Here is a 57,671-nt window from a genome sequence, read left to right on the forward strand (position 1 = left end):
GGGCGAGATAGATAAGGTCGCTCGAATCGGCCAGCATGGTGCCCCACTCCGGTTGGGGAGACTGGGCGCCGAGGCCTAGAAAACCGACTGCCGAGATATCGAGAATGGCCGCCGACAAGGTGCGGGTGGTCTGGGCCACCAGGGTTTCGACAATGTTGGGCAAAATAGCCAGACGCATGATCCGGAAGGGGGGCGAGCCATCGAGGCGGCTGGCGGTGATGTACTCCTTCTGCATCTCGGCATGTACTGCGTTGTAGGTGGCCCGGATAAAGGGCGGGATCAACGCCAGGGTAATGGCTATCAGGGTATTGCCAAAACCCGGTCCCATGATGGCGACCATGATGATGGCCATCAGCAGGGAGGGGATGGAGAGTAGGGTGTCGAGCAGGTGGTGCAGCACGCTCGATTTAAGTCCCTTGCTCATGCCGCCGAGGATACCGATGGCGGAGCCCACCACCATGGCGATCACCACCACGACCAGCGCATAGCCGAAAGTGAGACGTGCCCCCACCACCAGCCGGGAGAGCATGTCACGCCCCAGATCGTCGGTGCCGAGGAAGTAGTCGATGTTGCCAGTCGCCGCCCATGAGGGGGCGAGCAGCAGCTTGTCGGTGTGCTGTTCATCGATGCCGTAGGGGACGACCAGCGGCCCCACCAGCGTGATGAGCAGCAACAGCAAAAAGCACCAAAGCCCTGCCATCGCCAGCGGATTGCGGCTGTAGGAGGCCCACGTCTGCTCAAGGGGCGAGAGGATCTTGAGCTCGGGATAGATGTTCGATTTATCTTGCATAGGATACCTGGCTCCTGGTCACGCCATGAGCGCGTTCAATCTTGTTTGGCATACAACTCTTTGCGCCGTGCCGGATAGATAAGGGTGGTCAGCAACTCGGTGCTGACGCTGGTCAGGATCACGAAACTGGCGACCACCAGGGTCGCGCCGCGAATGGCGGCGTAATCCTGCAGGGCGATGCTGCTGATGAGCCAGCGGCCGATCCCGTGCCACTCGAACACCACCTCGGTGATCATGGCGGAGGTGAGCACGCTACCCAGTTGCAGACCCAGCAGCGGCAGTACCGGCGGCAAGGCGTTCTTCAGCCCGTGGCGCCAGACGATCTGCGCCTTGGAGAGTCCCCGGCTCGCCGCCGCCTTGATGTAGTTCTGCTTCATCACGTCGATGAGGGAGCTGCGCACATGGCGGATCACCTCGGTGGTGGGCACCACCGCCAGCACCAGTGATGGGAGAATGAGGTGGCGCAGGGCATCGTGCAGCGCCGCTTGCCGCCAGGGTTCGTTGCTGAGCAGCACATCGATCACCGCGATGCCCGTGATGGGGGGCACGTCGTAGAGCAGGCTGATCTGGCCCGACGCCGGCAACCAGCCGAGATCCAGCGAAAAGAGCATTACCACCAGCAGCGCCAGCCAGAATACCGGCACCGCATAGCCGATAAGACCGGCAGTCATGATGGAGAGATCCAGCGTCTTGCCCTGTGACAGGGCCGCCAAGGTGCCGAGGGGAATGCCCACCAGCAATGAGATGGCGAACGCCGCCAGACAGAGGATCAGGGTTGCTGGGAAGTAGTGGCGGATCTCGTCCAGCACCGGCAGCCCGGAGACGCTGGAGAGCCCCAGGTCACCTGCGAAAATGCGGCGCAGGAAGTCGGGATAGCCGCTCCAGAAGCTAAGCTGATGGCCGATCAGCCGATAGTCCAGCAGATAGGCGACAAAGGTCAGCGCCAGCAGGGTGATGAGCAGCAGGTTGATGCGGCGCAAGGTGTATAGAAGCATGCTTACTCCCTGTGAGCCTGGTTGAAGGAAGTGCCACCAAAGGGCATCAGCGTCAGCCCCTCGATGTCGCTGCGGCTGACCTGGGTACGCAAGGCGTGCGCCAGCGGGATCAGCGGCAGCTGTTCGTTGAGCAGGGTCTGGGCATAGTAGTAGTTGCGCAGCCGGAACGAGAGCTGGGGCGTGGTGACCGCATCATCCAGCAACTGATCGAAGGCCGGGCTGCACCAGCGGCTGTAGTTGTTGCCGCGCTCCACTGCCGAGCAGCTCAGCAGCTGGCGGAAGAAGTTGTCCGGGTCGGCGTTGTCGGCAATCCAGCCGGAGAGCAGGCTGTCGTACTGCCCCTTGGTGAGGCGGCCTTCGATCACCGGCCACTCCCGTTGCACGATCTTGAGCTTGATCCCGACCTTGGCCAGATCGCTGCGGATCAGCTGGGCGGTCTTGACCGCATCCGGGTTGTAGGGGCGGGCGTCCGGCTGTACCAGCACCTGCATCTCGAACCCTTTCTCCAGACCCGCCTCCTTGAGCAGCTGGCGCGCCCGTTTCAGATCGGGCTTGCGCTCGGGCAGGCTGGGGTTGTACCCCCATGAGAGGGTCGGCAGCAGGCTGTTGGCGGGCAGGCCGGTATCGAAATAGACCGCCTGAAGCAGGTTGTCGATATTGATGGTGCTGGCAATGGCCTGACGCACCTTGACGTTGTTGAACGGCGGCTTGCGGGTATTGAGGGCCAAAAAGGCGACGTTCATCCCCGACTGGACCGAGAGGCTCAGCGCCGGATTTTGCTTGATCACCGAGAGCTGGCTGGCGGAAGGGGTGCTCATCACGTCGCACTCGCCGGTCAGCAGCTTGGCCAGCCGTTTGGCGGATTTGGGGGTGATGTCGTAGACCAGCTGTTCAATCTTGGCATCGCCGCCCCAGTAGCCGGGGTGGCGCAGATAGCGGATGAACTCGTTGTGGCGATACTCCTTGAAGCTGAACGGCCCGGTACCGATGGGGCGGCTATCCAGCAGGGCTGGCGTGCCCGCCTGCAACATCTGCTCGGCGTATTCGGCGGAGAGGATCACCGCATAGTCGCTGGCCAGGGTGGCGAGGAAGGAGGCGTTCGGCTGGTTCAGCTCGAATACTACCGTCTGCGGCCCCTTCTTGCTCACCCGCTTGATCAGCAGATCTTGCCCCAGGCTGTAGAAGTAGGGGTAATCGCCGCCGGACACATTGTGATAGGGGTGCTGCTCGTCCAGCTGGCGGGCATAGGTGAAGACCACGTCATCGGCATTGAAAGTGCGGGTGGGCTTGAACCAGGGGGTATGGTGAAACGTCACCCCTTTGCGCAGGGTCAGGGTATAGGTGAGGCCATCCTCGCTGACATGCCAGTTGGTGGCGAGCGCTGGTTCCAGCGCCAGGGTATTGGGGTTCACCTCCAGCAGGCGGTCGTAGAGCGGACGGGCACTGGCATCCAGTGTCACCCCGGAGTTGGAAACATGGGGATTGAAGGAGAGGGGGGATCCCTCAGCACAATAGATGAGTCCGGTTTTGGAGGCCTCGGGTTGCTTCTGGCAGCCGGTGACCAGCACCAGCAGACCCAGCAGCAAGGGTGTGAGCATTCTCATTGTTGAACCATGTTCTTATAGGGGTTTTGTACGCACGTTTTGATACAAATGTGCCAGCGCGAAGGCTGGCGTGTTGCTGGAGTCGGCATCAACCGCGCTCCTTCACTCTTGTTCTGCATCGTTATCGCCATCCAGCAGCTGATATTTGCGTAGCATGCCACGGAACTGGTGATAGCTTAAGGCCAGCAGTTGAGCGGCTTTGCGCTGATTATACTGGGATTGCTGCATCGCTTGCTTGAGTAAATTAATCTCGTACTCCGCCACAGCTTGCTTGAGATCGAGCGGCAAGGCGAGGGGGGATGCAGATTGTACCTCGCTTCGGGCCTCTTGCGCAGGTTGCGTGACCTGTGGTCGCCAGGGGGAATCAAACGGGTTGAGCACCAGGGTCGAGAGCGGCAGCTGGGGATTGCCCTGACGATAGATGCTGCGCTCCACCACGTTCTTCAGCTCCCGCACGTTGCCCGGCCAGTGGTAATCCAGCATCAGCTGGGTTGCCTTGCGCGAGAAACCGGCAAACAGCGGATAGCCCAGCTCCCGGGTCATGCTGTGGGCGAAGTGTTCCGCCAGCATCAGGATATCTTCCCGCCGCTCCCGCAAGGGGGGGAGGGTGATCACATCAAACGCGAGCCGGTCGAGCAGATCGTGGCGAAACTGACCCTTGTTGGCCAGCGCAGGGAGATCTTCGTTGGTGGCGCAGACCAGTCGCACATCCACCTTGAGGGGCTTGGCCCCACCCACTCGCTCGAACTCGCCATACTCGATGACCCGCAGCAACTTCTCCTGCACTCGGGCGCTGGTGGTGGCCAGCTCGTCGAGGAACAGAGTGCCGCCATCGGCCCGCTCGAAGCGGCCTTGATGGCGCTTGGCGGCGCCGGTAAACGATCCCGCTTCGTGACCGAACAGCTCGGTCTCCAGCAGGCTCTCGCTCAGGGTGGCGCAGTTGATGGTGACAAAGCTTTGATCCCAGCGCGCCGAGAGATAATGTAGGCGGTGTGCGATCAGCTCCTTGCCCGTCCCCCGCTCACCGATGATCAGCACGGGTTTGCGCAGCGGGGCGAGCCGTGAGGCCTGCTCAATGATCTCGAGAAATGCGTTGGATTCCCCCAGCAGGCTTTCCGTGGCTGTGGTCATAGTGATCCCTGTCAGTTGTAAAAGCTGGTCAATCTTACCAAAAGTTGGTGATTTTAATCATCACTTGCGCGAGGCATCTTGCAATCCGGCTATTCTGCCCATATAAATCAACAAGTTAAATTTTGTTCCAGATTGGCACACAAGTTGCCATTGTCAATGGAGAAACAACGCCATGCCAATAACAGGAGTGCAATCATGAGTATTTTTTCCCGTCTGGCCGACATCATCAATTCCAACCTGACGGCCCTGCTCGACAAGGCAGAAGATCCCCAGAAGATGGTGCGCCTGATCATCCAGGAGATGGAGGACGAGCTGGTCAAGGAGCGTTCCAATCTGGCCCGCTTCCTCGCCAGCCAGAAAGAGATTGGCCGTCAGGTCGCCCGTCATCAGGAGCGGGTCGACGAGTGGCAAGCCAAGGCCGAGCTGGCCCTGACCAAGGGACGTGAAGATCTGGCCCGCGCCGCCCTTATCGAGAAGAAGAAACAGACCGAGTTGTCAGAGACCCTCTACCGCGAGCAGCAGACGGTCGACAGCGGCATCGAGAAGCTGGGTGAAGAGATCCGCCAGCTCGAAGCCAAGCTGGAAGATGCCCGCGCCCGTCAAAAGGCGATGGCCATTCGCACCGAAGCGGCCAGCAGCCGTCTCAATGTGCAGAGCCAGGTAGCCCGTGGCGAGAGCCAGGCGGTGGTGAGCAAGTTTGAGCGGATGGAGCGTCGCATCGACGAAATGGAAGCGCGCGCCGATCTGGGTCAGTCCGACAAGGCGCTGGCGCAGCAGTTTGCCGAGCTGGAAGTGGACGATCAGATAAGCAAAGAGCTGGAGGCGATGCGCCAGAAGCTGGGTCAGGGCGACAGCAAAAGCGAAGGCAAACAGGGGGAGTAACAGATGGAAGATCTGCTGGGCGTATTGATGGTTCCCATGGTGGTCTTCATGGTGGTGGTAGCCCCCATCTGGCTGGTGCTGCACTATCGTGCCAAGGGGAGGATTGGCGCCGGTCTTGCCGATAGCGAGCGGGAACAGCTGCAAGGGCTGCTGGCTCGCACCGAGAAGATGCAGGAGCGAGTGGGCGCGCTGGAATCGATTCTGGATGCGGAAGTACCCGGTTGGAGGAACAAGGTATGAGCAGTGTCAGTCGTGAAGGGCGTAACCTCTATCGTGATCCCCAGCGTGGCAAGATAGCCGGGATCTGTGCCGGTTTGGCTGAGTATTTCGGGGTGGAGACCTGGATCGTGCGGCTGCTCGCCATCAGTGGCCTTATCTTCGCCGGTTTCATCACCTTCACCGCCTATATCGCCGCCTGGTTCCTGCTCGACAAAAAGCCGGTCACCCTCTATTCGCAAGAGGATGCCGACTTTGCCGAGGTGCGGATGAAGGCGCGCAGCTGGCAGGCGGGGATCACCCCTCATCAGGCGCTGGGCCGTATCGCGCAGGAACTTGACGCGCTGGAGCCCAGAGTTCAGCGGATCGAGAAGCTGGTGACCTCCAGGGAGTTCACCCTGCAGCGGGAGTTTCGCAAGCTGTAGTTCTTGCTGAAGCCCCCATGTCGATGGCGGCGCCTCCCGTGATGCGCCACCATCGACACCAGCTATCCAGATGCAACCACCAAGGGAGAACGGGTCAAGCCTTGATACTCAATAAACTGGAACAGAAGTTGACTCGCCTGCAACACAAGGCGAACGACGTGGTGAACCGGGTGCGGGATCGCCATATTCGGCTGGCGGTGACCGGCCTCTCTCGCAGCGGTAAAACCGCCTTTATCACGGCGCTGGTCAACCAGCTGGAACACGCGGCCATCGATGGCCGTTTGCCGTTGTGGGATGCCCTGCGTCAAGGGCGCATCCTCGGCGCCCGCCGGGTGCCGCAGCTCAATGCCCACATCCCCACCTTTGCCTACGAGCGTGGCCTCGACTCCCTGTTTGGCGATCCACCTGCCTGGCCCGAGCCCACCCGCGGCGTGGCCGAAGTGCGCCTCGAAATCCGCTATCGCACCCGTCACCCCCTGCGCAAGCATCTGGGGGAGATCTCCACCCTCTACGTGGATCTGGTGGACTACCCCGGGGAGTGGCTGCTCGACTTGCCGCTCCTTGAGATGAGCTACGAGCAGTGGAGTGAACAGGTGCGCGAGCAGCTTCGTCGCCCAGAGCTGCAGGCACTTGCCGCCAGCTGGCTGACACCCGGGTGGCAGGTCGATCAGCGCTTCGAAGAGCGGCCGGTGGCTGAGCTAGCCGAGCGTTACACCGCCTACTTGCATGCTTGCAAACAGGAGCTGGGGCTGCACCTGATCCAGCCCGGCCGCTTCGTCTTGCCGGGCGAGTATGCCGGTGCCCCCATGCTGCAGTTTGTCCCCTGGGTGTGGGATATGCCTGCCAGCGAGCCTGCCGATGGCACCCTCTACGCCACCCTCAAGCAGCGCTTCGAGCAGTACAAGCAGCATCTGGTGCAGGGCTTCTACGAGCAGCACTTTGCCGGTTTTGATCGCCAGATCGTGCTGGTGGATTGCCTGCAGCCCCTCAACGCCGGGGCGGCCAGCTTTGGCGACATGCAGCAGGCCATCGCCCGCATCATGGAGAGCTTTGCCTACGGCAAGAGCAACTGGTGGCGGCGACTCTTCTCGCCCCGTATCGACAAGCTGCTGTTTGTGGCGAGCAAGGCCGATCACGTTACCCCCGAACAGCATGCGCCCATGGTCTCACTGCTGCAGCATCTGGTGCGCAGCGGCCGCGGCCAGGCCCGTTTTGAGGGGATCACCACCGAGTGTCTGGCGCTCGCCGCCATCAAGGCGACCGAGGTGGGCAAGGGGGTGGCCAATGGCCGCGAGTTCCCCGCCATCCGTGGCACCAGCCTGAGCGGTGAGCCGCTGCTGCTGTTCCCCGGAGAGGTGCCGCCCCATATTCCACCCGCGCAGTGGTGGAACAATCAGGGCTTTGATTTTCAGGCGTTTCGCCCCATGCCCATGAGCCCCCATCAGGCGCTGCCCCATATCCGGCTCGATGCGGCGCTGGAGTTTCTGCTTGGGGATCACCTCGAATAACGGTGTGCGGTCTTGGCACCTGAGCCGAAGGCTGCGCACAGGAGAACAATGCGATGAACGATCAGATAAAAGAGCGGCCGCCGCTGCAGGGCAAGGTGATCCTTGAGCCTGCCTTGACGGTGGCCAGTGACGAGCGACCGCCCGCACCGGCCCAGCGGCTGGAGGAGGCGAGTTTCGAGCGCCTCGACGAGCTGGACGATTTCACCGAGGTGGAGAGTGCCCTCGTCAGCAAACCGCGTCGCCGCCATCGGCTACTGGCGTGGGGGCTGGGGGCGGTCGGTCTGCTCTCGTTGGGCCAGTATGGCGCTTTCCTTTACGATCAATTTCTCACCACCCCGCTCTGGGGCAGCGCCTGGCTGGCGGCCTCGGCGCTGGTGGCGGCGGGTACCGCCAGCGTGGTGGGGCGCGAGTGGCTGCGACTGCGCACCCTCAAGCGGCGTCAGGATGTGCGCTCGCGAGCAGAAGACCTGCTTGCTCATCAGGGAGTCGGGCAGGGGCAGGCCTTTTGCGAAGGGTTGGCGGTCAAAAGTGGCGACAAGGGGCGCGAGGGGTATCAAACCTGGCTGGCCCAGATCGACGAGAGCCACAGCGATCGGGAAGTGCTGACCCTCTATAGCCAGCTGGTACTCGGCGAGCGTGACAAGCTGGCCCAGGCGCGGGTGGCCAAATGGTCGGGGGAGGCCGCTGTTCTGGTGGCGCTCAGCCCGCTCGCCACCGTCGACATGATGTTGATGCTGTGGCGCAACCTGCGGATGATCGAGGATATCGCCGATGTCTATGCTATCGAACTTGGCTACTGGAGCCGCATACGCCTCATCCGTCAGGTGTTTCGCAACATGCTCTACGCCGGTGCCACCGAGCTGGTGACCGAGGTGGGGATGGACTTGCTGGGCGCCGAGTTTGCCGCCAAGCTCTCTGCCCGCGCGGCGCAAGGGGTGGGGGCCGGGCTGCTCACCGCTCGCCTTGGCCTGCGCACCATCGAAGCGTGCCGTCCGCTGCCTTGGTGTGCGGACGAGAAACCGAAACTCGGCGAGCTGCGCAAGCGGCTGATCGGCCAGCTGGCGGGGTACCTCAACAAATCCTGATAGCCCTGTCTGCACCTTGCTGCGATGATCCATGCCCCTGTCGTGCTCGCCAAGCCACAGGGGCATGGTTTTAATCGGCAGATCATTGAGTTGGCAGCAGAGTCCTGCTTTGGCGGGGCGCCCGTTTACGGTTAAGCTGGCAGTCAATCTTACCAATCACACCAATAGTACCAATCGGCAAGGATGCCCGATGAACTTTACCTTTCGCCAGATCCGTTATTTTGTGGCCGTGGCCGACAGCTTCTCAGTGAGTCGCGCCGCCGCCGAGTTGCATATCTCCCAGTCGGCGGTCACCAGCGCCATTCGCGAGCTGGAGACCGAGCTCGGCGCCCCGCTATTCGAGCGCAATCCGCGCGGCGTCACCCTCACCACTCAGGGCCACCAGTTTTTGCTCCACGCCCGCCGCATTCTCGGCGCCATGACCGAGGCGAGCCACTCCCTCAAAGCGGTGGCTCAGCAGGATCAGGGACGACTCACCATCGGCGTGACCACTCTGGTGGCGGGTTACTACCTCTCTGAGGCGCTTGGCCGTTTTCGCCGCGCCTTTCCGGCGGTACAGATCGAGGTGAAGGAGGATGAACAGCCTTTTCTGGAGCACCAGATCGTCAACGGCGAGGTGGATGTGGGGATCCTGATGACCAACCGCACCATCCGGCAAGAGGCGTTTGATACCGAATTGCTGACCCGCTCGCCGCTGCGGCTCTGGCTGGCCGCCAACCACCCGCTCTGCGCCGAGTCGACCCTCTCGCTCACCGCGCTGGGGGAGGAGCCGATGATCTCGCTGACCGCCGATCAGCTCGATCAGATCATCGGTGGCGGCCTGCGTCGCTACGGCATCTCCCCCCGTATCGTGCTGCGCACCGCGTCGGTGGAGGCGGTGCGCAGTCTGGTGGCAAGCCAGCTCGGGGTCGCCCTGCTGCCCGATTTTGCCTATCGCCCCTGGTCGCTGGAGCAGGAGCGGGTCGAGGCGCGCCCCATCAAGGAACCCATTCCCGCCATCGATATCGGGCTGGTGTGGCGCCGTGGTTCTCGGCTGGATTGGACGGCGCGGGAATTTATCGATATTGCGCGGGATCAGAGCCGGTTGCGGGCCCGTCAGGCGCTCCCTCGCTAGCCATCTCTTGCAGGGTAGCCACCAAAAATCAGATTCATCTGCACTCGATATCGATTTAGCTGATACCTGAGCCATCAAAAATTGAAATATTCATCGTATTGCCACTCCCCTAAGCTCATTGCTGGTTAACAGGATGTTAACGCCAATGGCGGCGTTCCTTCACCTGATGCAAGTCAACACAATGCAAGGAGTGCATGATGAAATTGACCCCTCTGATGCTGGCTCTTGTTCCGGCGCTGCTGGCAGGCCAGACCCAGGCTGCCCCGACCGAGCTCGGCAAGGGTGAAGGCCAGCTCAATATCGTGGCCTGGGCTGGCTACGTTGAGCGTGGCGAGACCGACAAGAACTACGACTGGGTGACCGGATTCGAGAAAGAGACCGGCTGCAAGGTGAGCGTCAAGACGGCGGCCACCTCGGACGAGATGGTGGCGTTGATGAACGAGGGGGGCTTCGATCTGGTGACCGCCTCCGGCGATGCCAGTCTGCGTCTGATTGCCGGTGGCAAGGTGCAGGCGCTCAATCTGGCGCTCATCCCGAGTTACAGCAAGATTGATCCCCGGCTGCAAAATGCCCCCTGGCACACTGTGGATGGCAAGCACTACGGCGTGCCCTACCAGTGGGGCGGCAATATCCTGATGTACAACACCAAGGTGTTCCCCAAGGCACCGGACTCCTGGAACGTGGTGTTCGAGGAACAGACCCTGGCGGATGGCAAGTCCAACAAGGGGCGGGTGCAGGCCTTTGACGGCCCGATCCACATCGCCGATGCCGCCCTCTATCTGATGACCCATCAGCCTGCCCTGGGCATCAAGGATCCTTACGAGCTGAACGAGGATCAGTACAAGGCCTCCCTCGATCTGCTGCGCAAGCAGCGCCAGCTGGTGGGGCGCTACTGGCATGATGCTTTCGTTCAAATCGATGACTTCAAGAACGAAGGGGTGGTCGCGTCAGGCTCCTGGCCGTTCCAGGCCAATGCCCTGATTGCCGACAAGCAACCCATCGCCACCACTGTGCCGAAAGAGGGAGTGACCGGTTGGGCCGATACCAGCATGGTGCACAGCGATGCCAAGAACCTCACCTGCGCTTACAAGTGGCTGGAGCACTCCCTGAGCAACAAGCTGCAGGGGGATCTCGCCGCCTGGTTTGGCTCGGTGCCTGTGGTACCTGCCGCCTGTGACGGCAATGCCCTGCTGGGCCCGACCGGGTGCAAAACCAACGGTATCGACAACTTCGATCGGGTTCGCTTCTGGCGCACTCCGGTCTCCCAGTGCAAGAGCCAGGGAACTTGCGTGCCCTATTACCGCTGGGTTTCCGACTATATCGCCATTCTGGGCGGCCGCTAAGGCGTGGTGAGCAAGGTGGTCGGAACCGCTGCCACCTTGCCAACGGCAGGGGCGCTGCGCCTCCTCTGCACGACTGCCGAGAGCGGATAATCAAGCGGGCCGGACAGGAGTCCGGCCCATCCCAGTACAGACAAGGACGCCCCATGAACGCCGTACAATTTGACCGGGTCAGCCGCCACTATGGCGAGGTGAAGGCGGTCGATGACATCTCTTTCCAGATCCCCTCAGGGGAATTCTTTACCCTGCTGGGGCCGAGCGGTTCCGGCAAGACCACTTGCCTGCGGATGATCGCGGGCTTCGAGTACCCGAGCGACGGGGAGATCCGCCTGTTTGGCGAACCCTGCTCCACCGTGCCGCCCTATGATCGCAACCTCAACACCGTGTTTCAGGACTATGCCCTGTTTCCCAACATGGATGTGCGCGACAACATCGGCTATGGCCTGATGCTCAAGGGGGTCGCCAAGGCACAGCGTTACCGCAAGGTGGACGAGATGCTGGAACTGGTGCGACTGCCCGGGGTCGGCAAGCGCCGCCCAAGCCAGCTCTCCGGCGGCCAGCGCCAGCGCATCGCCATCGCCCGGGCGCTTATCAACCAGCCACGCATCCTGCTGCTGGATGAGCCGCTGGGGGCCCTCGATCTCAAGCTGCGCGAGCAGATGCAGATGGAGCTCAAGTCGTTGCAACGTCAGCTGGGCATCACCTTTATTTTCGTCACCCACGATCAGCAGGAGGCGCTCTCCATGAGCGACCGGATCTGCATCTTCAGTCAGGGCAAGATCGAGCAGATCGCTGCGCCCGATACTATCTACGACGCTCCGGCGACGCCGTTTGTGGCCCGCTTCGTTGGCACCGTCAATCTGTTCGAAGGGGAGCAGGCCAGACGGCTGTGCGGCGACGGCAGCCAGATGATGGTGCGCCCGGAGCGGATCCGGCTCGCTGAGGCGGGCGCGCCGGGCTGGTCGGGGGAGATCCGCGAGGTGGAGTATCTGGGCCCCTTCGTCCGTTATCGGGTTGATCTCGGGGAGCAGCTCGAGATCATCGTCAACCACCCCAATGAGGGGCAGGCCCGTCTGGCCCGTGGCTGCAGGGTCAGCCTCAGTTGGCCGGAGCAGGCCATCCATCGCCTGAGCGGCGCCCATCAGGGGGCGCAGCCATGAGTGCCCCTCACAGTGCGAGTCTTGCCATGAACCATCAGCCCGAACCTGCCCGTTTCAGGCCGCTGCGGCGCCTCTCGACCCTGCTCTATGGTCGGCCCGGCCTGCTGCTGGCGATCCTGCTGGGGCCGCCGCTGCTGTGGCTCGGCATCATCTATGTCGGCTCCTTGCTGATGCTGCTCTCCAACTCTCTGTTCGGGCTGGACGAGTTCAGCGGTCAGGTGCGCCACGAGCTGGGGCTGCAAAACTTCGTCGCCCTGCTACGGCCGGAGAATCTGGATGTGATCGGCCGCACCGTCGGCATGTCGCTGCTGGTGACCCTGGCCTGCGCCTTGCTCGGTTTTCCGGTTGCCTACTACATGGCACGCTACACCAGTGGCAAGACCCGGGCGCTGTTCTATGTGGGGATCATGCTGCCGCTCTGGTCCAGCTATCTGGTGCGGGTCTACGCCTGGAAGCTGATCTTGGCCAAGGAGGGGGTAGTAAGCTGGCTGGCGGACAGCATGGGGCTGGAGTGGCTGCTCGATGCCATCCTCTCCCTGCCGGTCATCGGGGGGCCGTCGCTCTCTTTTTCGCGGCTCGGCACCTTTATCGTGTTCGTCTATGTCTGGCTGCCCTTCATGATCCTGCCCATTCAGGCGGCGGTGGAGCGTATTCCGCGATCCCTGCTGGAGGCGAGCAGTGATTTGGGGGCGACACCTGCTCAGACCTTTCGCAACCTGATCCTGCCGCTGGCGTTGCCCGGTGTGGTGGCGGGCTCCATTTTCACCTTCTCGCTGACCCTCGGTGATTACATCATCCCCGGCATCATCGGCAACTCGACCATGTATATCGGTCAGGTGGTCTACATGCAGCAGGGAACGGCGGGCAATCTGCCCTTTGCCGCCGCCTTCTCGCTGGTGCCGATCCTTATCATCGCCATCTATCTGGCGATTGCGAAAAGACTGGGGGCTTTTGATGCGCTTTGAATCAATCGCTTTGAACCGGCAGCAAGGAGGCCGTCATGTCAGCTAGCTCAATGAGCCGTCAGGGAGAGCGCCCTTCGGGCCTGCTCAAGTACGCCGCCATCGGTGGCCTTCTGTTCCTGCACTTTCCCATTCTGTTTATCTTCCTCTACGCCTTCACCAGCGAGAGCAAGAGTTACCAGTTTCCGCCCCCCGGGCTCACCCTCAAATGGTTCGAGGTGACCCTCAATCGCCCCGATGTGTGGCGTGCCATCCAGCTGTCGCTGGAGGTAGCGGGGCTGGCGACGCTGGCGGCCATGATCCTCGGCACCTTGGCGGCAGGGGCCATTGCTCGCAGCCGCTTCTTCGGTCAAGAGGTGGTGTCGCTGTTGCTGGTGCTGCCCATCGCGCTGCCCGGTATTGTCACCGGTATCGCGCTGCGCTCGGCCTACGGCTTGATGGAGATCCCGTTCAGCTTCTGGACCATCGTTATCGGCCACGCCACCTTTTGTGTGGTGGTGGTCTACAACAATGCGCTGGCCCGTTTTCGCCGCACCAACCAGAGCCTCATCGAGGCGTCGATGGATCTCGGGGCCGACGGCTTCCAGACCCTGCGATACGTGATCCTGCCCAATCTGGCCACGGCGCTGCTGGCGGGGGGCATGCTGGCCTTTGCCCTGAGTTTTGACGAAGTGATCGTCACCACCTTTACGGCGGGCCAGCAGACAACCCTGCCCATCTGGATGTATCAGGAGCTGATCCGTCCCCGTGACAGGCCGGTCACCAACGTGGTGGCCCTCATCATAGTGGCCTTCACCACTATCCCTATTTTGCTTGCCTACTACCTCACTCGCGACACCCATGATGTCGCTGGCAGTGGTAAATGATGACTCAACGCGTGCGCAAGGATGCAACCATGAAACTCTCTACCCAACTCTTGATTGATGGCCAGTTTGTGACCGGCGAGGGGCAGGCCGAACCCATTCTCAACCCGGCCAACGGCGAACAGATCGCCGCCGTGCCCGAAGCCTCGTTCGAACAGGTGAACCGGGCGGTGAACGGTGCCCAGCGCGCCTTCGCCCAGTGGAGCCGCACTACCCCTGCCCAGCGCAGCAACCTGCTGCTGCGTCTGGCGGATCTCGTCGAGCGCCACGCAGAGGAGTTTGCGGCGCTGGAATCCCTCAACTGCGGCAAACCCTATCTGGCGGTGCTCAATGACGAGCTGCCCGCGGTGGTGGACTGCTTCCGCTTCTTTGCCGGGGCGGCCCGCTGCCTGCAAGGGCCGCTGGCGGGAGAGTATCTCGAGGGGCACACCAGCATGATCCGGCGCGACCCCATAGGTGTTGTGGGCAGTATCGCCCCCTGGAACTACCCGCTGATGATGGCGGCCTGGAAGATGGCGCCGGTGCTGGCGGCGGGCAATACGGTGGTGCTCAAACCCTCCGAACAGACCCCGCTCACCGCGCTGCGTTTGGCGGAGCTGGCCAGCGAGATCTTTCCCCGCGGCGTTATCAACGTCATCTGCGGGCGGGGGGAAAGCGTGGGGGCGCCGCTGGTGGAGCACCCGCTGGTGCGGATGGTGTCGCTCACCGGCGATATCGCCACCGGTCAGAAGATCCTGCAGAGCGCTGCCCGCACCATGAAGCGCACCCACCTTGAGCTGGGGGGCAAGGCACCGGTGATCATCTTCGACGATGCGGATCTGGAGGCGGTGGTGGCGGGCATTCGCACCTTCGGTTTCTACAATGCAGGGCAAGATTGCACCGCCGCCTGCCGTATCTATGCCCAGGGCAAGATCTACGACAAGTTCGTCGCCGCCATGACCGAGGCGGTGGCCTCCATCAAGGTAGGTAGCCAGTACGAGGAGGGGGTCGAGATGGGGCCGCTAATCTCGGACAGACAGCGCAACCGGGTTGCCAGCTTTGTCGAGCGGGCCCAGAGCTGCGGTCATGTGGAGGTGACGGCGGGGGGCAAGATCCGTCCCGGCAACGGCTTCTTCTTCGAGCCGACCCTGATTGTCGGGGCCCGGCAGGAGGATGAGATCGTGCGGCGCGAGGTGTTTGGCCCCGTGGTGTCGGTGACCCGTTTCAACGATGCCGAGCAGGTGGTGCAGTGGGCCAACGACTCGGACTATGGCCTCGCCTCGTCGGTCTGGACCAAGGATCTGAGCCTCGCCAGCAAGGTGGCCAGCCACCTGCAATATGGCTGCACCTGGATCAATACCCACTTCATGCTCACCTCCGAGATGCCCCACGGCGGCATGAAGATGTCGGGCTACGGCAAGGATCTCTCCCTCTATGCGCTGGAGGATTACACTGTGCCGCGCCATATCATGGTCAAGCTGTAGTGGGGATTGGTTAGCGGGTTGTCACAATTTATTTACAACTGTTTCAGGCAGCCGACTCATGGGTCGGCTGCTTTTTTTGTTGCCATTTCGTTACATTGAAGCCGTGATGAAACGGCAAGGCGCCTGATGTGGCGCCAGAGGATGGAACAGCTATGGCGACCTTCTACACCGCCCACCAGCCGGATGCTGACGGGGTGATCCACTACAGCAACGAGGAGCATGGCACCTGGCAGATCCTGATCGAACGCCAGTTCGCCGCCCTCGATGGCAAGGGGTGTAACGAGTATCTGGCCGGTCTCGACAGGCTGGGGCTGCCCCGTGATCGCATCCCCCAGCTGGCCGAGATCAACGCCGTCTTGCAGCCTGCGACCGGTTGGTCGGTGGCGGCGGTGCCTGCGCTTATCTCGTTCGATCGCTTCTTCGCCCTGCTGGCCAATCGCCAGTTTCCGGTGGCGACCTTTATCCGGCGCCGGGACGAGCTCGACTACCTGCAAGAGCCCGATATCTTTCACGAGATCTTCGGCCACTGCGCCATGCTGACCAATCCGGCCTTTGCCCACTTCACCCACCTCTACGGTCAGTTGGGGCAGCAGGCGAGCAAGGAGCAGCGGGTCTTTCTGGCGCGGCTCTACTGGTTCACCGTGGAGTTTGGCCTCTTGGCAACGCCGGACGGGCTGCGTATCTACGGTGGCGGCATTCTCTCCTCCATCGGCGAGACCGCCTATGCCCTTTCCGGCAAGCCGCTGCTGCAACCCTTCGATCTACTGACTGTGCTGCGCACCCCGTATCGCATCGACATCATGCAGCCCACCTATTTTGTGCTGCCGAGTCTCGAGCATCTCTACCAGCTGACCGGGGAGGAGATCATGGCTGCTCTGGCAGAGGCCAGCCGGCTTGGCCTCTATCCGCCACGTTTTGAGGTTGCCGCTGGCAAACAGGCGAGCTGATCAAAAGCAAACAGCCCTATTTCATTTTCATTAATTCAAGCAGGAGTAACCCATGTCCGAACTGGCCAGCCAACAGTGTGAAGCGTGCCGCGCCGATGCCCCCAAGGTGAGTGATGAGGAGCTGCGCGAGCTGATGCAGCTTATCCCCGACTGGCAGCCGCTGGTGGTGGAGGGGGCGCTGCAACTGCGGCGGGAATTTACATTTCGCAACTTCAAGGAGGCGCTGGCCTTTGCCAACCGTCTGGGCGAGCTGGCGGAGGCGGAGTTCCATCATCCCGCTATCTTGACCGAGTGGGGGAAGGTGACCGTCAGCTGGTGGACCCACAAGATCGGCGGATTACACCGCAACGACTTCATCATGGCTGCGCGTACAGACCAATTGCCCAGATAATCTGAGAACAGGTTGAGGCGGAGTATCCCCCTTCCTGCATTTCTGACTGAATGGGGGAAGGTGACCGTCAGCTGGTGGACCCACAAGATCGGCGGTTTGCATCGCAACGACTTCATCATGGCGGCGCGCACCGATCAGTTGCTCCGGTAATCGCGCCCCACAGCAGCGTCATCGGTTGACCCGGGCCTGCCTGCGAAAGCGGGGCAGGCCCGCATTTTTATGGGCTGGCGCTCGCACTGGGGGGATCGAGACTGTATTATCCGCTCATTCATAGAGTTAGCTAGGAAGTGTGTCCCGAATGCGTCTTGAAGTCAGCTGTGAAGACCGCCTGGGCCTGACCCGGGAACTGCTCGACCGCCTGGTGGAGCACAATATCGATCTGCGCGGCATCGAAATCGATACCTCAGGCATCATCTATCTCAACTTTCCCGAGCTGGAGTTCAGTGATTTTCAGCACCTGATGCCGGAGATCCGCCGTATTCCCGGCGTCTACGACGTCAAGACCATCCCCTACATGCCTTCCGAGCGAGAGCACCACGAGATAGAGGCGCTGCTCAAGGCGCTGCCGGATCTGGTCTTCTCCCTCGACAGCAAGGGCAAGGTGACCCAAGCCAACCAGTCTGCCCTCACCACCCTCGGCTTGCCGGTGGAGGAGGTGCGCGGGGTGGCGCTCGGTTCGCTGGTCAAGGGGTTCTCCTTCACCCGCTGGCTGGAGGCGAGCGAGATCAAGCCGCAGACCTGCAAGCTCAGTTTCAATGGCGAAGAGTATCTGGCAGATCTGATGCCGCTGTTCGTGGCAGAAGCCCGCGGCAAGCAGGCGCTGGCCGGGGCCGTAGTGGTGCTCAAATCTGCCCGCCGGGTCGGCCTGCACTTCAGCGCGCTTCATGCGGTGGAAGTGGGGGGCTTCGAGCATCTGCAGGCCGAGAGTCCCAAGATGAAAGAGGTGCTGTCGCAAGCGCGTAAACTGGCAATGCAGGACGCGCCGCTGCTGATCGTCGGCGAGACCGGCACCGGCAAGGAGCTGCTGGCCCGTGCCTGTCACGGGGCCAGCCTGCGCTCCAGCCACCCCTTTATGGCCCTCAACTGCGCCGCCATGCCCGATAACGTGGCCGAGAGCGAGCTGTTTGGTTATGCCCCCGGCGCCTTTGGCAACAACACCGAGGGCAAGCGCGGCGTGCTGGAGCTGGCGAGCGGCGGCACCCTGATGCTGGACGAGATCGGCGACATGTCTCCCCATCTGCAGACCAAGTTTTTGCGGGTGTTGCAGGATGGGGTATTCCGCCGGGTCGGTGACGAGCAGGAGGTGAAGGTCAACGTGCGTTTCATCTGCACCACCCAGAAGCAGTTGCTGGATCTGGTGCACGAAGGAACCTTCCGCGAGGATCTCTACTACCGTCTCAACGTGCTCAGTCTGGCGCTGCCCCCCCTGCGCGAGCGCAAGGCAGACATCATGGTGCTGGCCCAGCAGTTTGTCTCCCGCTTTGCCAGCGAGTTGCAGCGACCCCGTCCGCGCTTTACCCGCAACATGGCCGACTACCTGACCGCCTACCGCTGGCCGGGCAACGTGCGTCAGCTGCGCAACTGTCTCTACCGTGCCATGACCCTGTTGGAAGGGGATGAGCTGGGGCCCGAGCAGATCGACCTGCCGGTGGCGGCCGATACCATGCCGCTGATCGACGAGTGGTTTGAGGGGAATCTCGACGATGCGGTGAAGCGCTTCGAGAGCCAGCTGCTGGCCCGGCTCTATCCCGCCTTCCCGTCGACGCGCCAGCTGGCTAAACGCCTGGGCGTGTCGCATACCGCCATCGCCAACAAGCTGCGGGAATACGGCATCAGCAAGAAGTGATTTCCGCCTTGTTGCCTGCCACCAGAGAGCCCGTTACCAGACGGGCTCTCCGTTTTCTTTACACGAACTCGGTAGTTGATGGTGGGGTGAGACTTGTCAGGCCAGTGTCAGCCAACTTACTATCTGGGTTCATGTACCCGAACCGCAATGCCATAGCAGCGGTATTGTCAAGGCGACTACCTCCCGATCATGCTGTTACTCTTTTCCCCCCGTTTAACTGCCCGTCTGGCGCTCCTGTTGGTTGCGTTTGGCCTGCTGTTGCCCCGCGCGCTGGCGGAAACGGCCGCAGAGAGCCGGGCGACGGCGGTCAGGGAGCTGGTGCTCGATATCATGAGTTACACCCGCTGGCCCACCGAGCCTGCGGTGCTGCGTATGTGCGTGGCGGCGCCGACCGAATATGCCGGCGCCCTCTTTACCATCGATCGTCAGGCCAATGGACGCACCGTGCAGGTCCATCGTTACGAGGCGAGCGATCCGGCCATCAGCGATCACTGCGATGTGCTCTATCTGGGAGTGCTCGACGATCCGACCCGGATTGCGCTGTTTGCCCGCCTGCAGGGGCACCCTGTGCTCAGCATCAGCGAATACAACCACGACTGCTCCACCAGCTCGGTGTTCTGCCTGCAGACCTCGCCGGACAGCGTGCGGGTGCGGTTTAAAGTGAACCTCGATGCTCTGGCCCTGAGCGGCGTGCGGGTGCATCCCGCCGTGCTCAAGCTGGCCCATGCCGACAAGGGGGTTCCATGAGACGACAGGTGAGCGCGGCTCCCCGCCGTCTGACCCTGCGTCAGAGCCTGGGGCGAACCCATCTGGTGGCCGCCATTACAGCCGTCAGCGTGGCAGGACTCTTTTTTACTCTGGTGGCCCTGCTGGTAGTGCGTTTTTACGCCGACCACAATCTGGAGCTGGTAGCCCGCGCCATCAGCTACAGCGCCGAGGCGGCGGTGGTGTTCCATGATGAGGAGGCGGCGAGCGAGGCGCTCAGTGGCATCGTTGCCAAGGAAGAGGTGGCCGAAGCCACTATCGTGCTGACCAATGGCCAGCTGCTCGCCAGTTGGGAGCGCCCCAGAAGCAATCCGCTGGTGACGCTCGAAGACTATCTGGCCCAACTGCTGATGCCGGGGCCTGTCAAACTCCCCATGCTGCGGGGTGGTGAGCAGATCGCCACCATCGAGCTGCGCGGCCACGGTGAATATCTGTTGCTGTTTTTGCTCTCGGCGCTGCTGGCGATGGTGGTTTGCCTGATGCTGAGCGCCATGGTGGCACTCTATGTGGCTGACCGGATGCAGGTCTCCATCACCGCACCGCTGCGCAAACTGGCACTTGTCGCCCACTCGGTACGCCGACAGCGCACCCTGGGGATGCGGGCGCCACCGGCCGATATCGTCGAGATTAACGAGCTGGGGGATGACTTCAACTCCCTGCTGGACGAGCTGCAAGCCTGGCAGGCCCAGCAGGCCCGCGAAAATGCCAGCCTGCTCCATCAGGCGACCCACGATGCCCTCACCGGACTGCCCAATCGCGCTCTGTTTGAAGCGCGGCTCGCGCAGGCCATCTCCCTCGGCGAGCAAGAGGGGTTTGCGCTGCTCTATCTCGACTGCGATCGTTTCAAGCAAATTAATGACACGCTGGGGCACAACGCCGGTGACGATGTGCTGATCGCGCTCTCAAGACGGGTGCAGCATCAGCTGCGTCCGGATGATCTGGTGTTTCGCCTCGGTGGTGACGAGTTTGCGGTGCTGGTTGGCCCACTCCAGCGACAGCATGAGGTGGAAGAGGTGATTGGCCGCATCCAGCAGGCGATGAGCGAACCGGTGGCGCTGCGTGACGGTCGTCAGCTGGTGGCCGAGGTGAGTGTCGGCTTCGCCGTCTATCAGGCGGGCATGAGTGCCAGCGTGCTGTGTGCTCAGGCCGATGCAGCCATGTATCTGGCGAAACGGGCGCGCCGCAGTGAACAGCAAACCATCGCCTGACTGGCAAGAATAACAACATAAACAAGGAGCAAACCATGAAGATCACCCACCTGTTGAAAGTGACCCTGCTGGGGTTGATGTTGTCGCTGCTGGCCGGTTGTCAGAGCGCGCCCAAGGGGTTGACCCCGGAGCAAATCGCCGTGCTCAAGGAGCAGGGCTTTTATCTGACCGATGAGGGGTGGACGCTGGATCTGGCCAACCGGGTGCTGTTTGCCAACAACGTGGGGGCGCTCAATCCCCAGACTCGCCAATCCGTTGAAAAACTGGGTAAAACACTGCTTGGCGTAGGGTTGGACAAGGCGCGGGTGGATGGCCACACCGATAATACCGGCGAGAGCAGCTACAACCAGCAGCTCTCCCTGAAGCGGGCCCAGTCGGTGGCCGATGTGCTGGTCTCGGTCGGCATGAAGCCAGCCAATCTGGAGATCCATGGCCGTGGCGAGACCATGCCGCTGGCGGATAACAAGACCAGAGAGGGCCGGGCCGCCAACCGCCGGGTTGCCATCGTCATCAGCGATCAATAACCCTTTCATCGTTTCGTTACCCATAAAAAAGAGCGCCCGATCGGCGCTCTTTTTGATCGCGACAGCTGGGGTCGCGAGGGCATGTGGGGCTGGGTTACTGCGCGCTATTTTGCCCGTTATTGTCGTGATGGCTGCGCAGGCGGATGTTGATCATCTCCACCACCAGCGAGAAGGCCATGGCGAAGTAGATGTAGCCCTTCGGAATATGCAGGTCCATCCCCTCGGCCATCAGGGCAAACCCCACCAGGGTGAGGAAGGAGAGGGCCAGCATCTTGATGGTGGGGTGGGCATCGACGAAATCACCGATGGATTTGGCGGCAAACATCATGATGAAGACGGCGATCATGATGGCCAGCACCATCACCGGCACGTGATCGGCCATGCCGACTGCGGTGATCACCGAGTCGAGGCTGAACACGATATCGAGGATGGCGATCTGGATCAGGGTGCTGATAAAGCCCGAGGCCGCTTTGCTGACGCTCTCCGGCTCGGCTGCCCCTTCCAGGGTGACGTGGATCTCGTGGGCACTCTTGCCGATGAGGAACAGGCCCCCCAGCAGCAGGATCAGATCGCGGCCGGAGATGGCTTCACCCAGCACGGTGAAGAGCGGATCGGTGAGGCGCATCACCCAGGCCAGCGAGAGCAGCAGCAGGATCCGGGTACCCATGGCGAGCCCCAGACCCAGAATGCGCGCTTTTTGACGCTGCGCCTCCGGCAGGCGACCTACCAGGATGGAGATAAAGATGATGTTGTCGATGCCCAGCACGATCTCGAGCAGGGTAAGGGTGGCGAGTGCGACCCAGGCAGAGGGATCAAGAACCCATTCCAGCATGATTGAACCTTGGTTGAAAATTGGTTGGAAAATTGAAGCAGCGCATTCTAGCAGGGGCGCCACTGCTTGTCCCAGAGGGGGGAAAAGATAAAAATGGTGGCCATCGCAAGGGAGGCAGGCATGTTTCGATTAGGGTTCATTATTAATCCGGTCGCCGGGATTGGCGGTGCAGTGGGGCTCAAGGGCAGTGACGGTGTAGTGGCCGAGGCGCTGGCCCGTGGCGCTGTGCCCAAGGCGCAGGAGCGGGCGCGGCAAGCCTTGTTGCCACTGTGCGAGCTGAGCGTCCCGTTTGAACTGCTGACGGTGGCGGGAGAGATGGGGGAGGCGGTGGCCCGCGAGCTGGGGTTGCCCTGTCGGGTCATCTATCAACCGGTCGGGGAGATGACCTCTGCCGATGATACCCGCCACGCCGCCGGGCTGATGCGCGAAGCCGGGGTCGATCTGCTGCTGTTTGCCGGTGGCGATGGCACGGCGCGGGATATCTGCGCCGCGGTGGGGGAGTCTTGCCATGTGCTCGGCATTCCGGCGGGGTGCAAGATCCACTCCGGCGTCTACGGGGTGACGCCCGCTGCCAGCGGGCGGGTGGTAGCGCGGATGATCGCAGGGGAACTGCTCAGCCTGATCGATGCCGAGGTGCGCGACATCGACGAGGAGGCGTTTCGCGCGGGCAAGGTGCGGGCCCGCCACTACGGCCAGCTGAAGGTGCCCGGCGATCTGCGTTACGTACAGGCGGTAAAACAGGGGGGCAAGGAGTCCGAAGAGCTGGTGTTGGCGGATCTCGCCGCCGGTGTGGTGGAGCAGATGGAGCCCGATACCCTCTATCTGATGGGCTCCGGCAGCACGGTGGCAGCCTGTATGGCTGAGCTCGGTCTGGAAAATACTTTGCTCGGTGTGGATCTGGTGGAAAATGGCCGACTTATCGGGCAGGATCTCAGCGCCGCCGAGATCCTGACCCGGATCCGCGGCCGTCGCTGCCGACTGATCATTACCCTGATAGGCGGACAGGGACATCTGTTCGGGCGCGGAAATCAGCAATTGAGTCCAGAGGTGATTCGGTGTGTCGGGCTGGACAATATCCAGGTGCTGGCAACCAAAGCCAAGCTTGCCGCCCTTGCGGGCAGGCCGCTGCTGGTGGACACCGATGATCCGCAATTAAACCGGGCGTTGCGTGGTTATCTGCGAATAACCACGGGATACAAGGATCAGGTCATCTACCCGGTGGCCAACCCGGAATAGGACGCCAAGGACGCTGCTGGCCTGGCGCCAGAGAGCTGCAATCAACCGGATTGCGGTTCCATACCCCCGAATTTTTTGCCGCAAATGAGGCTGCGTTACATGACGATTCACGATTTTGAGCACAAGTTGTTGGGACTGATCGACAGCATGGTTGCCACCGCGACCGACGATGAGCTGTTTGCGGGGGGTTACCTGCGAGGTCATATCTCATTGGCGGTTGCCCGGGCCGAGCTGGAAGGCAAGACCCTGGTGCGGGACGTCAAGAGCTATGTGCTGCGCAGCCTCAACGAGGCGATCTTGCAAGGTGAGCTTTCTGAAGAGGATGAAAAGCTGGTGCAGGCGATGTGGAGTCGTTTGCAACAAGACGCAGAAGCTTGATCGGATACACAATTCAAACTGAAGTTTGAGTTTATCCTTCCCCTGAAGTTAGTGAAAGGTTAATAATAAGTTTCGCCTTTTGTTTCAGGGATTAAACTATGGCCTCCTCCTCACGCATTGCCAATAAACTGCCGCTCGAGATGCTCTATCACTGGGAGCGGCAGTGTCCTGATCGAACCTACCTGCGTCAAACCATCAACCGCGAATATGTCGATTTCACCTGGGGTGAAGTGGCCGATGAAGCGCGGCGGATGGTGACGGCCTTGCGTCACCTCGGTCTGGTGGCCGGTGACAAGGTGGCGCTGCTCTCCAAGAATTGCGCCCAGTGGTTTATCGCCGATCTGGCGATGCAGATGGGGCAGTATGTGAGCGTGCCCATCTACCCGACAGCCAACGTCGACACCATCGAATATGTGCTGCGCCACAGCGAGGCCAAGGCGATCTTCGTCGGCAAGCTGGATGACTGGAAGAGTCAGGAGGCTGGCGTACCCGCCGATCTGCTGCGCATCGCCTTCCCCTACGACACCATGCCGGCCAGCCACCAGTGGGACGATCTGCTGGAGGCGCACGAGCCGATCCCTGACAGCCCGGTGCAGGCCCCTGACTCCCTACTGAGTCTGGTCTACACCTCCGGCAGTACCGGCAAGCCGAAAGGGGCCATGCTGAGCGTCGAGCGTTACGCCTGGTCGTGCGAGAAGCTGGTTGAGACGGTGAGCCTGAGCCAGGCCGATCGGGGCTTCTCCTACCTGCCGCTGGCTCACATTACCGAGCGGGTCTACATCTACGGCGGTAGCCTCTATGGCGGTGCTACTATCGCTTTCCCCGAATCCCTCGACACCTTTATCGAAGATGTCAAACGCTGCCGTCCCACCGTCTTTATCTCGGTGCCACGACTGTGGGCCATGTTCCGCATCAAGATCCACGAGAAGCTGCCCCAGAACAAACTGGCGTTGCTGCTCAAGATCCCGCTTATCTCCGGCCTTATCAAACGCAAGCTGCAAAAGGGGTTGGGACTGGATCAGGCCCGTGTACTCGGCTGCGGTTCCGCGCCTGTCTCCCCTGCGCTGCTTGAGTGGTATCTGAGCATCGGCCTCAAGGTGACGGAAGCCTGGGGTATGACCGAGAACCACGCCTACTCCACCATCAACTACCCGTTCCGCGCTGACAAGATCGGCACCGTCGGCAAGGCGGGGATTGGGGTGACCATCAAGATCTCCGACGAGGGTGAGATCCTCTGCCGCTGCGAAGGGATGATGCTGGGTTACTACAAGGATCCCGAGCACAGCGCCGAGGCCATCGATGCCGAGGGGTGGCTCCATACCGGCGACATGGGCAAGCTGGACAAGGAGGGTTATCTCACCATCACCGGCCGGATGAAGGATGTGTTCAAGACCGCCAAGGGCAAGTATGTGGCGCCGGTGCCCATTGAGGGACTGCTGGGGCAGGAGCCCATTATCGAACAGCTCTGCGTGATTGGTTATGGCATGCCCCAGCCCATTGCGCTGGTGCAGCTGGCCGAGAGTGCCATGAAGGGCAATCGGGAGGAGGTCAACGCCAGACTGGAAGCGGCGCGGGTACGGGTCAACGATCAGCTGGAATCTCATGCCAAAATTCGCGGCATTCTGGTGGTGAAAACCCCCTGGAATATCGAGAACGGTGTGCTGACCCCCACCATGAAGATCAAGCGTCACCTGCTGGAGCAAAAGTACGCCCAGGTCGGGGATCGCTGGCCCTCATCCCAGGTGGTGGTGTGGGAGGAGTAAATCCCGTCTTTCCATAGCGCAACAAACAACAACGGCCCTTGATGGGCCGTTGTTGTGTTTGGGGCATCTCACTCGCCGCTGTTTTGTCGGCGAGTAAAAGCGCGCCCGGTTAGATCTGCGCCAGCGCGGCGGCCAGATCGGCGATCAGATCGTCCGCATCTTCCACCCCGATGCTGAAGCGGATGAGGTCGTCGTTGACCCCGGCGGCGAGGCGGCTCGCCTCGTCCATGGCGGCGTGGGTGGTACTGGCCGGATGGCAGGCCAGACTCTCGAGATCCCCCAGACTCACCGCCTGCACGAATAGCTGTAGGTTATCGAGCAGGGTGGCGCAGCGCTCAAACCCGCCTTCAAGTTCAATACTCACCATGCCGCCAAAGCCGCTGGCGAAGGCGCTGAGAGCATCGTGGCCTGGATGGTTGGCAAGCCCCGGGTAGATCACCTTCTTCACCGCCGGATGTGCCGCCAGAAACTCGGCCACTTTCTGGGCATTGTGCAGGTGGGCATCCATCCGCAGCGGCAGGGTCTTGACCCCGCGTTGCAGCAGGTAGGCCTCCTGCGGGCCGATGGGGGAGCCGATATGCTTGAGGGCCACAGTGCGGATCGACTTCATCAGGGCGTGAGAGCCTGCCACCACCCCGGCGATGATGTCGCCGTGGCCGCCCAGATATTTGGTGCCGCTGTGCATCACTACATCGACCCCGAGCTCCAGCGGGCGCAGCAGGTAGGGGGTAAGGAAGGTGTTGTCACACACCGTGATGGCGCCCACCTTGCGGGCCGCTTCCACCACCAGTCGCGGATCCACCACCTTGAGGGTGGGGTTGGTCAGGGTTTCGAACAGTACCACCTTGGTGGCGGGGCGGATGTTGGCCAGCAGATCCCGGTCACTCTCGTAGGCGGTGACCTTGATACCGGCGCGGCTGAAGGTTTGTTTGAGGAAGGCATCGGTGCCGCCGTAGAGCGGGCCGATATAGGCCACCTCATCGCCGCTGTCGGCAAGCGCATACATGATGGCGCTCACCGCCGCCATGCCGCTCGCCACCACCAGCGCTTCGTCAGCCCCTTCCAGCGCCGCCAGTTTCTGCTCCAGCTCGGCGGTGGTGGGGTTGCCAAAGCGGCTATAGATAAAGCCGGGGGCCTGACCTGCAAAGCGCTCCTTGCCCGCCTGGGCGTTGAAGTAGCTGAAGGTGCTGCTCTGGTAGAGCGGGGTGGTGAGGGCGCCGGTCTGGGGGTCGATCCGCTGGCCGCTGTGTACGCTCATGGTCTTGAATTTCATCGTGTTGCTCCGTGATGGCCAGGCTCTGGCCATGACTTGTTTTGTTGTTCGTTGCTTGTTGTGTTTGTCAGCGCGGGTATGTGCATGCGGCTTGTGGCTTATGCATATACCCGCCTGCGAATCTTTGCGCTGCTCAGGCCGGTATCGCTTCGCTCTCTGTGCGCTGGAAGCGAGCGGGCTCCAACGGCCCATAGTGACGCGCCGCCACGTCCGGGTGGGAGCGCAGCCGCCCTTTCAGCACGTTCTCCCCCACCTGATTAAAGAGTGGGTTGGTCGGGTCACTCTCCGGCCCTTGCGCCTGCGCTGCCAGCGCGGGGGAGAGGCTGAGCAGGGGCACGGTGGCATCGAGCCGCGCCGCCATAAAGAAGGCGCAGGAGAGGCGCGAGACGCCGGGCGGCGGGCTCACCACCCGATGCAGGGTCGCCTTGAGATAGCCGTTGGAGGCCAGCTCCAGCAGCTCGCCGATATTGACCACCAGCGCCCCCGGCAGGGGCGGTGCGGAGATCCAGCCGTCGGCCGTCTCGACCTCAAGCCCCGAGTGATTGTCCTGCATCACCAGCGTCAGGTAGCCGGGATCCTTGTGGGCGCCGACCCCCTGACTGCTGCCACCCGCCTCTTGCCCCGGGTAGTGAATCAGCTTCATGTGCTGGTAGGGGGCGCCGCGAATACTGTCGTCAAACACGTTGGCCGGTTGCTCCAGCACCTCGGCAAAAGCGGCCAGCAGGGTGAGGGTGATATCGCTCAGACGATCCTGCCACGCCAGCAGATGGCCTTTCATCTCGGGCAAGGCGGTCGGCCACTGGTTGGAGCCGATCAGCCGCTGCCAGGGTTCACGGATCAGAGCAGCAGGCAGGGCTTGCGCCTCATTCATGATATCGAACTGCTCCCGCAGATCCGGCCGCTGGCGGGTCAGCTCGGCACCGACCCGGTTGTAGCCGCGAAAGTGGGGGCTGTTGACCATCTGCACCGCCAGCTTCTCCTGCTCCGGCAGAGCAAAGAAGCGCGCTGCCAGCGCCAGGGTTTCCCGCTGCTCTGCGTCACTCAGGCCATGTCCTGTCAGATAGAAAAAGCCCACATCGCGGGCGGCCGCGGCCAGCCTGGCCAGCATAGGGCGACGCACCTCGGGCGCCCCGTTGAGGGCAGCCAGATCGATGATCGGCAGTGGTGGCTGTTCCATGTACACCTCCTCACTCTTTCGTTATCTCTGGCGCCATCTCTTGCACTGCCTCGCTGTTGGCAGACCTGATAAGCGGCAAACGGGATGGCGCGACAGTGTGGCGCCATCTGGGATAAAGGGGATGCTACTGTTCGGTGTTATAAGACGGAAACAACAAATTATTCTTAGTTATATACAAAATTCGAAATGGAATTCGGTGTCTGATGGGCTGCGGTTTTTTGCGCAGCCATTGCGGGGTAAATGGGCAGCGATGAGGGGGAGAGTGATAACCAGAGGCAAGCTACCAGCGGCAAAAATGACCAAAACAGAAAATGGCCAAAACAGAAGGGAGGCGGATGCCTCCCTTCTGGTTGAGCGGTTTTTCACCTGACCGGGTGCGCAGGCGAGTGACCGCGTATTCTGGCCTTAACCGCCTGCTGGCTCTCAGTAACCCAGGGTAAAGCGCTGGCGCTGGTGAGCCGGTTTTTCCATCTCGTTCAGCACGCCATCGGCCAGATCACCGGCGGTGATCCCGGCAGGCTGTTCGCCGCTAAAGAGCACCTGATCGCCACCAATCCGATAGCCGCCGCGCTTCTCGCCCGGTTCGAGGAACACCGGGGGAGAGACAAAGCGCCAGTCGAGGGTGGTTTCACGACGCAGGGCGGTGAGACCGTCGCGGGCCGCCAGCGCCCCCTGTTTCCACTCGGCCGGAAACTCAGGGGTATCCACCAGTTGCACGCCGGGGGCAACCTCCAGACTGCCGGCGCCACCTACTACCAGCAGCCAGCTGTTGGCCGCTTTGGCTGCTGCGACGATCGCGTTGGCGCCCTTGAGGTACTGGTCGTAGATATCCGGTGTGCTCCAGCCCGGGTTGTAGGCGCTGATCACCCGATCGTGCCCCTTGAGCACCTCGGCCAATGCCTGCGGGTTTTGGGCATCCACCGCCACGGCGGTGACCTGCGGATGGGCGGCCACCTTGCTGACATCGCGGACGATGGCGGTGACGTGATGGCCGCGGCTGATGGCCTCGTTCAGGATGGCTGAACCGACAAAACCGCTGGCACCGATCAGGGCAATCTTCATGGGGAACTCTCCTTCACTGTTGGAATGGGGCTATCCTACGCCGCCATTTATGATTTAATAATCACCTCAAAAAAGCATTCACTTATAAGCTGGATTTAATAATGGAACAGCTCAGACGTTACGCCATCTTCGCCGCCGTGGTGGAAGCGGGCAGCATGACAGGGGCGGCCAAATCCCTTGGCATGACCCCCTCCGCCGTCAGTCAGCATATCAGCCAGCTCGAAAGCCTGCTCGGACTGCCCCTGCTCCATCGCTCCACCCGTCGTCTCAGTCTGACCGAGGCGGGAGAGGTGGTGTGGCAAGGGTGTCGGGCGTTGCAGCAGACTCTGAGCGAGACCGAGCTGCGCCTCTCGGAGGTGCGCGACGCCCTGCTCGGGGAAGTGCGGATCACCGCCCCGGTGGGGATGGCGGGCCAGCCGCTGGCTCTGGCCCTCTCGCCGCTGTTGCAGGCCCATCCCGGCCTCACCATCCAGATCATCGCCGACGACGAGAAGCGGGATCTGATTGCCGAGCGGATCGACGTGGCGCTGCGGGTCGGCACCTTGCCTGACTCGACCCTGGTGGCCCGTAAACTGGGGCAAACCCGAATGCTGCTCTGCGCCGCTCCCGCCTATCTGGCGCGCAAGGGGACGCCGCGCAGCCCGGAGGCGCTGCTGGATCATGACTGGCTGGCCGCCGATATGCTGAGCGGCGGGCTGACCTTCTTCGACGAGAAGGGGCAGGGGCACAGGGTCAAGCCCAAGCCGCGGGTGGTCTGCAACAACGTGCTGCCGCTGCGCCAGTTCACCCTGGCGGGGCAGGGGGTGTCGCTGCAGCCGGAGGGGGAGATCGCCGAAGATCTCGCCTCGGGCCGCCTGCTGGAACTGCTGCCGGGCTTTCGGGTGCCACCCATGGAGATCCACGCCATTACCCCGCAGCGGGAGATCCCGGAGAAGGTGCGCCGGGTGATCGCCGCCCTGCGCAGCCACTTCGCCGAACCGGTGGGGGCCGCGGCGACACGTCCGTAGCCGGGGCAAGGAAGAAGGCCGTTCCGGTTGGCCGGAGCAAACAAAGAGCAAACAAGGATCAAACAAAGAGGGCAGCCCGCGGGCTGCCCTCTGTCGATGCAAGGCCGGTGAAAACAGGCCCGGCCTCACTTCATGTAGAGACCGCCGTTGATGGCCAGGGTCTCGCCGGTGATATAGGCACCCGCCTCGCTGGCAAGAAACACCACAGCGGCGGCGATCTCTTCGGGCTTGGCCAGTCGGCGCATGGGGATGTCGGCCTTGATGCTGTCCAGGATGTCGGTGCGGATCGCCTCCACCATGGGGGTGGCGGTGTAGCCGGGGGCGATGGCGTTGACCGTCACTCCGAAGCGGGCCCCTTCCGCCGCCAGCGCCTTGGTGAAGCCCAGCATGCCCGCCTTGGCGGCCGAGTAGTTGACCTGGCCGAACTGCCCCTTCTGGCCATTGACCGAGGAGATGTTGATGATGCGGGCATCGCGCTGCTCGCACATGGCGTCAAACAGCGGCTGGGTCACGTTGTAGAGGCTGCACAGGTTGGTGTGGATCACCTCGAACCACTGCTCCGGGGTCATTCGCTTGAAGGCCCCGTCCCGGGTGATGCCGGCATTGTTGACCAGCACATCCACCCGCCCTTCATCCTGCAGCAATCGGCCCAGAGTGTCGCGGCACATGGCGGTGTCGGCCACGTCCAGCGCCAGCAGCCGCACCTGATCCGGCCGAAAACCCTGCTCCCCGTACCAGTCGTGCGCCGCTGCCCCGTTGGCGCTGGAGTGGGTGGCGATGATGCGATACCCCTGGGCCAGCAAGGCGGTGGTGATGGCGGATCCGATGCCGCCACGGGCTCCGGTGATCAAGGCAACTTTCTTCATCTTGGCTCTCCCTGCGTAAAAGATTCGAACGAGGACTTTATGGGCTTTTTGAGGTAATTGATATATTTGTTTTCAAACAATCTGACAGGCAAACGCGTCACTTTTGTGACAGTCTGCCAAGCTGGCTTGACGCGCTGGCCTAAGGGGCTGGCAAGGCCCTGGGCAAGGGGACCGGGGTGAGCGCAGCGGCCAGCGCTTGCCGCCAAGGTCGCGGCCATGTTTAATGGGGCCCTTGCGCGTAGCGCCTTGCCGACAGCCCAGATCCGATCTCGTCATGACCATCTTGTCCACCATTCCGGGCGCCGTGCCCCAGCCGCATAGCCAGCTGACCCGCATCGAGCGGGTGCTCGACTACATCCACGCCAACCTGGATCAGCCGCTGGCGCTGGCCGAGCTGGCGGAGCAGAGCTGCTGGTCGCGCTGGCAGCTGCAGCGGGTGTTCCTCCATGAGACGGGGCTGACGGTGGCCCACTATGTGCGCGAGCTCAAGCTGAGCCAGGCGGCAGAGGCGCTGCTCTCTGGCCGCCAGCGGGTGCTGGATCTGGCGCTCTGTTACGGTTTTGGCTCAGAGGTGAGCTTCAGCCGCGCCTTCAAGCAGCAGTTCGGCTGCTCGCCGCTGGCCTATCGCAAGCGGGGTTTGCGGCTGGGGCTGCGTACCCCCCTGGTGCGGGCTACCCTGCCGCAGCCCATGCCTGCCAGGCTGGTACAGGTGCGGATCGAGAGCCTGCCGGGCTTTATCCTGCACGGAGTGAAGGGGCAGATCCGCGGGCTGTTTGCCGCCGCTCCCGACTTTCAGCAGACGGTGCCCGCCATCTGGCGTGCCCTGCGCACGGCGGGCGGTTTGCCACCCGGGCAGGAGCGGGTGGGGGTGGTGGATGTTTCTGGCGCCGGCGAGTCGCTCCCCTACTGGGCGGGCTGCGTGATGGAGGAGGGGGCCAGCTTGCCTGCCGGTCTGGCGCATCTCCTGGTGCCGGCCCAGACCTACGCGGTGCTAAGCCACGTGGGCCCGGTCAGCCAGCTGGGGCAGACCCTCAACTGGTTTATCCTGCACTGGCTGCCGAGCTCCGGCTATCGCGGGCTGGACGGCTTCGAGCTGGAGCGTTACGCCCCCGATTTTGACGGCAACCAGCCGGATGCCCGCATGGAGTATTGGTTGCCCGTCGCCCCTCTCTGAGAGGGCTATTCCCTTGCCCGGAGGATGCCGGGCACTGCTATCTCTCTTTCCCTTATTTGCTGCGCCAGGCTTTGCTATCCATTCGACATCGCCTGCGTTGCTGCCGTCAGTTGAGGTTGCCGGATGGGGCCAAACTGGCCGCATTTTCTCTCTTTTCAGCACCAACATGCCCCAAATTGTTAATTCAAGGGCAAAATGACCCAATAAAATGCAAATGAGATTTGTTACTATTCACTTATTGCATTCGAGGATCAGATGTACGCCACTCACCCCCCTTTGACCCTGGTCGCCGCGACTATCTCCGCCCTGTTGGCTGGCCCTGTGCAGGCAGCTGCTGCCGAGCGCCCGACACAGACCCGGGTCGACGAGACCCTGACCGTGCTCGGCGAGACCTATCGCAACACCGCGACCAAGACCCGGCTCGACCCCCTGGAGACGCCCCAGGCCATTTCGGTGGTGGAGGGTGACACCCTGGAACAGCGCGGCGTCAGCTCGGTGAGCGAGGCGCTGCGCTACGTGCCCGGCGTCAACACCGAGCTGCGGGGCGGGGCGGTCAACCGGCTGGATCTGTTCAACATCCGCGGCTTTGACAACTACCAGAACTTCTACGACGGCCTGCTGCTGCAGTACAACGACTGGAACCTGCAGCCCCAGATCGATCCGGTGGCTATCGAGCAGCTGGAAGTGTTCAAGGGGCCCACCTCCGTGCTCTACGGCAGCATGCCCCCCGGCGGCATGGTCAACCTCATCGCCAAGCGCCCCCAGCGGGAGAGCAGGCACAGCGTCAGCGTGGCGAGCGGGACGGGCACCCTCAAGGAGCTGACCCTCGACAGCACCGGTGCCCTCAACGATCAGTTTGCCTATCGGCTGGTGGGGCTGGCCCGCCAGAAAGAGGGCCAGGCGGTGACCTCAGAGGAGGAGCGCTACGTGCTGGCGCCCTCTCTCGACTGGCAGTTGAGTGACCGCACTCTGCTGAACCTCAACCTCTATTACCAGAAAGACCCGCAAGCCGGCATCTACACCACGGTACCGGCCAGCGGCTCGGTCAAATCCAACCCGCTGGGCCAGCTGGGCAGCGATACCTTCCTTGGCGATGAAAACTGGAACCACTACAGCCGGGAGGTGACCCTGCTCGGCTACAAGCTGAGCCACGACTTCAACGCCAACTGGCAGCTGCTGCAAAACGCCCGCTACATGGATGCCTCGGCCAACCAGCAGAACACCTACAATGCGGCGCTGGCGGCCGATAACCGCACCCTGGCCCGCAACGCCTACCTGACCGATGAAGAGTCCCGCGGCTTTGTCATCGACAACCAGCTGGCGGGCAAGGTGCAGACTGGCAAGGCCCAGCACAACCTGCTGCTGGGGGTGGATTACCAGTATCTGGATGCGCGCATTCTCTACCGGGATACTCTCGACTACTCTGCCCCGGCCATCGACATCTTCAACCCGAACCACCAGCAGATAGTGCCGGCAGACCTGGCCTTCAACTATCAGGACAACCGAACCATCCGCCAGTATCAGAGCGGCCTCTACCTGCAGGATCAGGTGCGCCTCGATCGGTTGGTGGCCATCGGCGGCGCCCGCTACGACCGCTACCGGATGGACACCGACAGCCGGACCCTCTATCAGGGGGCGGCGAGCAACACCCTGGCCCAGATTGATCAGGACAACCTCTCGCTGCGCCTCGGTGCCCTCTACGAGCTGGATCACGGCCTCTCGCCCTATGTGAGCTATGCCGAGAGTTTCGAGCCGGTGGCGGGGGCGGACAAGCAAGGCCAGGCGTTCAAACCGGCCACCGGCCGGCAGTGGGAGGGGGGGCTCAAGTTCCTCTCCGAGGACATGAGCAAAACCGCCACACTCTCGGCGTTCCACATCACCAAGCAAAATGCCCTGGTGACGGATCCGGACAATGTCTACGGACCCAAGTTGCAGACCGGCGAGATGGTCTCCAAGGGGGTCGAGCTGGAGGGGCGACTCGATCTCACCAGCCGCTGGGATCTGGCGCTGAGCTATACCCGTCAGGAGATGGAGATCACCCGCGACACTACCAGCCTGCAGGGCAAGACTCCGGTCTGGGTGCCCAAGCAAATGGCTTCGCTGTGGAGCAACTACCTGCCGGCCGGCCCGCTGGAAGGAGTGCGCCTGGGGGCCGGTCTGCGCTATGTGGGGGAGGCCCAGCTTGATGCCGCCAACACCGATACGGTGCCGGATTACCTGCTGATGGACATGGCTGCCTCCTACGATCTGGCCCAACTCAGCCAGCGCCTGCAAGGGGTGGAGGTGTCACTCAGTGCCAGCAATCTGTTCAACAAGACCTACTACTCCTGCTACGACCAGAACAACTGCTGGTTCGGCGCAGAGCGCAGCGTGGAGGCGCGACTCAAATACGTATTCTGACCCTGCGTCCCGGGCCGCGCCCGGGACTCTCACACCCCATGAGCGGCGCCGGCCGTCGTGCCCGCAGCCCGGGGGCGCGGCGCGAGCCGGATCTGCAGGCGCTGGCGGATCACGGCGCCCTGTTCGCGGCCGCCGCCGGGCTTATCCCTTCCCTCAAGGGGCGGCTGGTGGCTGCCGGCGAGGCTGCGGCGCTGTTGACGGCGACCAAGCAGGCCACGTCGGCCGAGGTGGCGGCCGCGCTGCACGAGTATTGGCGGCTGGCCCATCCGGAGGCGGGTCCCGCCTACTGGCTCACCCGCAGTTGGGGCATGCTCTGCTGGCAATCCATCTATCTGGCCATGGTGGCCGTCTATCGGCTGCGGGCCGTGCCGGCGCTGGAGAGGCTGGGCCAGGGCTATCAGGATGGGCTGGTATCGGGCTTTACCCTGCCGGCCGAGCCCATGATCAAGGGGGAGCTGGAACTCTTGATCAAGACGGCGGGCGAGCGACTGCAGGCCCATTGGCAGGCGCTGTTCGCAGCGCTCGGGCAGGTGCAGCGGCTGCGGCCGGGCTTCGTGCGTCCGCTCTTGGCGGACGATCTGCTGGCGGCGCTGGTGCGGGTACCGGCGTTCTTTGACGAGATAAGCCACGCCGAGGTGGCGGCCCATGCACCGCACTGGCTTGCCGCCTGCGGCCTGCCGGCCGAGCACCTGACGGGCTGGCAGCTGGCGCCCTGGCCGCCAGCGGCCGGCTTGGTAGGTTATGTGCGCCAGCGCTGCTGCCTGCACTACAAGCGCCGCGATGGTGAGCTCTGCGCCAACTGCCCGCGGCGGCGGGGGGCGGCGAGCTGTGAAGAGGGTGCTTGAATAGCGAAGCCCTGCGTGATGACAAGCCGCCTTAAGGCGGCTTTTTACTGAGCTTTTAGGTCGCCCATCTTGCTGCGAATGCGCTCGAACAGGCTCTGCAGGCAGGCTTGATCCCGATCGGCGGCCCGCACCGCGCCATACATATGGCGACGAATACCGCTGCCGAGGGGACGGGCGCAGAGCATCCCCTGTCTGACAAACTCGTCGCTGGCCCAGCGCGGCAAGGCGGCGACGCCGAGTCCTGCGGCGGCCATTTGCAGCATCACCGAGGTGTTGTCCACCGGCTTGCAGCGAGCGGGCTCCACCCCGGCGGGTTGCAAAAAGCGGCTGAAGATATCCATGCGGCTGCGCTCCACCGGATAGACCAGCAGCACCTCCGGCCCCAGATCGCCCGGCTCGATGCGGCTCTGGTGGCAGAGGGGATGATCCGGCGCCATCACCAGAGTCAGATCGAAGGCAAACAGCGGCTCGAAGTGGAGATCGCCGCGGGCCTGCACGTCCGAGGTGAGCAGCAGATCGAGCTGGCCGCCTAGCAGGGCATTGATGGCATCAAAGCCCGGCACTGACTCCACCTCCAGATCCACCCCAGTCCACTGGCGGCGAAAATCTGGCAATAGCGGCAACAGCCACTGGATGCAGCTGTGGCAATCGAGCGCCAGATGCAGCCTGCCCGCATCGCCGCTCTGCAAGGCCTGCAACTGCTTCTCGGTCTGGGCCAGGGCGGGCAGTACCTGACGGGCGAGGGCGAGCAGCTGGCTGCCGGCTGCGGTCAGCACCAGCGGGCGGCTTTTGCGCAGGTAGAGCTCCAGATTGAGGCGGGTCTCCAGCTCTTTGAGCTGGTGGGAGAGGGCGGACTGGGTGAGGTTGAGGGTCAGCGCCGCACCGGCCAGCGAGCCCTGCTCGGCCAGCGCGGTCAATGTTTTCAAGTGTTTGATCTCTATCCCTGCATTGCTTGGCACTGCCATAAGATGGCTCCTTATGAGATTGCGTATGGCGCTGAAGTTGCGGCCGGCGGTTACCCTGCTGCGCCTTTTGACTTCGGCACCTCTTGCACCTGTAAAAATCGGCCTCTGTATCCTCGCGGTGAACCTGACTGGCGGTCAGTTGAGGATTATTTGAGAGCCAGTTGAAGAGGATTCAATAGCCAGCGTCACCTTATCTTGTCATTTTGGATGTGTAAACATCTGGATGGCTAAATCATCCAGTTTCCCATCAGATGAATGAGCATAAGGAAATGAACCTATGACACGAGCACATACCCTGGGCTTCCCCCGTATCGGCGCCAAGCGTGAGCTGAAATTTGCCCTCGAATCCTACTGGCGTGGCGAGACCACTCAGGCCGAACTCGTTGCCGTGGGCAAGACGCTGCGTGAACGCCACTGGCAGGCTCAGCACGGCGCCGGGGTCAATCTGCTGCCGGTGGGCGACTTTGCCTGGTACGATCAGGTGCTCGGCACCAGTCTGCTGGTGGATGCCATTCCCGAGCGCCATCGCCATGGCGAGACCGATCTCGACACCCTGTTCCGGGTGGCCCGTGGCCGTGCGCCGACCGGCCCGGCGGCGGCCGCCGCCGAGATGACCAAATGGTTCAACACCAACTATCACTATCTGGTGCCGGAATTCAGCCGTGATCAGCGCTTCAAGTTGGGCTGGAGCCAGCTGTTTGACGAGGTGGAAGAGGCCAAGGCGCTGGGGCTGCCGGTCAAGGCGGTGCTGCTGGGGCCTGTCTCCTACCTGTGGCTTGGCAAGGAGAAAGAGAGCGGTTTCTCGCGCCTTGAACTGCTCGATCGCCTGCTCATCGTCTATCAGGAGATCCTGGCCAAGTTGGCCGTCCAAGGAGTGGAGTGGGTGCAGATCGACGAACCGGCGCTGACGCTGGACTTGCCGGACGAGTGGCGGCTGGCCTATCTCAACGCCTACGAGCGCCTCGCGGGCCCCTGCAAGCTGTTGCTCACCACCTATTTCGGTTCGGTGGCCCATCAGCGCGACATCATCACCAGCCTCAAGGTAGATGGCCTGCATCTGGATCTGGTGGCCGCCCCCGAACAGCTGGAGACCCTGGTGCCGCATCTGCCCGCCCAGTGGGTCATCTCCGCCGGGGTGATCAATGGCCGCAACGTCTGGCGCGCCAATCTGGCTAAGCTGGCGCCGACCCTGAAGGCACTGAAAGCCAAACTCGGCGAGCGGCTCTGGGTGGCCTCATCCTGCTCATTGCTGCACAGCCCGGTGGATTTGACCCTGGAGCAGGAGCTGGATCCCCAGACCCGCAGCTGGTTCGCCTTCGCCTTGCAAAAATGTTTCGAGTTGGGACTGCTCAGAGAGTATCTGGATGGGGGCGAACTCGACAAAATCACCGCCTACAGCCAGCCCATCGTGGATCGGGAGTCCGACAGTCGGGTGCACAAAAAAGCGGTGCAGTCACGGCTCGCCAGCCTCATCAACAGCGATTTTGATCGCCATAGCCTCTATCCGGTCAGGGCCGAGCTGCAGCGCTCGGATCTCAAGCTGCCGCTGCTGCCCACCACCACCATCGGCTCCTTCCCGCAGACCTCGCAGATCCGGGTGTTGCGGCAGGATTGGCGCGCCGGTCGCATCGATGACAGCACCTACGAGGCTGGCATTAAGGCCGAGATCCGCGATGCCATCGCGCGTCAGGAGGCCATCGGGCTGGATGTGCTGGTACATGGCGAGGCCGAGCGTAATGACATGGTGGAGTATTTCGGTGAGCTGCTGGATGGCTTTGCCATCACCCGTTTCGGCTGGGTACAGAGCTATGGCTCCCGCTGCGTCAAGCCGCCGGTGATCACCCGTGACATCGATCGCCCGACCCCCATGACGCTCGAATGGACCCGATTTGCCCAGAGCCTGACCGACAAGCCGGTCAAGGGGATGCTGACTGGCCCTGTGACCATCCTCTGCTGGTCCTTCCCGCGCGAAGACGTGAGCCGCGAGCAATCCGCCCTGCAAATCGGGCTGGCCATTCGCGATGAGGTGGCAGATCTGGAAGCCGCCGGCATCAAGATCATCCAGATCGACGAACCGGCGATCCGCGAAGGGCTGCCCCTGCGCAAGCAGGATCATCAGGCCTATCTCGACTGGGCGGTGCGAGCCTTCCGTCTGAGCGCGAGCCCGGTGGCGGACAGCACCCAGATCCACACCCACATGTGTTACAGCGACTTCAACCTCATCATCGAGGCGGTGGCGGCGCTGGATGCGGATGTGATCACCATCGAGACCAGCCGCAGCCAGATGCAGCTGCTCGAAGCGTTCGAGCGCTTCAACTACCCCAACGAGATTGGCCCGGGCGTCTACGACATCCACTCGCCGAACGTGCCGAGCCAGAGCTGGATTGAGGGGTTGCTGCGCAAGGCGGCCAAGCAGATCCCGGCCGAGCGGCTCTGGGTCAACCCGGATTGCGGCCTCAAGACCCGCGGCTGGGAAGAGACGGAAGCCGCCCTCAAGGTGATGGTTGATGCCACCAGGGTGCTGCGCGCCGAGCTGGCGTGATCAGAAGGTCGTAGCCGCCATCGATAAGGTGGCGTGCTGACAAGCTGACAAACGAACGAGAGAGGGGAAGCCACTGCTTCCTCTCTCTTTTTTCGTTGGCCACTTTTCCACTGGATCCTGAACCTTGCCGCAGCCCGCTTTGCACTAGGCTCAGAGGTGGCAGAAGTGGATGGAGTCGCGGCCATGAGAGTCAGTCTGGGGAGTGCAATCCTGTGGGGATTGCTGATGTGGCAGAGTGCATGGGCGGCGCCAGCGGCCGAGTTGAAGATGGTCTACTTTGACGACTTTGCCCCATATTCGTGGCGTGACGAACAGGGCAAGATGCGCGGGCTGATGATCGACGTGATGGATCGGGTGGCAGCGCACATGGGGCTGCGGGTGCGCCATGAAGGTTATCCGTGGCAACGGGCGCAAAAACTGGTGCGGATGGCGCAGGCCGATGGCTTTGTCACCATCGCCACTCAGGAGCGGCGCAGCTATACCCTGGTTGTGGAAGAGCCGGTCACTACCACTGTGCTAACCATTTTTACCCAGCGTGCCCATCCCCGAATGGCGGAGTTTCAGCGAGCCAGCCGCTTGAGCGACTTCAAATCGCTTTCCTTTCTCGACTATTTCGGTAACGGCTGGGGCAAGGAGAACCTGGCGGGCTTCACCGTTCATCACACCATCAATGTTGATAATGTCTTCAAAATGCTGGCGGCGGGTCGGGGGGATCTGATGGTGACCGACCCACTGGTGGCTCGTTTCAAACTCAACCAGCTGGGATTGTCCGGGCAGGTGGTCGAGGTGCCGCTGCAGCTTGCCTCTACCCCGTTCAATCTCTGCATCGGCAAGCACTCCCGCTTCAATACCCGGATAACCGAGTTCAACAGTGCCCTGCAACAGCTGCGACAAAGCGGCGAGTTGGCGCGTATCGTCGAACGCTATCGTTGATGCGCGGCCGCCATCTGCTGTTTGCCAACGGCGTGTCTATCTTGGCGCCATATCGGCGATGGTTGCCCAGAAGGCATCGATCAAGGGCCCCTTGCTGTGGGGCGGACGGATAAGGCCAATGGTCCAGCAGGCTTCCCCATCTTTAAGGGGCAGGGTGAGTACATCCGGGTGCTCTATGGTGGTGGAGGAGGGGACCAGGGTCCAGGCGATCTCTGCCGCCGCGGTGGCAACACCGGCGGCGAAGTCGTTGACGTACTGGATATCGCGAAAACGCAGCCCGCTCTGGGCCAGATAGTTCATCAGGTGATCGTAAAAGGACGGGGCCTTGTCACGACGCAGGATCGCCAGCGGCTTGTCCACCAGATCCGCCAACTCCCTCACATCGCGGTAGCTGGCGGGCAGCACGGCGACAAAGTGGGCTTCGACCACCGGCAGGGCGTGCCACCCCTTGGGGGCGGGCAGGCGGCAAAAACCGAGATCCAGCTTGCCTTCACTGAGGGCCAGTAGCTGGTGGTGGGTGGAGAGATCGTTGAGCTCGATGGTCACTTGCGGCCGCTCGGCGCGAAAGCGGGCGATGGCGGCGGGCACCAGGATCTTGGTGGCCACACCAAAGCCGATACGCAGGGTGCCGACATTGCCTGCCAGCACGTCGCGGGCGGTGCGCGAGAGTTGCTCGCTCTGGATGACTACAGCGCGGGCATCCTCATACAGCGCCCTGCCCAGTCCGGTGAGGCGAGTGGTGCTGGCGTTGCGCTCGAACAGTTCACCACCCAGCTCCTCCTCCAGCCGCCTTATCTGTTTGCTCAGGGCCGACTGGGTAACATGCTGGCGTACCGCCGCCTGGCCGAAGTGCAGCACCTCCCCCAGAGTGACGAAGGCTTTCAGATCCCGTAGCTCCATCAGGGCTCCTTTCATTCCTGTTGGGAATGTTGAGTGGTCATATTTGTCATTGGACGGAATTTTAGAAGTGATGGATGCTTATGCCAATTCATTTCGGATGCCCCAGCACGGAGGCGCCGAGTTATCAGAGATGGCTGACGCCATCAGCGCAGAAGGAGCAACACCAGATGCATCACCACAAGTTCAACGACTTCCCGAGCGATTTTCTGTGGGGCGCCGCCTCCGCTGCCTATCAGGTGGAGGGGGGCTGGAATGCCGATGGCAAGGGGCCCTCGGTGTGGGATCTCTTCACCAAGCTGCCGGGCAAGACCTTTGAGGGGAGCAACGGCGATGTGGCGGTGGATCACTACCACCGCATGGAAGAGGACGTGGCGCTGATGGCCGAGATGGGGCTCAAGGCCTACCGCTTCTCGGTGAGCTGGCCACGCATCTATCCCACCGGTCGGGGGGAGGTGAACGAGGCGGGTCTGGCCTTCTACGAGAAGCTGATCGACACCCTCTTGGCCCACCAGATCGAGCCGGTACTGACCCTTTATCACTGGGATCTGCCGCAGGCGCTGCAGGATGAGTACGGCGGTTGGGAAGACCGACGCATTATCGAGGATTTCGAGCGCTACTGCGTGACCCTCTATCAGCGTTTTGCCGGCAAGGTGAAGTACTGGGTGTCGCTTAACGAGCAGAACTACAACCTGACCAACGCCTATCAGCTCGGCACCCATCCGCCTGCCGTGCAGGATCGCAAGCGCTTCTTTGCCGCCAACCACATCGCGTTTCTGGCCAATGCCCGAGTGATCAAGGCGTTTCGCCAGCATGTGCCAAATGGCCTCATCGGCCCGAGCTTTGCCTACTCCCCTGCCTATCCGGCGTCGTGCGATCCGAAAGATATGCTGGCCTATGAGAACGCCGAGGAGTTCAACAACCTCTGGTGGCTGGATGCCTACTGCTTTGGCCGCTATCCGCAGGCGGCGCTCGCTTACTTGCGAGAAAACGGCGAGGCGCCGGAGATCCTGCCGGGCGATATGGAGTTGCTGCGCGAGGGGACGCCCGACTATATCGGCGTCAACTACTACTACACCCTGACCTACACAGATAACCCCTTGGGCGGTCAGACCCTGCAGCGGATCAACACCACCGGCAAGAAGGGCACTACACCGTCCAGCGGCATCCCGGGCCTCTACAAGACGGCGCCCAATCCGCACCTTGAAACCAGCAACTGGGACTGGGCCATCGACCCGACCGGGATGCGCATCGCGCTGCGTCGCCTCTCTTCCCGCTATGGCCTGCCGCTGATGATCACCGAGAACGGCCTTGGCGAGTTCGACAAGCTGGAGGCGGGCGAGAAGGTGAACGATGAGTACCGCATCGATTACCTGCGCAGCCACGTCAAGGCGTGCCAGGAGGCGATGCAGGATGGGGTGGAATTGCTCGGCTACTGCGCCTGGTCGTTCACCGACATCCTGAGCTGGCTCAACGGCTACCAGAAGCGTTACGGCTTCGTCTATGTGGAGCGTGACGAGCAGGGGGGCTCCCTTCGTCGGATCAAGAAAGCGAGTTTCCACTGGTACAGCCAGGTGATTGCGAGCCAGGGCAAGCAGCTCTGACGGTTTATCGCGTCGCGTAACCAGCGGGCCCGGGCAATCCCCGGGCCCGCGCTGTTTGTGGCGGGGGAGCGGGGATAAGCCGGTTTCTCACCGTGCGACTCATCCCTGTTTGCTGATTTTTGTCCTGCCAAAGCCGCCGACCCCTGCTATTATCTGCGGCCGAACATGAGCCAATAAAAATCAGGATATCGTGATGACTGACCACACTTTTATTCCCGGCAAGGACGCGGCGCTGGAAGACTCCATCGAACGCTTCCAGACCAAGCTGCAAGCCTTGGGCTTTGATATTGAAGAGGCCTCCTGGCTCAACCCCGTGCCGAACGTCTGGTCGGTGCATATTCGCGACAAAGAGTGCGCCCTCTGCTTTACCAACGGCAAGGGTGCCAGCAAGAAGGCGGCCCTCGCGTCTGCCCTTGGCGAATATTTCGAGCGTCTCTCCACCAACTACTTCTTCGCCGACTTCTATCTGGGCGAGCAGGTCGCCAACGGCGATTTCGTTCACTACCCGAACGAGAAGTGGTTCCCCATCGAGGGTGACCAGTTCCCGGCCGGTCTGCTAGACAGCTTCACCCGCAAGTTCTACAACCCGGACGGTGAAGTGACCGCCGACATGCTGGTGGATCTGCAGTCAAACAACGAAGAGCGCGGTATCGTCGCGCTGCCGTTCGAGCGCCAGTCCGATCACGAGACCGTCTACATCCCGATGAACATCATCGGCAACCTCTATGTTTCCAACGGCATGAGCGCTGGCAACACCAAGACCGAAGCGCGCACCCAGGCGCTCTCCGAAGTGTTCGAGCGCCACGTGAAGAACAAGATCATCGCCGAGGCCATCAGTCTGCCGTTGATCCCGGACGAGGTCATTGCCCGTTATCCGGGGATTGCCGCCTCCATCGCGGCGCTCGAAGCGGAAGGCTTCCCCATTTACAGCTTCGATGCTTCCCTCGGTGGCCGTTATCCGGTCATCTGCGTGGTGCTGCTCAACCCGAGCAATGGCACCTGCTTTGCCTCCTTCGGCGCCCACCCGCGCTTCGAAGTGGCCTTCGAGCGGACCGTCACTGAGCTGCTGCAGGGCCGCGGTCTCAAGGATCTCGACGTGTTCGTGCCGCCGTCATTCGACAACGAGCAGGTAGCGGATCACCACAACCTCGAGACCCACTTCATCGACTCCTCGGGCCTTATCAGCTGGGACCTGTTCAAGCAGGATGCGGACTTCGAGTTTGCCGACTGGGATTTTCGTGGCACCTCGCAGGAGGAGTTCGATCACCTGATCGGCATCTTCCACGAGCTGGAGCAGCCGGTCTATATCGCCGACTACGAGCATCTGGGTGTCTACGCCTGCCGCATTCTGGTGCCGGGCATGTCCGACATCTATCCGGCCGAAGATCTGCTGTTGGCCAACAACAATATGGGCGCCAACCTGCGCGAAGTGATCCTGGCGCTGCCATCACTGGATTGGGATGCCGAGCAGTACATGGCGTTGTTTGATCAACTGGATGAAGAGGGGCACGACGAGCGTACCCGTGTACGCGAGCTGCTGGGCATCGCCGCTGCCAAGGGTACCGCGCTGCACACCCTGCGCGTTGGTGAGCTGAAAGCCATGCTGGCGCTGGCCGCCGGTGAGCTGGAGACGGCGCTGGATCTCATCGACTGGACCATGGAGTTCAACCAGTCAGTGTTCACTGCCGAGCGTGCCAGCTACTACCGCGCCCTGCGTGCCTGCGTCGAGTTGTTCCTCGATGAGGAGCGGGATCCGGAGCAGTATCGCGCCGTCTTTACTCGCATGTATGGCGAAGAGACGCTGGCACAGGCATGGGCCAACGCCACTGGCGAAGCACGCTTCCACGGGCTGGAGGCGGCCGACCTGTCGCTCTCCCAGTTCCCGCTGCACCAGAAGCTGCTGGCGGCTTACGAGAAGCTGCAGAAGGCCAAGCGAGCCCATCACTGGGCGTGATCGTTGTTGTAAAGGAAGGGGCCGAGTGGCCCCTTCTGTTTATCGTGCGGCAAGGCACGAGATTGTTATTCAAAGATGAAATAAAAAACAAAAAATACCCCTAAGGGGGTTGATGACAGGGAAGGGGATGTGCTGTCGATCTGCAAAGATATCTTGCCAATGCCATATTTCCATGCTCTGGAATAAATTCTTTAAAATCATTGCATTAAAAATGTGATATTTCTGTTTCAGTTGATACCTGGTGTAAAGTGGCGTAGCCATCGCACTAAAATATTTGTAGTAAAATTACATTCGCACTCTGATAAACTTGATCAATGTCAATTTTGGCTATTTGGCCCTTTGTTATGATTTCAACAGGCAAAACATTCAGGTAGAAAATAATTGAAAGCTGAATCTCCATTCGATTGTCTCAAGCCCGAAGCCATCGCTGCACTGGCTGAAGACATCACCTATGCCAAGGCTACCAAGCCGGCATACAAGGTCATTCCACTGGCCATTACCGCAGGCGCTTTCATCGCCATCGCATTTATCTTCTACATCACAGTGACGACCGGAACCGGCTCCATGCCTTGGGGTATGGCCAAGCTGGTGGGCGGTCTCTGCTTCTCTCTCGGACTTATCCTCTGTGTGCTGCTCGGTGCCGAGCTGTTCACCTCCACCACCCTGACGCTGGTGGCCAAGGCTGCCAATCGCATCAGCTGGGCTCAGCTGCTCAAGAATTGGGGGCTGGTCTACTTCGGTAACCTGATTGGCGGTCTGCTGATGGTGGCGCTGATCATCGTTTCTGCCGAGTACACGGCCGCAGATGGTCAGTGGGGCCTCAATGCCCTCAAAGTGGCCCAACACAAGATTCACCACACCTTCTTTGAAGCGGTGGCGCTGGGTATCCTCTGTAACCTGATGGTATGTCTTGCTGCCTGGATGGCTTTTGGTGCCCGCAGCGCGACTGACAAGGTAGTGGTTATGCTGCTGCCGGTTGCCATGTTCGTTGCATCAGGTTTCGAGCACAGCATCGCAAACATGTTTATGATTCCGGTTGGTATCGCTATCCACAGCGTGGCTAGTCCGGAATTTTGGCAGGCCATCGGCCAGGATCCGGCAACCTTTGCTGACCTGACCGTATCCAACTTCGTCCTACACAACCTCATCCCCGTGACCATCGGCAATATCATCGGTGGTGGCGTGATGGTTGGTCTGACTTACTGGTTTATCTTCCGTCGTCATCATTAAGGATGATTGCGGGATACTACATCAATACCGTGTGAGGTAATGAAAAATGGCAGAACTTAACGAACAGTTCCAAAAAGCATGGGAAGGCTTCGCGGCCGGTGAATGGCAGACCTCTGTCAACACCCGTGACTTCATCCAGAAGAACTACACCCCGTATGAAGGTGACGAGTCCTTCCTGGCTGGCGCGACCGAAGCGACCACCAAGCTGTGGGACAAGGTCATGGAAGGGATCAAAATCGAGAACCGCACTCATGCGCCGGTTGATTTTGATACTGACCTGCCCTCCACCATTACCGCACACGATGCCGGTTATATCGATCAGAGCCTGGAGCAGATCGTTGGTCTGCAGACTGACAAGCCGCTGAAGCGCGCCATCATCGCCAACGGCGGTATCAAGATGGTTAAAACTTCTTGCGAAGTGTACGGTCGTCAACTGGACCCGATGGTCGAGAAGATCTTCACCGAATACCGCAAGACTCACAACCAGGGCGTGTTTGACGTTTACACCAAAGACATCCTGAACTGCCGCAAGTCTGGTGTTATCACCGGTCTGCCGGATGCCTACGGCCGTGGCCGTATCATCGGTGACTACCGTCGTGTTGCCCTGTACGGTGTTGACTTCCTGATGGCCGACAAACTGGCCCAGTTCAAGTCCCTGCAAGCTGACCTGGAAAACGGCGTCAACCTGGAAGCCACCATCCGTCTGCGCGAAGAGATCTCCGAGCAGCACCGTGCCCTGGCACAGATGAAGGTGATGGCTGCCAAGTACGGTTGCGATATCTCCGTACCGGCCAAGAACGCTAAAGAAGCCGTACAGTGGACCTACTTCGCCTACCTGGCGGCAGTCAAGTCCCAGAACGGTGCAGCCATGTCCTTCGGTCGTACCTCCAGCTTCCTGGATATCTACATCGAGCGTGACCTGCAAAAAGGCCTGATCACCGAGCAAGAAGCACAGGAGCTGATGGACCACATGGTCATGAAGCTGCGTATGGTTCGCTTCCTGCGTACTCCGGAATACGATTCACTGTTCTCCGGCGACCCGATGTGGGCGACCGAGACCCTGGCTGGTATGGGCGTTGACGGCCGTACTCTGGTCACCAAGAACAGCTTCCGTATGCTGAACACCCTGTACACCATGGGCCCGTCCCCTGAGCCGAACCTGACCATCCTGTGGTCCGAGAAGCTGCCGGTCGGTTTCAAGAAGTACTGTGCCAAGGTATCCATCGAGACCTCTTCCGTTCAGTACGAGAACGACGATCTGATGCGTCCGGATTTCAACAACGATGACTACGCCATCGCTTGCTGTGTATCCCCGATGATCGTTGGTAAGCAGATGCAGTTCTTCGGTGCTCGTGCCAACCTGGCCAAGACCATGCTGTATGCAATCAACGGTGGTATGGACGAGAAGCTCAAGATCCAGGTCGGTCCGAAAACCGAGATGGTCAAGTCCGAGTACCTCGACTACAACGACGTAATGGATCGTCTGGACCACTTCATGGATTGGCTGGCCAAGCAATACGTTGCTGCGCTGAACATCATCCACTACATGCATGACAAGTACAGCTACGAAGCCTCTCTGATGGCGCTGCACGACCGTGACGTATATCGCACCATGGCGTGTGGTATCGCTGGTCTGTCTGTAGCGGCTGACTCCCTGTCTGCCATCAAGTACGCCAAGGTCAAGCCGATTCGTGACGAAGATGGCGTTGCCATCGACTTCGAAATCGACGGCGAATACCCGCAGTTCGGTAACAACGACGCTCGCGTTGATGATATCGCCTGTGACCTGGTTGAGCGCTTCATGAAGAAGATTCAGAAGCTGAACACCTACCGTGGTGCTGTTGCTACCCAGTCTGTTCTGACCATTACCTCCAACGTGGTATATGGCAAGAAGACCGGTAACACCCCGGATGGCCGTCGTGCCGGTGCTCCGTTCGGCCCGGGTGCAAACCCGATGCACGGTCGTGACCAGAAAGGTGCTGTTGCTTCCCTTACTTCCGTAGCCAAGCTGCCGTTCGCTTACGCTAAAGATGGTATCTCCTATACCTTCTCCATCGTTCCGAACGCACTGGGTAAAGATATGGAAGCCCAGAAAGCCAACCTGGCTGGCCTGATGGACGGTTACTTCCACCACGAATCCAACGTAGAGGGTGGTCAGCACCTGAACGTTAACGTGATGAACCGTGAAATGCTGCTGGACGCCATGGAAAACCCGGAGAAATATCCGCAGTTGACCATCCGCGTATCCGGTTATGCCGTTCGCTTCAACTCTTTGACCAAAGAGCAACAGCAAGACGTCATCACCCGTACCTTCACTGCTTCTCTGTAATCGAGAGATAGTGAGCAAAAACCGGCGCCAAGGCGCCGGTTTTTTTATGTTTGGTTTTTATTGCTAAAGAACTCCGTGGGCCATGCCAACCTTGAAATTCAGGGTAACAATAGGTATAACCACGCGTTTGAGAAGGCATATTAAGTGAGCGGTATGATGCAATCCTCCTTTTGGCAGACCAAGAGTCTGCAGCAGATGACTGAATCCGAGTGGGAATCCCTCTGCGATGGTTGCGGCAAATGTTGCCTTAACAAGCTCATTGATGAAGATACAGATGAACTGGTTTTCACCAATGTGGCTTGTAACCTGCTCAATACCAAGACCTGCCAGTGTTCCGATTATCTTAATCGCTTCAAAAAAGAGCCTGACTGTCTGCAGATAACTCACGACAAGATTGCCGAATATGATTGGCTCCCCTCTACCTGCGCCTATCGTTTACTGGCTGACGGGGATACTCTGCCAGAGTGGCATCCGCTGCTGACCGGCAGTCGTTCTGCCATGCATCAGGCGGGTCAATCTGTACGTGGCAAAGTGGTTCACGAGGAGCAGGCTGGTGAGTGGATTGATCACATAATCACTTGGGCCAGCTGAGCCAAGCGATCAAGTGCAATGTGGCCTGATCTAGAAGCTGAAAACGTCACCCATTTTTAGCTTGTGTTTTCTACCTCAAAACCCCCGATACAGCGTATCGGGGGTTTTGTCGTTCAGAAGGCGGTTCTGGCGTTCGCTTGTTGCAGATATCGGCGGTCCAACTCAGATTACCTGGACTTGAAGCTGCCTCTCTTGACCATCACTACAACAAAGGTCAGCAAGTCTGGTTGATCTGTTCAGTCAGTGTCTATTGGGCAACCAGATAGAGCTCCTTGCTGTAGACCACATCCTGCGGGTTAAGGTGGGGGTAGCCTTTCACGAAAGGCTTGAGCAACCTGGATTTGACCGAGAAATAGATGGGGGCGATGGGGGCATCCGCATCAATGAGTGCCTCTGCCTGTTGATACAGGGCATTGCGTTCAGCGGGATCCAGCGAGTCGTGGGCCTTGGCCAGCAGGGCGTCGTACTCCTTGTTGAACCACTTGCCGCTGTTGGCACTGCTGCTGGAGGTCATGATGTCGAGGAAGGTGGAGGCATCGTTATAATCCCCGTTCCAGCCATAGCGGCTAACGCCAAAATCCCCCTCGTTGAGTGCCGAGACCATGGTCTTCCACTCCATGTTGTTGAGGGTGGCAGTGACCCCCAGGTTGTGTTTCCACATGGAGGAGACGGCCAGCGCAATCTTTTTGTGGCTCTCGTTGGTGTTGTAGAGAATGTCCACTGTGAGTGGCTTGTCCGGGCCATATCCCGCTTCGGCCAACAGGGCTTTGGCTTGCTTGATCCGCTCCTCTTTGCTCTGCAGCTGGCTGGCCGGTTTTTTCAATTCAAAACCGTCCACAATGGGGGGCGTGAAGCTATATGCGGCAATTTGTCCCTGTCCCAGAATCTTGTCGGTGATGGTCTCTCGGTCGATGGCGAGCGAGAGCGCCTTGCGCACTTTCGGATCATCGAACGGTTTGCGCTGGGTATTGAAGACATAGTAATAGCTGGCCAGTGTGGGGACGCTGACCAGTTCTTCCGGGCTCTTGCTCTTGAGCTGTTTGTACTGCTCCAGCGGATAAGTGGTGTAGTGCAGTTCACCGGTGCGATAGCGGTTGTAGGCGGCGGTTTCCGAGACGATCTCCAGATAGATCACCTTGTTCAGGACGGTGTGCTGGTTGTTCCAGTAGTGGGTATTGCGCTCGGCGCTCAGCCGCTCGTTGGGGGTCCACTCCTTGAGTACAAAGGCGCCGTTGGAGACGATATTGCCCGGTTTGACCCAATCCTTACCGTATTTTTCAATGGTGGCCTTGGGGGCCGGGAACGTGGTGTAGTGGGCCAGCGTCTTCAGGAAGAAGGGGACCGGATTTTTCAGGGTGACTTGCAGGGTGTGGTCATCGAGCGCCTTGATCCCGAGCTCTGACGGGCTCTTCTTGCCCTGTGTCACCTCGCTTGCATTGACCACACCGGTCAACTCGATAAACCAGGCGTAGTTGGAGGCAGTCTTGGGATCGGCCGCCCGTTGCCAGCCGTAGACATAATCGGCGGCAGTGACCGATTCACCGTTAGACCACTTGGCCTCGGGCCTCAGTTTGAAGGTGTAGATGGTACCTGTCTTGTCGACGTCGTAGCTGACGGCGCCTGCTGGCTTGATCTTGCCGGTATTATCCAGCTCATAGAGCCCTTCAAACAGATCGTTGACGATGGCACTACCTGCGGTCTCTTCCACCAGCTGGGGGTCGATGGTGGTGGGTTCGGTGCCGATATTGGTCACGTAGATTTGTTGGGCATCCGGCAGCAGCTTGGTACCGGCAGGCACCTGGGCAGCCCAGGCGGGAAGGGCAAACAGTCCGGCTACCATGCCGGCAATGAGAGTCTTGTTCATTGATAATCCTTGAGTTTTATTTGCTTCCAAAGCGAAATCAGTGTGCTGGATTGGCGATCGGATCTCAAGAGGCAATGGCTGAGGGAACGGCAGGCCCATCAGACTCCATTTTTAATGGCTCAAGGCCAGTCAGCTCATGGCTTGTCGCAGGTTATTGCCACGAATTAAGGGGCCGGAAGTTATCGAATGAAACCGAATAAAACGCGTCTTTTACCATAACCTGAGGCGAAATAGCCTATTTATTAGGCCGCTTAATTCGCTGCAAAAACAAAAAACAGACGTTACATTAGGTTACAAATCAAGGCCGCCGGTGATCGGCATTTTTTTTGCCGATGCCTGCAAACGTTTTCAATGCCAACGGATGCGATCTAAAGGAACAAAAATGCGAAACATGATCACCATGGGTGAGTTCATCGTCAAAAAGCAGGCGGATTATCCTACCGCGACCGGCGAGCTGACCTCGTTGCTCAGCTCGATCCGCCTTGCTGCCAAGGTGGTGAACCGGGAGATCAACAAGGCGGGACTGGCGGATATCATCGGTTCCATGGGCGCTGAAAACGTACAGGGCGAGGTGCAGCAGAAGCTGGATGTTTATGCCAACGAACGCTTCAAGGCGGCGCTCGAAGCGCGCGGCGAGGTGTGCGGCATGGCTTCGGAAGAGGAAGAGGACTTCGTCGCCTTTGACTCGCCGCTCTCCAAAAACTCCAAGTATGTGGTGCTGATCGACCCGCTCGATGGCTCCTCCAATATCGACGTCAACGTCTCGGTCGGGACCATCTTCTCCATCTACCGCCGTTTGAGCCCGCAGGGTTCGCCGGTGACGCTGGAGGACTTCCTGCAGCCGGGCAACCGTCAGGTCGCAGCCGGTTACGTGGTCTACGGTTCTTCCACCATGCTGGTCTACACTACCGGCTTTGGCGTCAACGGCTTTACCTACGACCCCTCCATCGGTTGCTTCTGCCTCTCCCACGAGAACATCCGCATTCCGGAAGAGGGCAAGATCTACTCCATCAACGAGGGCAATTACATCAAGTTCCCGGACGGGGTGAAGAAGTACCTCAAATATTGCCAGGAGCGCGACGAGGCGACCCACAGACCTTACACCTCCCGCTATATCGGCTCCTTGGTTTCCGATTTCCATCGCAACCTGCTCAAGGGTGGCATCTACATCTATCCGTCCGGCACCAACTCGCCGAACGGCAAGCTGCGTCTGCTCTATGAGTGCAACCCGATGGCGTTTCTGGTAGAGCAGGCTGGTGGCAAGGCCTCCGATGGCTTTGGCCGGATCATGGATATCCAGCCCACCGCGCTGCACCAGCGCACCCCTTACTTTGTTGGCTCGACCAAGATGGTGGAGCGGGCCGAGGCCTTTATGCGCGAGTTCTCCGCCCATGAGGATCCAGCTAACCAGGGCTGATCGTCAGAGGTGTAGGTTGGTGCTGAGCGCAGCGAAGCCCAACATTTACCGATGCGATTCCCTCTCTCCCAGGGATAGGGCAGGGTGAGAGGAATGGTTTTCACTGCCCCCCTCATCCCCGACCCTTCTCCCACAAGGGGAGACGCTAGTCACCAGCCAACATAAACAAAACGGGAGCCAATTTGGCTCCCGTTTTAGTTGGCATTATCTCTCTGGCTCGCCGCTAGCGTTGCAGAGCCTCACAGGCTGTTGCTGGCCAGATCAGCCAGCAAACCATCTACCAGTTTCAGGCGCATGGCGCGATCCTGGGTCGGCACCTGGAAGCGCAGCCGGGTCGGCCCGTCCATCTTGTAGACCCGTGGCTGGCTGGAGAGCAGCTTGACCAGATAGGCCGGATTGACCTTGGTCTCCTGGGTGAAGTCGAGATAGCCGCCGCGCTCGCTCATCTCCACCCGGCGAATGCCAAGGGCGGTGGCGCGCTGGCGGAAAGCGGCCAGCTCCAGCAGGGTTTTGGTCGCCTCCGGCAAGAGGCCGAAGCGGTCGATCAGCTCCACTTTCAGCTCGCGCAGCTCCTGCTCGTCCGCCGCACTGGCGATCCGCTTGTACATGGAGAGACGCATGTTGACGTCCGGAATATAGTCATCCGGCAGCAGTGCAGGCAGGCGCAGTTCTACCTCGGTGTGCTGGCTCATCAGCTGCTCCAGCGATGGCTCCTTGCCATTTTTCAGTGCCTCGACCGCCTGCTCCAGCATCTCCATGTAGAGGGTGAAGCCGACCGATTCGATCTGGCCGCTCTGATCGTCGCCGAGCAGTTCGCCCGCGCCACGGATCTCCAGATCGTGGGTCGCCAGCGCAAAACCGGCGCCGAGATCTTCAAGCGAGGCGATCGCCTCCAGCCGCTTCGCCGCATCCTTGGTCATCAGCTTGGGATGGGGGGTGAGCAGGTAGGCATAGGCCTGATGGTGAGAGCGGCCAACCCGACCCCGCAGCTGGTGCAGCTGGGCCAGACCCAGGTGATCCGCCCGATCCATGATGATGGTGTTGGCGCTTGGCACGTCGATGCCGGTCTCGATGATGGTGGTGCAGACCAGCAGGTTGAAGCGCTGGTGGTAGAAGTCGGACATGATCCGCTCAAGGTCGCGCTCGCGCATCTGGCCGTGGGCGATGCCGATGCGGGCCTCCGGCACCAATTCGGCAAGATCGGCGGCGCACTTCTCGATGCTCTCCACGTCGTTGTGCAGGTAGTAGACCTGACCGCCACGCTTCAATTCCCGCAACACCGCCTCGCGCACCACCGCCGGTTCGTGCTGGCGCACGAAGGTCTTGATGGCGAGCCGCTTGGCGGGCGGAGTCGCGATGATGGAGAGATCCCGCATGCCGGACATCGCCATGTTGAGGGTGCGCGGAATGGGGGTAGCGGTGAGAGTGAGGATATCCACATCGGCCCGTAGCGCCTTGATCTTCTCCTTCTGGCGCACCCCGAATCTGTGCTCCTCATCGACGATGAGCAGCCCCAGATCCTTGAAAGTGAGCTCGGAGCCGAGCAGCTTGTGGGTGCCGATGATGATATCCACCTTGCCTTCGGCCAATTCCTTCATCACAGCGCTCTGCTCTTTAGCTGAGCGGAAGCGGCTCAGCACCTCGACCCGCACCGGCCAGTTGGCGAAGCGGTCGCGGAAGTTGTCGTAGTGCTGTTGCGCTAGCAGGGTGGTAGGCACCAGCACGGCAACCTGCTTGCCGCCGTGGACGGCCACAAATGCCGCCCGCATAGCCACTTCGGTCTTGCCGAAACCTACGTCGCCGCACACCAGTCGGTCCATGCTCTTGGCCTGACACATGTCCCCCAGCACCGCATTGATGGCGTTGAGCTGATCGTCGGTCTCCTCGAACGGGAAGCTTGCGGCAAACTGGCGATAGGCCTCTTTGTCGTGCTTGAAGGCAAAACCGGCGCGGGCGGCGCGATGAGCGTAGACATCCAGCAATTCGGCTGCCACGTCGCGCACCTTCTCCGCCGCCTTGCGCCGCGCCTTGCTCCAGGCTTCACCGCCGAGCTTGTGGCTGGGTGGGTTATCAGAGCCGGTGTAGCGGCTGATAAGGTGCAAACTGGTGACCGGCACGAACAGCTTGTCGCCGCCGGCATATTCGAGGGTCAAAAACTCGGTGGGCAGACCACCGGCATCGATTGTTTCGAGCCCCAGATAGCGGCCGACCCCGTGATCCAGATGGACCACCGGCTGACCCTGGGTCAGCTCGCCCAGGTTTCTGATCACCGCATCGGAGCTTAAGTTTTTGCTCTTCTCCCGCGCTCGCTTGCTGCGCACCTTGCCGCCCAGCAGTTCGGTCTCGGTGATCAGCGCCAGTGGATCCTGACCGGCCTCCTGCCACAGGAAGCCACGTTCAAGCGGTGCCACCAGCAGGCCGTGACGATCCTGGCTTGCCATAAAGGCGTCGAGGGAGGGGAACTCTTTAGGTTGCAGCGAGATACGCGCCAGCAGATCGCCGAGCACCTCCCGCCGTCCTTCGGACTCCACCGCAAACAGGGTGCGCCCGGCAAAGCCTTGGAGGAACTGGTTGAGCGCCAGCAGGGGTTGCTCTTTGCTGTGATCGAGTTGCAGATCCGGCAGGGCCGAGATGGGCAGATCGTGCTGACCAGCATCACCGGCGGTAGCGGCCTCTTGCAGCCGCACCGCGCCATATTGGCCTAGAGAGGCAAAGAGCTGCTCCACCGGCAGATAGAGCTGGGCCGGGGGTAGCAGGGGGCGGGTGTTGTCCCAGCGTCTGTCTTCATAGCGCTGGCCGATATCGTTCCAGAAACGCTGGGCGGCGGGGTAGATATCCCCCACGGTGAGCAGCAGGGTCTCTTCCGGCAGGTAGTCAAACAGGCTGGCGGTCTGGTTGAAGAAGAGCGGCAGATAATACTCGATGCCGGCAGGCCAGCGCCCCTTGCTCACCTCCTGATAGACGGAGCCCTCGGCCCGCGACGGCTCGAACTGCTCGCGAAACTGGCCGCGAAACAGTTCGATGGCCGCTTCGTCGGTAGGGTATTCCCGGGCGGGCAGCAGGCTGACCGTCTTGACCGGTTCGCTGGAGCGCTGGGTCTCGGGATCGAATGGGCGGATGGAGTCCACTTCATCGTCGAAGAAGTCGATGCGATAGGGGCTGCTACTGCCCATGGGGAAGAGGTCGAGCAGGGAGCCGCGGGCGGCAAATTCGCCATGTTCCAGCACCTGATCCACCGCCACGTAACCCGCCTCGGCCAGCCGCCCGCGCAGCTGTTGCAGGTTGAGGCGCTGACCGGCCTTCACCATCAGGCTGTATTTGTCGAGATAGACCCGAGGGGCGCAGCGCAACATCAGGGTAGAGATGGGGACAATCAATACCCCCTTGCTCATCTGTGGCAGCTTGTAGAGGGTCTCTAGCCGCTGGGAGATGATGTCCTGATGGGGGGAGAAGGTGTCGTAGGGCAGGGTCTCCCAATCGGGGAACAGCAATACGGGGGCGGACTGATCGGCTAGCTGCTTGTCTGCCAGCAAATACTGTAGCTCCTGCTCCAGGCGCAGGGCGCTCGGGGTATCGGCGGTGATAAGCAGTACCGGCCCCTTGGCTTCACTGGTGAGACGGGCTGCAATCAGCGAGAGGCTGCTGCCGACCAGCTGGCCGAGCGTGATCTTTTGGCCCGCTTTGGCGGGCAAGGCGGGGAGTGTCATTGGCATGATTCGATTCTTTTAACGTTGACGTTATCTATCGCGACGTTCGCTATGGTTAGCGCTGACGTTCTTGGGCGCGCAGCTTGAGCTGCTTCGATTGCACGTGGAGGCTGGCACGAACCAGCAGTTCACGGTCATCTTCGCGGATCCGCACATAGTCGAGCTGCACATGGGTGCCATGTTCACCGCCGTCGAGCTGTTTGACCTGGCCATAGCAGTAGATGGCGGCCGCCTCTTCCCGCAGGAAGATCTTGAGGCGCACTATCTGGTGCAGGTGCGGCGCAGCCCCGTGATCATGATAGGGGTGCAGGTAGGTGAGCTGGCCAGCCCCGAAGCGCAGGGTGTGAAAGCGCTGCTCCGGATGGTCCTGCAGGGAGAGCACATAGCCCATGATCATGTCGATCTTGCGGGACTGCTGATTGACGATCTCGATCAGGTCGTGCATCGACTCGTTCTGGTTGCGCAGCAGGCGAGTGGTCACCAGATCGATGGAGGTAATGGCCGAAGAGATCCGAAAGGGCTCCGGCAGCTCAGCGTCCAGCTCCTCCAGCGAGGGGAGGTGGAAGTCGGCCGGCATGGGGATCACATTGACCGGCGTGGCATGAGTGACGCTGAAGAACTGTTCCTGCATGGAGGCTATCCCTTGTTGTCATGGACGGTTTCCCTTTATTATCCGGTATCTTATTTTGTTGGCAACGTACATATCCTTGAAGACCGGACTTTTTCAGCCCCTTTCGCTGGCCATCGGCCTGCGTTATGCAGGCTCGAAGCGCAGCAATCGCTTCGTCTCATTTATCTCCCTGTTCTCTACCTTTGGCATCGCCATCGGGGTTGCCGCCCTGATGGTGGTCATTTCGGTAATGAACGGTTTCGAAGGGCAGCTCAAAGGGCGCATCCTCGGGGTGATCCCCCATGTGGTGGTGACCAATCAGGCTGGCCGCATTGATGCAGACCCGCAAGGCTTGCCGGATCTGGCCAAATTACCCCATGTGGTCGCCTCGGCCCCCATGCTCGACAGCGAAGGGATGCTGCAAAGCCCCGGCCAGCTGACTGGGGTGAGCGTGCAGGGGATCGACCCTGCAAAGTGGCCCAAGGATGACATCCTGCACTCCCAGATGCTGGGGGGGCGCCTCGATACCCTGCAGGCTGGCCACTACCGCATCGTGCTGGGGCAGGGGGTGGCACGCCGTCTCAATGTCTCCATCGGCGATCAGGTTCGCCTGATCCTGACCGAAGGGACCCGCTTCACCCCGTTTGGTCGGGTACCGGCCCAGCGCCTCTTTACCGTCTCCGGCATCTTCGGGGTCGGTGCCGATGTGGATAACCAGATTGCGCTGATCGCCCTGGGGGATGCCCAGCGACTGCTGCGCCTGCCGCCAGAAACCGTCGGTGGCATTCGCCTCTGGCTCGATGATCCCTTTGCCGCTGACGAGGTGATCAAGACGCCGCTGCCGGATGGCTTGCTATGGCAGGATTGGCGCCGCGAGCGGGGCGAGCTGTTCCAGGCGGTCGCCATGGAAAAACGGATGATGGGGCTGATGCTGGTTCTGATCATCGCCGTCGCCACCTTTAACATCCTCTCCGCGCTGGTGATGGTGGTGACGGACAAGGAGGGCGAAGTGGCCATCCTGCGCACCATGGGTATGAGTGAATCAGGGATCGTCAAAATCTTTATGGTGCTTGGCGCCTCCAGCGGGGTGATTGGTGCCCTGTTTGGCGGACTGGCGGGCCTTGCGCTCTCCTTGGGTCTCAACCCTCTGCTCAATGCGGTGGGGCTCAACCTCTATATGGCGGCGGGCGGCAGTGGCCTGCCGGTCATTGTCGAGCCGGCTCAGGTCATCACCATCTTGCTGGGCGCCGTGCTGCTGAGCTTCAGTGCCACCCTCTATCCGGCGGCCCGCGCCGCGCGGGTGAAACCGGCCGAGGCGCTGCGTTATGAGTAATGCCGTGAATAATACATCTTCTGTTGTTACCTCCGGTGTGAGTACCGGCGTTGTTACTGGTGCCTCTGTGGTCACTGGCGTAAGTGGAGCCCCTGTTATGAATGAAGCCGTATCCCGTGAACCTCTGCTGCGCTGCCAGGCGCTCAATCATGTCTATAAAGAGGGTGAGCTGGAGACTCAGGTGCTCAAGGGGATCGATCTCTGTGTCGCGCCCGGTGAAATGCTGGCGGTTGTGGGGAGCTCGGGCTCCGGCAAGACCACTCTGCTGCATCTGATGGGGGCCCTCGACAACCCCTCCAGTGGCGCCGTGCTGTTCAAGGGGGAGGATATCCACCATTGGGATAGCCGCACCCAGGCCCGTTTTCGCAACCGCGAGCTGGGCTTTGTCTACCAGTTTCACCACCTGCTCTCCGAGTTCAGTGCGCTGGAAAATGCGGCCATGCCGCTCTTGATCGCCGGTGAG

General features: G+C 61.0%; 48 protein-coding genes and 1 pseudogene (2 of these 49 only partly in view). 35 read left to right on the plus strand and 14 right to left on the minus strand.

Annotation, left to right across the window (positions count from 1 at the left end):
* The 4 genes from I6L47_RS01270 to pspF all read right to left on the minus strand — a co-directional run.
* Positions 1 to 790 carry the 5' portion of an ABC transporter permease subunit gene (locus I6L47_RS01270; RefSeq protein ID WP_005333677.1) on the minus strand. 104 nt of this gene lie to the left of the window's left edge, so 790 of the gene's 894 nt are visible here — the first part of the coding sequence; its start codon is at positions 788 to 790; the stop codon falls past the left edge of the window.
* A gap of 35 nt (positions 791 to 825) precedes the next feature.
* Positions 826 to 1,785 (minus strand): ABC transporter permease subunit, encoded by a 960-nt coding sequence (locus tag I6L47_RS01275; protein ID WP_005333676.1) that lies wholly within the window; start codon positions 1,783 to 1,785, stop codon positions 826 to 828.
* Positions 1,786 to 1,787: 2 nt separating this feature from the next.
* Positions 1,788 to 3,383, minus strand: a complete 1,596-nt coding sequence (gene sapA, locus I6L47_RS01280; RefSeq protein ID WP_216949293.1) for an ABC transporter substrate-binding protein SapA — start codon at positions 3,381 to 3,383, stop codon at positions 1,788 to 1,790.
* A gap of 108 nt (positions 3,384 to 3,491) precedes the next feature.
* Positions 3,492 to 4,520: a phage shock protein operon transcriptional activator gene (pspF, locus tag I6L47_RS01285; protein WP_216948464.1), complete on the minus strand. Its 1,029-nt coding sequence runs from the start codon at positions 4,518 to 4,520 to the stop codon at positions 3,492 to 3,494.
* Positions 4,521 to 4,715: 195 nt separating this feature from the next.
* Here pspF and pspA point away from each other — a divergent pair, with 195 nt between their 5' ends.
* The 17 genes and pseudogenes from pspA (at position 4,716) to I6L47_RS01375 (ending at position 21,219) form a co-directional block, all read left to right on the plus strand.
* Positions 4,716 to 5,402 (plus strand): phage shock protein PspA, encoded by a 687-nt coding sequence (gene pspA, locus I6L47_RS01290; RefSeq protein ID WP_216948465.1) that lies wholly within the window; start codon positions 4,716 to 4,718, stop codon positions 5,400 to 5,402.
* A 3-nt stretch (positions 5,403 to 5,405) separates the two neighbouring features.
* Complete coding sequence (gene pspB, locus I6L47_RS01295; RefSeq protein ID WP_005333672.1) at positions 5,406 to 5,642, plus strand: envelope stress response membrane protein PspB; 237 nt, start codon at positions 5,406 to 5,408, stop codon at positions 5,640 to 5,642.
* Entirely contained in the window at positions 5,639 to 6,043 is a 405-nt protein-coding gene (gene pspC / locus I6L47_RS01300; protein WP_005333670.1) for an envelope stress response membrane protein PspC, read from the plus strand. The genes pspB and pspC overlap by 4 nt, the downstream gene beginning before the upstream one ends.
* A 101-nt stretch (positions 6,044 to 6,144) precedes the next feature.
* The gene (locus tag I6L47_RS01305; RefSeq protein WP_216948466.1) at positions 6,145 to 7,551 is read left to right on the plus strand and encodes a YcjX family protein; all 1,407 of its coding nucleotides are present in this window, start codon (positions 6,145 to 6,147) and stop codon (positions 7,549 to 7,551) included.
* Positions 7,552 to 7,604: 53 nt separating this feature from the next.
* The gene (locus I6L47_RS01310; RefSeq protein ID WP_201910667.1) at positions 7,605 to 8,636 is read left to right on the plus strand and encodes a YcjF family protein; all 1,032 of its coding nucleotides are present in this window, start codon (positions 7,605 to 7,607) and stop codon (positions 8,634 to 8,636) included.
* A 190-nt stretch (positions 8,637 to 8,826) separates the two neighbouring features.
* Positions 8,827 to 9,750 carry a LysR family transcriptional regulator gene (locus I6L47_RS01315; protein WP_005346246.1) on the plus strand — a complete coding sequence of 308 codons (924 nt, stop codon included), beginning with the start codon at positions 8,827 to 8,829 and terminating at the stop codon, positions 9,748 to 9,750.
* Positions 9,751 to 9,947: 197 nt separating this feature from the next.
* Positions 9,948 to 11,093 (plus strand): ABC transporter substrate-binding protein, encoded by a 1,146-nt coding sequence (locus I6L47_RS01320; protein ID WP_139463105.1) that lies wholly within the window; start codon positions 9,948 to 9,950, stop codon positions 11,091 to 11,093.
* Positions 11,094 to 11,236: 143 nt separating this feature from the next.
* On the plus strand, positions 11,237 to 12,250 hold the full coding sequence (locus I6L47_RS01325; protein ID WP_216948467.1) for an ABC transporter ATP-binding protein: 1,014 nt from the start codon (positions 11,237 to 11,239) through the stop codon (positions 12,248 to 12,250).
* Positions 12,247 to 13,215 (plus strand): ABC transporter permease, encoded by a 969-nt coding sequence (locus I6L47_RS01330; protein WP_005346227.1) that lies wholly within the window; start codon positions 12,247 to 12,249, stop codon positions 13,213 to 13,215. The genes I6L47_RS01325 and I6L47_RS01330 overlap by 4 nt, the downstream gene beginning before the upstream one ends.
* Before the next feature lie 35 nt (positions 13,216 to 13,250).
* Positions 13,251 to 14,078 (plus strand): ABC transporter permease, encoded by an 828-nt coding sequence (locus I6L47_RS01335; RefSeq protein WP_019444920.1) that lies wholly within the window; start codon positions 13,251 to 13,253, stop codon positions 14,076 to 14,078.
* Positions 14,079 to 14,107: 29 nt separating this feature from the next.
* Positions 14,108 to 15,538 carry a gamma-aminobutyraldehyde dehydrogenase gene (locus tag I6L47_RS01340; RefSeq protein ID WP_139474195.1) on the plus strand — a complete coding sequence of 477 codons (1,431 nt, stop codon included), beginning with the start codon at positions 14,108 to 14,110 and terminating at the stop codon, positions 15,536 to 15,538.
* Positions 15,539 to 15,690: 152 nt separating this feature from the next.
* Positions 15,691 to 16,485, plus strand: coding sequence for a phenylalanine 4-monooxygenase (gene phhA / locus I6L47_RS01345; protein ID WP_216948468.1), 795 nt, complete (start codon positions 15,691 to 15,693; stop codon positions 16,483 to 16,485).
* A 52-nt stretch (positions 16,486 to 16,537) separates the two neighbouring features.
* Positions 16,538 to 17,020, plus strand: a pseudogene (locus I6L47_RS01350) (4a-hydroxytetrahydrobiopterin dehydratase); the annotation flags it as partial.
* Positions 17,021 to 17,174: 154 nt separating this feature from the next.
* Positions 17,175 to 18,722, plus strand: a complete 1,548-nt coding sequence (gene tyrR, locus I6L47_RS01360; protein WP_005333656.1) for a transcriptional regulator TyrR — start codon at positions 17,175 to 17,177, stop codon at positions 18,720 to 18,722.
* A 189-nt stretch (positions 18,723 to 18,911) separates the two neighbouring features.
* Positions 18,912 to 19,469 (plus strand): YfiR family protein, encoded by a 558-nt coding sequence (locus tag I6L47_RS01365; protein WP_139494226.1) that lies wholly within the window; start codon positions 18,912 to 18,914, stop codon positions 19,467 to 19,469.
* Positions 19,466 to 20,695: a diguanylate cyclase gene (locus I6L47_RS01370; protein ID WP_216948470.1), complete on the plus strand. Its 1,230-nt coding sequence runs from the start codon at positions 19,466 to 19,468 to the stop codon at positions 20,693 to 20,695. Before I6L47_RS01365 ends, I6L47_RS01370 begins: the two co-directional genes overlap by 4 nt.
* A 35-nt stretch (positions 20,696 to 20,730) precedes the next feature.
* Entirely contained in the window at positions 20,731 to 21,219 is a 489-nt protein-coding gene (locus I6L47_RS01375; protein WP_005333642.1) for an OmpA family protein, read from the plus strand.
* 94 nt (positions 21,220 to 21,313) lie between these two features.
* Here I6L47_RS01375 and I6L47_RS01380 read toward each other — a convergent pair whose 3' ends face one another.
* Complete coding sequence (locus I6L47_RS01380) at positions 21,314 to 22,051, minus strand: TerC family protein (RefSeq protein WP_005352619.1); 738 nt, start codon at positions 22,049 to 22,051, stop codon at positions 21,314 to 21,316.
* Between the two features lie 120 nt (positions 22,052 to 22,171).
* Here I6L47_RS01380 and I6L47_RS01385 point away from each other — a divergent pair, with 120 nt between their 5' ends.
* The 3 genes from I6L47_RS01385 to I6L47_RS01395 all read left to right on the plus strand — a co-directional run bounded on the left by I6L47_RS01385 (position 22,172) and on the right by I6L47_RS01395 (position 25,428).
* Positions 22,172 to 23,287 (plus strand): ATP-NAD kinase family protein, encoded by a 1,116-nt coding sequence (locus I6L47_RS01385; protein WP_216948471.1) that lies wholly within the window; start codon positions 22,172 to 22,174, stop codon positions 23,285 to 23,287.
* 99 nt (positions 23,288 to 23,386) lie between these two features.
* On the plus strand, positions 23,387 to 23,665 hold the full coding sequence (locus I6L47_RS01390) for a YfcL family protein (RefSeq protein WP_005333639.1): 279 nt from the start codon (positions 23,387 to 23,389) through the stop codon (positions 23,663 to 23,665).
* A gap of 98 nt (positions 23,666 to 23,763) precedes the next feature.
* Positions 23,764 to 25,428: an AMP-binding protein gene (locus I6L47_RS01395; RefSeq protein ID WP_005333638.1), complete on the plus strand. Its 1,665-nt coding sequence runs from the start codon at positions 23,764 to 23,766 to the stop codon at positions 25,426 to 25,428.
* A 109-nt stretch (positions 25,429 to 25,537) separates the two neighbouring features.
* Here the strand turns inward: I6L47_RS01395 and I6L47_RS01400 are convergent, their stop codons facing one another.
* From I6L47_RS01400 to I6L47_RS01410, 3 genes are all read right to left on the minus strand, one after another.
* Entirely contained in the window at positions 25,538 to 26,701 is a 1,164-nt protein-coding gene (locus I6L47_RS01400) for a PLP-dependent aspartate aminotransferase family protein (protein ID WP_005361156.1), read from the minus strand.
* 133 nt (positions 26,702 to 26,834) lie between these two features.
* The gene (locus tag I6L47_RS01405; protein WP_216948472.1) at positions 26,835 to 27,878 is read right to left on the minus strand and encodes an isopenicillin N synthase family oxygenase; all 1,044 of its coding nucleotides are present in this window, start codon (positions 27,876 to 27,878) and stop codon (positions 26,835 to 26,837) included.
* A 423-nt stretch (positions 27,879 to 28,301) separates the two neighbouring features.
* Entirely contained in the window at positions 28,302 to 28,940 is a 639-nt protein-coding gene (locus tag I6L47_RS01410) for an NAD(P)-dependent oxidoreductase (RefSeq protein WP_216948473.1), read from the minus strand.
* A gap of 101 nt (positions 28,941 to 29,041) precedes the next feature.
* Between I6L47_RS01410 and I6L47_RS01415 the strand changes: the two genes are divergently transcribed.
* On the plus strand, positions 29,042 to 29,947 hold the full coding sequence (locus I6L47_RS01415) for a LysR family transcriptional regulator (RefSeq protein ID WP_216948474.1): 906 nt from the start codon (positions 29,042 to 29,044) through the stop codon (positions 29,945 to 29,947).
* 125 nt (positions 29,948 to 30,072) lie between these two features.
* Here the strand turns inward: I6L47_RS01415 and I6L47_RS01420 are convergent, their stop codons facing one another.
* Positions 30,073 to 30,813 carry an SDR family oxidoreductase gene (locus I6L47_RS01420; RefSeq protein ID WP_016350525.1) on the minus strand — a complete coding sequence of 247 codons (741 nt, stop codon included), beginning with the start codon at positions 30,811 to 30,813 and terminating at the stop codon, positions 30,073 to 30,075.
* Between the two features lie 196 nt (positions 30,814 to 31,009).
* On the opposite strand from I6L47_RS01420, the gene I6L47_RS01425 reads away from it, so the two are divergent.
* From I6L47_RS01425 to I6L47_RS01435, 3 genes are all read left to right on the plus strand, one after another.
* Complete coding sequence (locus I6L47_RS01425) at positions 31,010 to 31,987, plus strand: AraC family transcriptional regulator (protein WP_082182228.1); 978 nt, start codon at positions 31,010 to 31,012, stop codon at positions 31,985 to 31,987.
* A 255-nt stretch (positions 31,988 to 32,242) separates the two neighbouring features.
* Entirely contained in the window at positions 32,243 to 34,387 is a 2,145-nt protein-coding gene (locus tag I6L47_RS01430; protein ID WP_064335880.1) for a TonB-dependent siderophore receptor, read from the plus strand.
* Between the two features lie 38 nt (positions 34,388 to 34,425).
* The gene (locus I6L47_RS01435; protein ID WP_064335881.1) at positions 34,426 to 35,232 is read left to right on the plus strand and encodes a siderophore ferric iron reductase; all 807 of its coding nucleotides are present in this window, start codon (positions 34,426 to 34,428) and stop codon (positions 35,230 to 35,232) included.
* Positions 35,233 to 35,276: 44 nt separating this feature from the next.
* Here I6L47_RS01435 and I6L47_RS01440 read toward each other — a convergent pair whose 3' ends face one another.
* Positions 35,277 to 36,197 carry a LysR substrate-binding domain-containing protein gene (locus tag I6L47_RS01440; protein WP_103422421.1) on the minus strand — a complete coding sequence of 307 codons (921 nt, stop codon included), beginning with the start codon at positions 36,195 to 36,197 and terminating at the stop codon, positions 35,277 to 35,279.
* Between the two features lie 25 nt (positions 36,198 to 36,222).
* Here I6L47_RS01440 and I6L47_RS22575 point away from each other — a divergent pair, with 25 nt between their 5' ends.
* From I6L47_RS22575 to I6L47_RS01450, 3 genes are all read left to right on the plus strand, one after another.
* Positions 36,223 to 36,351, plus strand: coding sequence for a hypothetical protein (locus tag I6L47_RS22575; protein ID WP_302056610.1), 129 nt, complete (start codon positions 36,223 to 36,225; stop codon positions 36,349 to 36,351).
* A gap of 123 nt (positions 36,352 to 36,474) precedes the next feature.
* Positions 36,475 to 38,739 (plus strand): 5-methyltetrahydropteroyltriglutamate--homocysteine S-methyltransferase, encoded by a 2,265-nt coding sequence (metE, locus tag I6L47_RS01445; RefSeq protein ID WP_216948475.1) that lies wholly within the window; start codon positions 36,475 to 36,477, stop codon positions 38,737 to 38,739.
* Positions 38,740 to 38,922: 183 nt separating this feature from the next.
* Positions 38,923 to 39,672 carry an ABC transporter substrate-binding protein gene (locus I6L47_RS01450; RefSeq protein ID WP_216948476.1) on the plus strand — a complete coding sequence of 250 codons (750 nt, stop codon included), beginning with the start codon at positions 38,923 to 38,925 and terminating at the stop codon, positions 39,670 to 39,672.
* Positions 39,673 to 39,708: 36 nt separating this feature from the next.
* Here the strand turns inward: I6L47_RS01450 and I6L47_RS01455 are convergent, their stop codons facing one another.
* Positions 39,709 to 40,572 (minus strand): LysR family transcriptional regulator, encoded by an 864-nt coding sequence (locus tag I6L47_RS01455; protein ID WP_216948477.1) that lies wholly within the window; start codon positions 40,570 to 40,572, stop codon positions 39,709 to 39,711.
* A gap of 167 nt (positions 40,573 to 40,739) precedes the next feature.
* On the opposite strand from I6L47_RS01455, the gene I6L47_RS01460 reads away from it, so the two are divergent.
* The 5 genes from I6L47_RS01460 (at position 40,740) to I6L47_RS01480 (ending at position 48,277) form a co-directional block, all read left to right on the plus strand.
* Positions 40,740 to 42,173, plus strand: a complete 1,434-nt coding sequence (locus tag I6L47_RS01460) for a glycoside hydrolase family 1 protein (protein ID WP_216948478.1) — start codon at positions 40,740 to 40,742, stop codon at positions 42,171 to 42,173.
* Between the two features lie 193 nt (positions 42,174 to 42,366).
* Complete coding sequence (ycaO, locus tag I6L47_RS01465; RefSeq protein ID WP_005352574.1) at positions 42,367 to 44,127, plus strand: 30S ribosomal protein S12 methylthiotransferase accessory factor YcaO; 1,761 nt, start codon at positions 42,367 to 42,369, stop codon at positions 44,125 to 44,127.
* 381 nt (positions 44,128 to 44,508) lie between these two features.
* Positions 44,509 to 45,357 carry a formate transporter FocA gene (gene focA / locus I6L47_RS01470; RefSeq protein ID WP_005333620.1) on the plus strand — a complete coding sequence of 283 codons (849 nt, stop codon included), beginning with the start codon at positions 44,509 to 44,511 and terminating at the stop codon, positions 45,355 to 45,357.
* Positions 45,358 to 45,403: 46 nt separating this feature from the next.
* Complete coding sequence (pflB, locus tag I6L47_RS01475) at positions 45,404 to 47,686, plus strand: formate C-acetyltransferase (protein WP_058056933.1); 2,283 nt, start codon at positions 45,404 to 45,406, stop codon at positions 47,684 to 47,686.
* A gap of 156 nt (positions 47,687 to 47,842) precedes the next feature.
* Positions 47,843 to 48,277: a YcgN family cysteine cluster protein gene (locus I6L47_RS01480; RefSeq protein ID WP_075112995.1), complete on the plus strand. Its 435-nt coding sequence runs from the start codon at positions 47,843 to 47,845 to the stop codon at positions 48,275 to 48,277.
* 247 nt (positions 48,278 to 48,524) lie between these two features.
* On the opposite strand, the gene I6L47_RS01485 is transcribed toward I6L47_RS01480, so the two are convergent.
* On the minus strand, positions 48,525 to 50,141 hold the full coding sequence (locus I6L47_RS01485) for a peptide ABC transporter substrate-binding protein (RefSeq protein WP_216948479.1): 1,617 nt from the start codon (positions 50,139 to 50,141) through the stop codon (positions 48,525 to 48,527).
* A 382-nt stretch (positions 50,142 to 50,523) separates the two neighbouring features.
* On the opposite strand from I6L47_RS01485, the gene fbp reads away from it, so the two are divergent.
* Complete coding sequence (gene fbp / locus I6L47_RS01490) at positions 50,524 to 51,558, plus strand: class 1 fructose-bisphosphatase (protein ID WP_005336993.1); 1,035 nt, start codon at positions 50,524 to 50,526, stop codon at positions 51,556 to 51,558.
* A gap of 239 nt (positions 51,559 to 51,797) precedes the next feature.
* Here the strand turns inward: fbp and mfd are convergent, their stop codons facing one another.
* Positions 51,798 to 55,265, minus strand: a complete 3,468-nt coding sequence (gene mfd / locus I6L47_RS01495; protein ID WP_216949294.1) for a transcription-repair coupling factor — start codon at positions 55,263 to 55,265, stop codon at positions 51,798 to 51,800.
* A gap of 55 nt (positions 55,266 to 55,320) precedes the next feature.
* The gene (locus I6L47_RS01500) at positions 55,321 to 55,896 is read right to left on the minus strand and encodes a hypothetical protein (protein ID WP_005336991.1); all 576 of its coding nucleotides are present in this window, start codon (positions 55,894 to 55,896) and stop codon (positions 55,321 to 55,323) included.
* Between the two features lie 76 nt (positions 55,897 to 55,972).
* Here I6L47_RS01500 and I6L47_RS01505 point away from each other — a divergent pair, with 76 nt between their 5' ends.
* A complete protein-coding gene (locus I6L47_RS01505) occupies positions 55,973 to 57,208 on the plus strand; it encodes a lipoprotein-releasing ABC transporter permease subunit (protein ID WP_005345085.1) in 1,236 nt (411 codons plus the stop codon).
* Positions 57,209 to 57,305: 97 nt separating this feature from the next.
* On the plus strand, positions 57,306 to 57,671 hold the 5' portion of the coding sequence (gene lolD / locus I6L47_RS01510) for a lipoprotein-releasing ABC transporter ATP-binding protein LolD (RefSeq protein WP_005336988.1). The gene runs 333 nt beyond the window's last position; 366 of the gene's 699 nt are visible here — the first part of the coding sequence; the start codon lies at positions 57,306 to 57,308; its stop codon lies beyond the right edge, outside the window.

The organism is Aeromonas sp. FDAARGOS 1417, assembly GCF_019046985.1.
Taxonomy (GTDB): Bacteria; Pseudomonadota; Gammaproteobacteria; order Enterobacterales; family Aeromonadaceae; genus Aeromonas; species Aeromonas veronii.

Bases quoted from the DNA above. Each gene is read 5' to 3' on its own strand.
- pflB (WP_058056933.1), top strand. From the start codon at position 45,404: ATGGCAGAACTTAACGAACAGTTCCAAAAAGCATGGGAAGGCTTCGCG.
- I6L47_RS01450 (WP_216948476.1), top strand. From the start codon at position 38,923: ATGAGAGTCAGTCTGGGGAGTGCAATCCTGTGGGGATTGCTGATGTGG.
- I6L47_RS01370 (WP_216948470.1), top strand. From the start codon at position 19,466: ATGAGACGACAGGTGAGCGCGGCTCCCCGCCGTCTGACCCTGCGTCAG.
- pspA (WP_216948465.1), top strand. From the start codon at position 4,716: ATGAGTATTTTTTCCCGTCTGGCCGACATCATCAATTCCAACCTGACG.
- I6L47_RS01415 (WP_216948474.1), top strand. From the start codon at position 29,042: ATGGAACAGCTCAGACGTTACGCCATCTTCGCCGCCGTGGTGGAAGCG.
- I6L47_RS01330 (WP_005346227.1), top strand. From the start codon at position 12,247: ATGAGTGCCCCTCACAGTGCGAGTCTTGCCATGAACCATCAGCCCGAA.
- I6L47_RS01380 (WP_005352619.1), bottom strand. From the start codon at position 22,051: ATGCTGGAATGGGTTCTTGATCCCTCTGCCTGGGTCGCACTCGCCACC.
- I6L47_RS01315 (WP_005346246.1), top strand. From the start codon at position 8,827: ATGAACTTTACCTTTCGCCAGATCCGTTATTTTGTGGCCGTGGCCGAC.
- I6L47_RS01395 (WP_005333638.1), top strand. From the start codon at position 23,764: ATGGCCTCCTCCTCACGCATTGCCAATAAACTGCCGCTCGAGATGCTC.
- I6L47_RS01460 (WP_216948478.1), top strand. From the start codon at position 40,740: ATGCATCACCACAAGTTCAACGACTTCCCGAGCGATTTTCTGTGGGGC.
- I6L47_RS01320 (WP_139463105.1), top strand. From the start codon at position 9,948: ATGAAATTGACCCCTCTGATGCTGGCTCTTGTTCCGGCGCTGCTGGCA.
- I6L47_RS01455 (WP_216948477.1), bottom strand. From the start codon at position 40,572: ATGGAGCTACGGGATCTGAAAGCCTTCGTCACTCTGGGGGAGGTGCTG.
- pspC (WP_005333670.1), top strand. From the start codon at position 5,639: ATGAGCAGTGTCAGTCGTGAAGGGCGTAACCTCTATCGTGATCCCCAG.
- ycaO (WP_005352574.1), top strand. From the start codon at position 42,367: ATGACTGACCACACTTTTATTCCCGGCAAGGACGCGGCGCTGGAAGAC.
- I6L47_RS01480 (WP_075112995.1), top strand. From the start codon at position 47,843: ATGCAATCCTCCTTTTGGCAGACCAAGAGTCTGCAGCAGATGACTGAA.
- phhA (WP_216948468.1), top strand. From the start codon at position 15,691: ATGGCGACCTTCTACACCGCCCACCAGCCGGATGCTGACGGGGTGATC.
- I6L47_RS01375 (WP_005333642.1), top strand. From the start codon at position 20,731: ATGAAGATCACCCACCTGTTGAAAGTGACCCTGCTGGGGTTGATGTTG.
- pspB (WP_005333672.1), top strand. From the start codon at position 5,406: ATGGAAGATCTGCTGGGCGTATTGATGGTTCCCATGGTGGTCTTCATG.
- metE (WP_216948475.1), top strand. From the start codon at position 36,475: ATGACACGAGCACATACCCTGGGCTTCCCCCGTATCGGCGCCAAGCGT.
- I6L47_RS01275 (WP_005333676.1), bottom strand. From the start codon at position 1,785: ATGCTTCTATACACCTTGCGCCGCATCAACCTGCTGCTCATCACCCTG.
- I6L47_RS01440 (WP_103422421.1), bottom strand. From the start codon at position 36,197: ATGGCAGTGCCAAGCAATGCAGGGATAGAGATCAAACACTTGAAAACA.
- I6L47_RS01340 (WP_139474195.1), top strand. From the start codon at position 14,108: ATGAAACTCTCTACCCAACTCTTGATTGATGGCCAGTTTGTGACCGGC.
- I6L47_RS22575 (WP_302056610.1), top strand. From the start codon at position 36,223: ATGGCGCTGAAGTTGCGGCCGGCGGTTACCCTGCTGCGCCTTTTGACT.
- I6L47_RS01420 (WP_016350525.1), bottom strand. From the start codon at position 30,813: ATGAAGAAAGTTGCCTTGATCACCGGAGCCCGTGGCGGCATCGGATCC.
- I6L47_RS01400 (WP_005361156.1), bottom strand. From the start codon at position 26,701: ATGAAATTCAAGACCATGAGCGTACACAGCGGCCAGCGGATCGACCCC.
- I6L47_RS01435 (WP_064335881.1), top strand. From the start codon at position 34,426: ATGAGCGGCGCCGGCCGTCGTGCCCGCAGCCCGGGGGCGCGGCGCGAG.
- I6L47_RS01310 (WP_201910667.1), top strand. From the start codon at position 7,605: ATGAACGATCAGATAAAAGAGCGGCCGCCGCTGCAGGGCAAGGTGATC.
- I6L47_RS01405 (WP_216948472.1), bottom strand. From the start codon at position 27,878: ATGGAACAGCCACCACTGCCGATCATCGATCTGGCTGCCCTCAACGGG.
- I6L47_RS01385 (WP_216948471.1), top strand. From the start codon at position 22,172: ATGTTTCGATTAGGGTTCATTATTAATCCGGTCGCCGGGATTGGCGGT.
- I6L47_RS01485 (WP_216948479.1), bottom strand. From the start codon at position 50,141: ATGAACAAGACTCTCATTGCCGGCATGGTAGCCGGACTGTTTGCCCTT.
- I6L47_RS01365 (WP_139494226.1), top strand. From the start codon at position 18,912: ATGCTGTTACTCTTTTCCCCCCGTTTAACTGCCCGTCTGGCGCTCCTG.
- I6L47_RS01410 (WP_216948473.1), bottom strand. From the start codon at position 28,940: ATGAAGATTGCCCTGATCGGTGCCAGCGGTTTTGTCGGTTCAGCCATC.
- fbp (WP_005336993.1), top strand. From the start codon at position 50,524: ATGCGAAACATGATCACCATGGGTGAGTTCATCGTCAAAAAGCAGGCG.
- I6L47_RS01390 (WP_005333639.1), top strand. From the start codon at position 23,387: ATGACGATTCACGATTTTGAGCACAAGTTGTTGGGACTGATCGACAGC.
- I6L47_RS01500 (WP_005336991.1), bottom strand. From the start codon at position 55,896: ATGCAGGAACAGTTCTTCAGCGTCACTCATGCCACGCCGGTCAATGTG.
- I6L47_RS01430 (WP_064335880.1), top strand. From the start codon at position 32,243: ATGTACGCCACTCACCCCCCTTTGACCCTGGTCGCCGCGACTATCTCC.
- I6L47_RS01335 (WP_019444920.1), top strand. From the start codon at position 13,251: ATGTCAGCTAGCTCAATGAGCCGTCAGGGAGAGCGCCCTTCGGGCCTG.
- tyrR (WP_005333656.1), top strand. From the start codon at position 17,175: ATGCGTCTTGAAGTCAGCTGTGAAGACCGCCTGGGCCTGACCCGGGAA.
- mfd (WP_216949294.1), bottom strand. From the start codon at position 55,265: ATGACACTCCCCGCCTTGCCCGCCAAAGCGGGCCAAAAGATCACGCTC.
- pspF (WP_216948464.1), bottom strand. From the start codon at position 4,520: ATGACCACAGCCACGGAAAGCCTGCTGGGGGAATCCAACGCATTTCTC.
- sapA (WP_216949293.1), bottom strand. From the start codon at position 3,383: ATGCTCACACCCTTGCTGCTGGGTCTGCTGGTGCTGGTCACCGGCTGC.
- I6L47_RS01325 (WP_216948467.1), top strand. From the start codon at position 11,237: ATGAACGCCGTACAATTTGACCGGGTCAGCCGCCACTATGGCGAGGTG.